Source organism: uncultured Abiotrophia sp. (assembly GCF_938010525.1).
Classification (GTDB): domain Bacteria; phylum Bacillota; class Bacilli; order Lactobacillales; family Aerococcaceae; genus Abiotrophia.
The window spans coordinates 1-50042 of record NZ_CALLVK010000011.1 but is presented as its reverse complement, the minus strand read 5'-3'; the positions used below and the strand labels follow the sequence as shown (position 1 = coordinate 50042).

The following is a 50042-nucleotide window of genomic DNA, read 5'->3' as shown; positions in this document are numbered from 1 at the left end:
GTTCATATTGGTTATGAAGTGTTCTTTTCTGAGAAGTTGGATCAATATACAACTCTTCTCCATCTTCTGTGTATAGTTGGTTGCCCCGTGTTAGATAGAGTAAATCTTCTAAGTGCTGTCCATCAGTTGGAGGAGCGCCATGTCGTGTTGGGGCTCCAACGCGACGTGGTGGAGGCGATGAACTTGGTTTTTGAGCGAAAAAGGAGCCAAAAGGTGCAGCCACGTCGCATTGGAGGAGGGCGATGTCGTGTTGGGGCTCCAACACGACGTGACTGCGGGCACCCGCCCCATTTGTCACGCAAAAAGATAGGGCGCCTATCCAAACTTGTGTTATAATGAAGGTGTAAACAATTTTCAAGGGGGCATTAGGATGAATCCAACCTTAAGTTATCTGCAAGAACTTCTAGCTATCGCGTCGCCAACGGGTTACACGCGTGGCGTTCAGGACTATTTGGTATCGACTCTGGAAAAAATGGGCTACCAACCGGTGCGCACTTCCAAAGGACTCGTACATGTGACGGTGCCGGGCCAGGACGATGACCACCACCGCATCGTGACGGCTCACGTTGACACCTTGGGGGCAATGGTGCGCGCGGTCAAGGGCGACGGCCGGCTCAAGCTGGACAAGGTGGGTGGCTTTCCTTGGAACATGATTGAAGGGGAGAACTGTACCGTCCATGTGGCGGCCACCGGTAAAACTGTATCTGGGACTATTCTCATTCACCAAACTTCTACCCACGTCTACTGTGATGCGGGGACGGCTGAACGGACCCAAGACAACATGGAAGTCCGCTTAGATGCCAAGGTTACCAACGAGGAAGAAACCCGCGCCCTAGGTATTGAAGTGGGTGACTTTGTCTCCTTCAACCCACGAACCACCATCACCGACACCGGCTTTATCAAGTCGCGCTTCCTCGACGACAAGGTGTCCGCCGCTATCCTGCTTAACTTGTTGCGCCGTTACAAGGAAGAGGGCATCACCCTGCCGGTGACGACCCAATTTGCCTTCTCGGTCTTCGAGGAAGTAGGGCATGGGGCCAACTCTAGCCTATCAGACAAAGCGGTGGAGTATCTGGCGGTTGACATGGGCGCCATGGGTGACGACCAGCAGACCGACGAGTATACGGTCTCTATCTGTGTCAAGGATGCCAGTGGCCCTTATCACTATGAATTCCGCCAACACCTGGTGGAACTGGCTAAGGCCAAGGACATTCCTTACAAATTAGACATCTACCCATTCTATGGATCCGACGCTTCGGCCGCTATGTCAGCGGGTGCCGAAGTCAAGCACGCCCTCTGCGGTGCCGGCATCGAGTCCAGCCATTCCTATGAGCGGACCCATGTGGACTCCGTGGAGGCGACCGAGCGCTTGGTGGATGCTTATCTCTTGAGTGACTTAGTCAAGTAAGGCCGAGAAAGGAGAATATCATGACCCTTAGTTTAAGAGAGATTACTGGCGATAATTATTTTCAGGTGCTAGAGCTCAAGATTTCTCCTGAGCAAGAGGCGGCCAAATTTGTATCTCCGGTCGTCCGATCCTTGGCAGATGCTTGGTACTACCGTGACGAAGGCATTACCTATCCCAAAGCCATTTATGCCAAGGAAGACCTAGTTGGCTTCATCATGTATGACTTGGATACAGAGGAGCAACAGGTCTTTATTTGGCGCTTCCTGATTGACCAAGCCTTCCAAGGCAGAGGCTACGGCCGACAAACCATTGAAGCAGTACTGGAAATGGCCAAGCAGCAAACCCAGATGACCAAGGTGGTGGCCGATTACGTGGACGGTAACGAGCCCATGAAAAAGATTTTGCTAGGTCTAGGATTTGAAGAGACTGGCTTTAACCAGGAAATAAATGAACATATTATGGTCTATCAGTTATAAGAAGAAAAGGTCCCCTTATGATTAGATCAGGGGGCCTTTTGCTATAAATGACTATATATGTGTCTAAATTTATGGTATAATATAGCCATCAAAAGGAGGTGGCGTTGATGAAAATTATTCCCATGCGCGATTTAAAAAATACAGTGGCGGTTGAAGCTTATTGTCAAGAGGAACAAGGCCCAGTCTTCGTCACTAAGAATGGCTATGGACGACTAGTCGTCATGGACATTGAATACTATGAGAAGACCCTCCGTCAAATGGAAGAAGCAAAATTTCTATATCAAGGGCTTGAAGATATTCGAGAGCAACGCCTAAGAGACGGTGAGTCCCTTATCGCCGATATGAGGGAGCGTTATGACCTATAGTTATGAGTTCACTCAGAAGGCAGAAGAAGATTTAGAAGTGATTCTGGACTATTTGACAAAGGAACTTAAGAATCAGCAAGCTGCTAAAAAGTTTCTTGATGCACTCCATGAGTGTTTGAAAAACTTGCTAGTTTTCCCAGAAAGCGGGGAGCGGGTGCGCAATCCCTATTTGCCAGCTATAGGCATTCGACGGAAAATCATTGGTCACTATATTGTCTACTATGCGCCATACCCCAAAGAACATAAGCTGCGGATTATCCGCCTAGGACATGGTCTTCAGGATCAAGCCCATTTGTTTATGGACCTTAAGTCGCATTAAACCAAGCAAACGCCATGGCTAGGTAATCATACCGAGCCATGGCGTTTTGTTTATTCTTAATCCTCCATATCAAACAACAACTTATACTTATCCAAGATGAGCTTCAATTCTTCTTGAGATAGCCTTTCCTCGACCTTAGCAACACCTCGTGCCGCTAAGTCTAAGGCGATGGTCTGGTCTAGCATGACCTTGCCCTGGATGGTACGAGTGCTAGTCAGCTCATGATAGGTGGGAAAGTTGCGACTGGTGGTGGTGATGGGGGCCACGATGGTTAAGCCGCTGAACTTAGTCAGGAGGCTATGGCTTAGAGCGAGAGCCGGGCGACGATGCTTCTGCTCGTGGCCCTTGCTGGGATTGAAGTCAACGTAGAAAATATCGCCTTGTTTGATTACCATTCTAGTTCCTGACCTTTCGCCTGGCCCCAATCAAGTTCGCCTTCTCGAACATCGTCCTGATCCCATTCAGCAAACAACTCATGGATGGTGGAAGGTTGTTTGTGTTCAGGACTTAGTCGAATGCTGTTATCCTCGACAGAGATCAGAAGGGTTTGATTGTCCAATAGATTTAACTTTTTGAGAATGGAAGCAGGTAGGCGCACGGCCTTAGAATTGCCCCATTGGGATAGTGTGGTCCGGTATTGTGCTTGTGACTCCATAAAATCACCTCTTCTAATGTATATACCAAGTATATACCTATGTGGCGTACCAGTCAAGTCTCCCCTCCAAGTTGAAATTTCCTTTCAATCCGATTATAATAAACTTGTAAAGGGTTACATTCAACCCTGCGCATTCGCATCGCAACTTATGCAAGATCATGTCAGACCAGGAAAGGAGGTAGCCAGGCCAGGAAGGGCCGCGAGTCCCCCAAAAGGTGGGACCACAGGAGTGAGTCAGGAGGATTCCGATGCGAGACTTCTGAAGCACCTAACAATCAAAGGAGGTCTTTGTACCATGTTTAAGTTGTTACAAAAAATCGGGAAAGCCTTTATGCTGCCGATTGCCATTCTGCCGGCAGCCGGGCTATTGCTGGGGATTGGGGGCGCCTTGTCTAATCCGACCACGGTGGCGACCTATCCCGTATTGAATAATCCAAGCCTACAAGCTATTTTCCAAGTCATGAGTTCGGCCGGCGAAATTGTCTTCGCCAACCTGTCCCTCCTGCTCTGTGTGGGCCTCTGTATCGGCCTAGCTAAGCGGGACAAGGGGACGGCAGCCCTGGCTGGGGTGACCGGTTACCTGGTCATGAAAGCCACCATCGGTGCCTTAGTCAAACTCTATATGGCAGAGGGTTCGGCCATCGACACCGGGGTCATTGGCGCCATTGCGGTCGGTGCCTGTGCAGTTTGGCTCCATAATCGCTATCATAATATTCAATTGCCACAGGTCTTGGGCTTCTTCGGGGGCTCCCGCTTTGTGCCTATCGTGACGTCTTTTGCCTCAATTTTCTTAGGGGGCGTCTTTTTCCTAATCTGGCCACCATTCCAACAATGGCTGGTATCAACTGGGGACTACATTTCCCAAGCGGGTCCGTTTGGGACCTTCCTCTACGGCTTCCTCATGCGTCTCTGCGGGGCAGTCGGCTTGCATCACATGATCTACCCAATGTTCTGGTACACTGAGTTAGGTGGGGTGGCTCAAGTAGCGGGTCAAACCGTAGCCGGGGCACAAAAAATCTTCTTCGCCCAATTGGCAGATCCAAACCACACGGGTCTCTTCACCGAAGGCACTCGCTTCTTCGCTGGCCGCTTCTCAACCATGATGTTCGGTTTGCCAGCTGCCTGCTTGGCTATGTACCACTTGGTGCCAAAAGACCGTCGTAAGAAATACGCAGGTCTCTTCTTCGGGGTTGCCTTGACCAGCTTTATCACCGGGATTACGGAACCAATCGAGTATATGTTCCTCTTCGTGAGTCCATTCCTCTATGTGATTCACTCCTTCCTGGATGGGGTCAGCTTCTTCATCGCTGACATCCTCAATATTTCTATCGGGAACACCTTCTCAGGTGGGGTCATCGACTTCTCCCTCTTCGGGATCCTGCAAGGGAATGACAAGACCAACTGGCTCTTACAAATTCCATTTGGCTTAATCTGGGCCGGCCTCTACTATGTGGTCTTCCGTTGGTTCATCACCAAATTCAACGTGCCAACGCCAGGCCGTCTGGAAGAGGACTTGGACGAGGATGCCAAGCCAGTGGTCGACACCAAGGACAGCCTCAAGCAAGATTCAGTTAGAATCATTGAAGCCCTAGGTGGTCCTGAAAACATTGAAGAAGTCGACGCCTGCATCACCCGCTTGCGTGTATCAGTCAAAGATCCAGGCAAGGTCGACAAGCCAACCCTCAAGGCCATCGGTGCCGTCGATGTCTTAGAAGTCCAAGGCGGCATCCAAGCAGTCTACGGGGCTAAGGCTATTCTCTACAAGAACAACATCAACGAGATTCTGGGCGTGGATGACTAGAAGATTTATCAAATTAGTAAGGCCAGCTATTTAGGTAGCTGGCCTTAATCTAATCTGTATCATAAAATGAAGAAGGGGGTATAAGTATGTGGGATAAGACAAAGAAACGATGGTCTAAATTAGATAAGAAAAGTATGGCTTGGTTTCTGGGCTCCGTACTAATTGTGGTAGTGAGAAGGTATTTCCTGCTTGGATTAGATAAAACGTATCAGCACATTCTGATGGGAATAGGCTTCATTTTGTTACTAAACTCAATCTACCGTGTTGTTTTCCAGAGAAGACAGAGTTGGCGAGATGTTAGTGAGCCGTTAAGGTTTATAATGCGTTTTCTCATAAGAATTGGATTTTATTATTTTTCATATAAATACATAGTTTTTTTTATAATAAAAAGTACTGAGCTAGGAAAAAATGATGCCAAAGAATTGTTGATGGGGATTTGGTCCGTCATGTTTATATGGATGACTTGGATGATTCTGTTAGATTTTTTGAATTTAATACTTAAGGAAATGTTGCCTTGGATGCCTTTTGTTAGTACTACATCCTTTATGATGGTGCTTTTTTCTTTATTTCTTTCGGCCGACCCCGCTACTTTAAACTTAATTTTTGTAGTTTTCGGAAAAATGTTTACTGACATATTGTTTTCACAAGATGTCATCTTTAATAGGTATTTTTTAAAAGACTCTGCTTCTAGTTCATATAAAAGATTAATTAGGATAAAATACAGATTTTATACTTTGATATCTTCCATAGTATTAGTTCAAGCTATGAGATTAATGCTGACTAACGAAATTCAGTCACTCTTTAAGAGCTTATTATATGGGAATACCGAATTCTGGAATAAGGTCACCTTATCCTTGTATACGGGCTTAACTACTATTGTAGTATTTTTGATATTAGATATAATTATAACGGATGCTATAGGTGAGTTGCCAATTAGTAGATATGGTAGACTGTATAAGAGCTATAGTGCTTTGAATATAAAGAATAAGCTATTACTTTGGGGAGTGATAATACTAGTACTATCCTATGCCATTACGGTCATATTTTTCGATAAGTTATTCGATAAGTTCAAAGAACTGCTAGAAAAGATAAAATGTGACTTTCAAGGCAATCCACTTATTATTAGTGCTATCACATTCTTAGTTGTATCTTGTTTGCTGATGATTCTTTTGTACATACTGAGAAGAGTAGCTAAGAGTGCAGTGCAGATTTATAAAAGGGCTAAGATAAAATTACGGCATTACTTAGTTGATGGGACTTCCAGTGATAGTCAAGAACAGACTCCCTCTTAAAAGTGCAATAAGGGGCGATGCTTTAAGAAATTATTCATTACATTGTTTAAGGCTCGCGATAACTGAGCATCGGAGTAAACCTTCTTATCTATTGACCTAGTCCTGTTCAAGTGGTAGGGTAAGCATGTGATCAAAAGTGGAGGAGGCTAAGTGATGAGATTTTGGCGAGGTCTAAGAAAACTATTAGCTTATGTGCTTTTAGCCATAGTGCTAGTTACATTAGGTGTCTATCTTAATCATCGTCTTGCCTTATCCAGAGAAGCTAATGATGTATCGCCGATTGGTAATCGTGTTGAGGTTGAGGGTAAGCAGTTAAATATCTATGTGACAAGTTCGGGTAGCAAGACACTAGTTTTGTTAGCTGGAGGGGGCACAACATCGCCTATTTTGGACTTTAAGGCCTTGACGACGCAATTAGAGTCGGATTATCGTATTGTCATAGTCGAGCGACTCGGTTATGGCTTTAGTGATGATGGGGATAGTCCTAGAGATTTAGAAACCGTGAATAGACAGACACGTCAAGCACTAGAAGCGTCTGGTATTCAAGGCCCTTATGTTCTAGTGGCTCATTCCATGGCTGGCTTGGAGGCTCTCTACTGGGCCCAAGAACATCCAGCAGAAGTTTCTGCTATTGTTGGCCTCGATATGGCCATGCCTCAGAGCTATGACAAAGTAAAGGTTCCAACTTTTGTAGTTAAGGTTGGGCAAATGTTACTTGGGCTAGGCTATGGGCGTTTTCTTTATCCAGCAGAGAAGGCAGCTCCTGCCCTTCAATCAGGCCATCTGACGCAAGCAGAAATAGCTAATTACAAGGCGCTCTTTTATAAGCAGGCCTTGACGACTGCTATTGGCAATGAACTTGAAATGTCAGCAAGCAATGCTAAGCAAGTTTTAGACAAGCCTCTGCCAAGCGTCCCTATTTTACTCTATGTGTCTAATGCGAGTGGGACTAGCTTCTCTAGTGAGGCTTGGTACCAAATGGCGCAAGATAGCTTTGGGCAAGTGCCTAATGCGACCATTAAACGCTTGGATGTGGGGCATTATGTGCATGATTATGCGCCCGAAGAAATTGCAGCAGGGATAGGCGAATTTTTGAAGGCTAACAACTAAGTTGTCACTAGCTTCTATAAGTCTCAAAACATGGTTCTATTGATTAGGAGGTTGTCATGAGCAATAAAGACTACTACCATAAAGATATACTTAGTCATTCAGACCAGCTAAATCAGCAAGCGCCTCAGGATTTAAGCCGACAAGACAAGTCGCTAACTGCTCAAGCAATCGACGAAAGCAGACGCATTGCGCATGATCCATCAGTAGCAAGCTACTCCACCATCGAATCCTTGAGAAAAGCCTTAGACCAATAAAAATTTCATATAGCCTAGTTACACAAATACTTAAACCCAAGACACCCACCCGGGTGTCTTTCTTTATGCCGGCTTGAGAATTTGTTATAATAAGGAAGCAAAATAGGCTGGCTGACGCCCACTTTAAGACCCCAACATCCCCCAGTCAGCAGACAAGGAGGTCCGGCTTATGCAATGGACAGATCTTTTATCTACTGCCCGTCTATCGGGTAGTGCGACCCAGCATCGTAATGAATTTGATGATGACTACAAACGAATTGTGACCAGCCCGTCTTTCCGGCGGTTACAGGACAAGACCCAGGTCTTTCCCCTGGAGCGGATGGATTTTATTCATACGCGCCTGACGCATTCCCTGGAGGTGGCCATGATTGGCCGGACCCTGGTTTCGGAGATTGCCCTTAGTCTGGCCGATCAACTAGAAGGCGTGGCCGATTCTGAGCTGGCCGTCAGTCAGCAGGAATTCATTGTCCGTCAGGCCGACATCGCCCGTATTGTTGAGTGCGCTAGTCTCTTGCACGATATTGGCAATCCGCCTTATGGTCACTTTGGCGAGGATATTATCCGCCAGTGGTTCAAGAAACGCCTGCCCGCCATTCTGAGTGAGCAGCTGGATCCCCAACTGGCCCAGGACTTTCTGGCCAGCGACTATGTTCATGACCTCTATCATTTTGAGGGGAATGCCCAGGCCTTGCGGATTGCGGCCAAGCTCCACGACTTCAAGGGTAGCTTTGATGGCCTTGATTTAACCGTGGCCACCCTCAATACCATTCTCAAATACACGCGGGCTTCTCACCAGCCTAAGACCGGTGCTATCATCCATAAGAAGGTGGGCTATTTCCATGCGGAGGCCGACCTCTTCCAAGCCATTACCAGCCAAACGGGAGCGGGCAGCCAACGCCATCCCTTGACCTTCATCCTAGAGGCGGCTGACGACATTGCCTATCTGGTGGCCGATATGGAAGACGCCCTGGGCAAGGGCGTCCTGACCTTCGCCATGGTCAAGGCGGACCTGCTAGCTAGTCTTAAGCAGTCAGCCCAGGACAGCCAGGCTTCGCGTCAGGTGGTCCATATTCTGGAGACCATTGATGAAGAAATCTTCAGCATCAACCGTTTCTTCGAGCACCTGCGCAATGTCTTAATTGCCGGTGCCACCCAGTCCTTCGTGAGCCATTATGCTGACTTGATGGCTGGGACCTACGACTTTGACCTCTTCAAAGACTCGGATGTGGCGCCACTCTATCATCAACTGCGGTCCATTTCTGAAGGCCGGATTTACGACCACAAGTCCATTTTACGCCTGGAAATAGCGGGCTATTCGACCCTGACCTATCTGCTGGATAGCTTCGTGCCGCCACTTGTAGCTTACGATACAGCGCGTCGCCTAGACTATGTGGACCTTAAGAAGATTGGCATTATTTCCGAGAGCCAGAAACGGTCCTACCGTTATTTTGCGCAAGGTAAGTCGGAACTGGAGAAGCTCTACCTGCGCCTGCTCTTGGCCACGGACTTCATCTCAGGCATGACCGATAGCTATGCCCACCAACTCTACTTAGATATGGTAGGTATTTCCTAATCTTATCACCTAGCTCCCTCATAGCAGGGGGCTTTTTTGATGCTGGCACACTATTTAACAAGTAGTGCAATATTTTTTCATTATACTATTGACAATCATTACGATTGGGTGTAAGATGCTAAACGTAAGAATTACCATTATATATACGAAGGAGTCATCATTCATGACTAAAAAACGCATCCTCTTATGGGGGATTAATGGCGCCATTCTTTTAAGCGCCGGGGCCGGTTTGTGGGGCCTTAATCAAGAACTCAGTCAATCTCAAGCCCGTTTGCAAGAGGCCCAAACGGCCATGTCCCAAGCGGAAAGCGACAAGGGCCAATTATCCAGCGATTTGGCCGCAGCCCAAGCCGAAAAAGAATCCTTGGCCTTGGATAAGCTCGAGCTAGAATTCAAGGAAAAAATGGGTAAACAAAAGGTCATCGTGGGGAAGGTCTTTTCTAACGGTTACCTTAAGAAGCATGGCAACCATTACCACTTTGTCTACGGTAAGCCACCAGTGGACGCCATCTACGAAGACCAGGCCCAAGCAGGGGCTAGCGGGTCAAGAAGGGGTGGGGACGATCACTATGTGTTTAACCCAGCCGATATTGTCGAAGAGAATGCAGATGGCTATGTAGTCCGTCACGGCGACCATTTCCACTTTATCTCTAAACGCGACTTAGCCAACGCGCCAACCGTGCCCAATGCCCATACACCAGGGGGTTGCCGCCTAGTGCGGATTCCTCACGGCGACCATTTCCATGATGTCTTGGATTGTGGTCAAGGCTTAGGCAATCTGTCCTTCGACGATGAGCCAGTCAGCCCAAGACCTAATGGTCCAGTCGCTAGCCGGCCAGCCAGCCCTAGCCAACCTGTAGCACCAAGTCATCCAGCCGACCAACTGACTCGACCAAGTCAACCAGCGACGCCAAGTCTGCCAGTGGATCAGCCAGCGACGCCAAGTCCGGCTCCGAGCCAGCCAGCCCAACCAAGCACACCACAAGGGCCAACTTCTCTCCTGACCCTAGACTCGCCTGAGTTGCAGCCTCATTTGGATTACATCAGCTATGCCTATGGGGTAGAGCGGGACACCATCAAGTTGCAGGCTGTCTATGATGATGCCGGCAACTACCGGGGCCAAGTCTTTGCCTTTCAAAATACGGAACAGGGCCAAGACAAGTCGCACATCCATCCTTGGGTAGTGCCACTCTGGACCTTGGAAGTGCCTAGTCAGGATCCAAGCATTGACCCTGAGTTACGCTTTGCCCGCGAACTAGCAGGTCTTGCTAAACGCATGGGCATTCCTCAACGTATTATTCGCATTCGCGATGGCTACTTCGAGGTGCCACATGGCGACCACAGCCACAATATCCGCATTCGCAATGTGGAAGGGGCCAAGGCTTATGTCGCTAACAAATTAGCGAGTCTGCCAAGTATCCATGTGCCAGGCGATTTGGATGAGGCCACTGTCAAAGCCTACATCGCCACCCTGCGCCAAGTAGCTAGCCAACGTCTAGCCGGCCAAGAAGTGGCCCTAGCTCGGATCGATGCCGGTTTGCAAGATATTGAAGAAAGCCTCAAGGACAAGGGCAACTCGACCCAAGGCTTCCTCCAACTCTTAGACCGCTTTGCCGCCCGCTACATCTTCCAAATTGAAGACAATAGCGACAAACTGTCTGAACGCCTGGCCAAATTGAATGCCCAACATGAGAGCATCCTCAAGGCCATTAGCGAGCTGAACTTGACCAACTATGGGGTGACCGCTGACCAATTGCGGGAACAAGCCAACAAGGCCATCGAAGCCCAAGACGCGGTGGGCTTAAGCCGCTTAGCTGCCTATGTGGCAGCCCTCAAGGATGCCAACGACCGTCCTGGGGTTGAAGCCATGAAGCATCTCTACTTCTTGACCCAACACGTCCAAGACAAGCCATTGTCTTATGACTTGCGGGAACAAGTGTCGGATATCATTGCCCGCCTATCCAAGACTAATGCCGTCTTCGGTGGGGATGACCCGGCAGAACCACTTTTCGCCCCCGCTATCTTAGCTAAACAAGCCATCGAGCTAGCTCACGCCCAGTTCAATGGCAAGGTTGACACCCGCGTAGGCGACAAGTATAAGGCCATTACCCAAGCCGGGGAAGATGGTGGCCCAAGCATCTTGGAAAGCAACAAGTCCTTCACCTCCGAAGTCTTAGAAGACGCTGACAAGGACAAGAGCCTGCCAGTAACTAACTTTGAAGAGGACAAGGCAAGTGAGGCCTCATCATCCTCAGACCAAAGCTCATCCCAGTCTTCTTCTAGCTCAAGTGCTAATGCAGCCAGCGATCAGAAAGACGAAACAACTTCAAGCAACTAAATCTAACCCCTCTATTTAAAAACCACCCCCCATCAGCGGCCGAACTGATGGCAGGGTGGTTTTACCGTTGTGTGGCAAAGTATTAGAAAGATATAAAAAGTTATTTTGCCATCGGCTAATCTCCCCAAAACCCAGACCTTATCCTGTTCTCAAGCCAGGTCAGGGGCTGGATTTTTCATTTATTGAAGAAGACAAAAATTTATTTCACAATTTCATATCAACTTCACACAGGGGTTGCATACTATAGTTAGTTCTTAATCAGCAGAAAGGAAGTGACTCGTATGAAATGGTATCAGCGTGCTTGGGCCTATGTCAGCCGTAAGCGAGTCAGAGTTGGGCTGCTTTTCCTCATCTTATCTCTGATCACGACCGCTGTCTTAGCTGTTTTCGCGATTCAGATTAGTACCCAACAAGTTCAAGATAAACTCCTGTCCCTCTCCAATGCGGGCTTCCAGCTCCAAGGTCAGGGCTTGCAGGCAGGGATGAAAGAGTCGGACATCAGTCAAGTGGCTCAAGTAGAGGGAATAGCAGACGTTCAGTACCAATCGGAAGGGCTGGCCAAGTTTGAGTCCGGCCAAGTCATTCAGGCCCAACAAGCCGTGCAACGTGACCAAGGCGACGATATCTTTAATCAGCTCTTATCCATTCAAGGTCGCCAAGACAGTCAGACCGATTTAGATTTTGCGAGCGGGGCCTTGACCCTGAGCCAAGGGCGCCACTTGACGCCAGATGACAAAGACAAGGTCATGGTCCACGAGGCCTTTGCCGAAGCCAACAAGCTCCAGCTAGGCGATAAGATTAGCCTCAAGGGCACCCAGCTAACAGAAGGTGGGGAAGCCAAGGACGGGGAGGCCAAGGAATTCGAGATTGTCGGGATTTATAGCGGCAAACGCAGTGAGACCTTCACCGGGCTCAGCTCCGATTTGACCGAAAACCGGCTCTACACCGACTACGCTAGCAGTCAGGCCCTCTACGGGCGGCAAGCAGACGACTATCAAGTGCGTCTGGCTCAGTATCGGGTGAAAAACCCCAAGGAACTAGACCAAGTTATTAGCCGCGTTAAGGCCTTGTCGCTGGATTGGGACCAAACCCAATTGACAGCCAATAGTCAAGCCTTTGAACAGGTGGCAGCGCCTATCGCTAGCTTCAAGTCCCTCATGACCATCATGACCGGCGCGGTCTTATTGGTCAGTGTGATTACCCTCTTCCTAGTCTTGCTCTTCTGCTTGCGGGAACGGGTGCATGAATTCGGCATTCTGCTCTCGATTGGGATTTCTAAGGGACAAATCATTGGCCAAATCCTGCTAGAGCTCTGGGGCCTATCCATTGGGGCCTGGGCCATCGCAGCCGCAGTAGCCTATCCACTGGCTAACAGTTTCTTCTCCAGCCTCTTAGTCTCCAATGACCTGCCAGACCAGGTCCGCAAACTCTTCGCGGCCGCTGCGCCAAGCTGGCAGGCCGGCCTAGTCGCAACAAGTTATGGCGTCGTACTTGTGATTATAGTAGTGGCGGTCATGGCTTGTGCCGGCTTAATTCTCACCAAAAAACCTAAGGAAATCCTAGGACAACTCAGTTAAGGAAGTGATCATGATGACATTATTGAAATTAGACAACATTTACTATCGTTATGAAGGGGCACAAGAGAGTGTCCTCAAGGAATTAGACGCTAAATTTGATGCTGGCACCTTCTATGCCGTTGTGGGTAAATCCGGGGCTGGTAAGTCGACCTTCTTATCCCTCTTGGCAGGCTTAGATAGCCCAACCAAAGGTAAAGTCCTCTTCCAAGGCAAGGATATTGCCCAAGAGTCTTATAGCGCCCACCGCCGCCACAATATTTGCTTGGTCTTCCAAAACTACAACCTGATTGACTACTTGACGCCACTAGAAAATGTGCGCCTAGCCAATGCGGAAGCTAGCGAAGACTTGCTCTTACAACTAGGCTTGGGCCAGGACTTAATTCATCGTAACGTGCTTAAGTTATCTGGGGGCCAACAACAACGGGTGGCTATCGCCCGGGCCTTGGCCAGCGAGGCGCCAATCATCTTAGCTGACGAACCAACCGGTAACTTGGACGAAGGGACCGCCCAAGAAATCATCGACATTTTACGTCAAGCTGCCCATGAACGAGGCAAATGTGTCATCGTCGTGACGCACAGCCCGCAAGTGGCAGAGGCAGCCGATACGGTTCTAGAACTCAGTCATGGTAAGCTGAAAGCAGCTAACGGACATAAAGTGAAGTAGAGAGGGGGAAGCACAATGCGTTTATTGAATAATGCTTGGGCCTATGTCTGGCGTAAAAAATTTAAGACTCTGATTATCTTCCTTATTCTCTTAGTCATGTCCACTGTTTCCTTAAGTAGTTTGGCTGTTAAGCGGGCAACCGACGTGGCCTCCAAAGAAACCTTCAAGGGCATCAGCTCTTCCTTCTCTATGGAAATCGATCGCCGTAACAACCAAGGGACCAACCGCGGGAGTGGGAACTTGCGTGGTAAGGACATCGCGGCCATTCAAGGCCTAGATGGCATTAGCCAAGTAGTCAAACGTATGGGGATTGTGGCCGACTTAGTCGACAAGGAACTGGTTTCCCAAGACGGCCTGCCACGAATTGATGCCGACCGTCAACGTCGCTTCGGTAAGGCAGCCATGTTGACAGGGACCAATGACTCTTCCTTGGACGATCGCTTTAGTGCCGAAACCTTCAAGCTAGTTGAAGGCCGTCACATTAAGCCTGAGGACAAGAACGTGGCCATGGTCCACGAAGAATTTGCTAAGAAGAACGGCCTCAAGGTAGGGGACACGCTCAAGCTCAAGTCCAACATCTATGATGCCGATAATGAAAAGCAAGCCAATGAAACGACTGAAGTTACGATCGTAGGGACCTTTAGCGGGAAGAACAAGGGTGGGGTAACGGCCATCCAAGAGCTCTACCAAAACAACCTGCTGACCGATTTAGGGACCACGCAAAAGCTCTATGGTTATACCGATGAAACGGCTATCTATCAAGATGCTAGCTTCTTCGTCGACGGTAACCATGACTTAGACAAGATTATGTCTGAAGCTAAGAAGTTGTCCATTAACTGGCGGGCATACAGCTTGGTTAAGAGCAGCCAAAACTTCCCATCCTTGCAAAAATCAATTGGTTTAGTCTATGGCATGACCGACAAGTTACTCTTGGGTAGCCTGATCTTCTCAGGTGTCGTCCTCATGTTGATCCTCTTCCTCTGGATGAACGGTCGTCGTAAGGAAATGGGGATTCGTCTCTCCCTAGGTATGACCAAGCCACAAATCTTGGCTCAATTCCTAGTTGAAGTCCTCATGGTCAGTCTAGCAAGCTTTGTGGGGGCCTTCCTCCTAGGAGGACCTGTCAGTCAATGGGTAGGGAATACCATTCTGGGCAGTGTCAACCAAAGCATCGGTCAACAATTGGCAGCTGAAGCTAAGAACACCACGCTTGGGGGCGGGGCGGCTATTGATAGCTTCAACAAGACCTTGACCGAATTATCCGTCCAAGTACAAGCCATGGATATGGTTTGGGTAGTAGCCTTAGGCTTGGTGGTCATCCTGGTAGCTGTACTTCTAGCTTCCATTACCCTCATGCGTAAGCAACCTAAATCGCTCTTGGCCGACCATCAATAGGCCAAAAATGTGGGTGAGTTCTCGTCATCGAGAACTCCTCATAGACCGGCCAAGTCGCCGTCATTGTCACTTACATACTCTCGTCACTCAGTCCAAACAATGTCGCCTTGACCGGCCTATGAGGGGTTCTAGATACCCCTGTATTCTCCACCTAAGGGACTTCCATTTATAGATAATGTTCAGAATTTGGTTCAAGTGTAGGCTAGGAAGTCCATAATATTTTTTACCATGGAAAGTAGGGTTTGCGCAGGCTAATCCTACTTTCTATGGTATAATTGACTTAAAATCTTAATGAGAAAGGAAGTGCGCCCATGAATCTGATGATTGTAGAAGACGAAGCAGCCATCCGCGAAGGAGTCAGCGAATTTCTCCGCAGTCAAGGCTACTTTGTTTGGGAGGCGGCTGATGGCCAAGAAGCCCTGGACCTCTTTGGGGAGGTATCCGTGGATCTGGTCCTCTTAGATATTATGATGCCTAAGAAAAATGGCTTTGAAGTCTTAGCAGAAATCCGTAAAACTAGTACAGTGCCGGTCCTCATGTTGACGGCGGTAGCTGATGAAGAAGCCCAAATTAAGACCTTCGACTTGCTGGTCGATGGCTATATTCAGAAGCCATTCTCCCTGGCCCTGCTGGCTAAGCGCATTGAAGCCTTGCTTAAGCGGCATTATGGCGAGTTTGACATCTGGGAATACAAGGACAGCAAGGTCAACTTCTCCAGCTATGAAGCGACTTATAAGGGGGAAGTGGCGGATACCAAGCCTAAGGAGCTGGCAGTTCTCAAGCTCTTGCTGGACCACCAAGGCCAAGTACTCAGCCGGGCGCAAATTCTCGACCATGTCTGGGCCAATCAGGATGATCCACCCTTTGACCGGGTAGTGGACGTCTATATCAAGCAATTGCGCAAGAACTTAGGATTGGATTGTATTGTCACGGTCAAAAATGTGGGCTATAAATTGGAGCTAAAATGAAACGACTAAGTTTATTCCCGAAAATTTTTATCTGGACCATCTCCATCTTGCTAGCCTTGGTGGCAGTGGCCCATCTCTCCATTTATTTGGTCTTTCCCCATTTCTATCTCAATGATCGCCAGACCGACTTGAGCCACAAGGCCGATGCCATGGTCCAAAACCTGGCCGAAGTCGATGAAGAAGAAGTGGAGACAGCCCTGGAAGTCTATGCTAAGAACGAGGGTATTACGGCCTTTATGCAGCCCCAAGGCTCTAGCTATACCAAGACCCTCGGTCGTAATCTCAACTATAATCAGGACAGTGACCAGAACTCGGTCATTATCGAAGAGCGGGAAGTGGTGACGCGGGATAAGAAACGCCTGCTAGTTCAGTTTGTTTCCACTACCGAAGTGGTCCGCCAGGCCACGCGGGTGACCCTGACCTTACTGCCTATGTCCCTAGGGGGCTCGGTGGCGCTAGCTGTCGTGGTAGCCTACGTTTACGCTCGCAGCCTGTCTCGGCCTCTCAGCCGCATGGCGGCCATGACCGGGCGCATGAAGCAGTTGGACCGGACGGCTTTCTTTGCTAACATTCGTCAGGATGAGCTGGGCATGATGGAGCGACAAATCAACGAGCTCTACGGCCATCTCCTAGCCGTTATTGATGAACTAGAAGAGAAGAACCAGCGCATGGTGGAGTTAGAGAAGCTCAAGGTCGACTTCCTGCGTAGTGCTTCCCATGAACTTAAGACACCCTTGGCGGGTCTGCGTATTATGCTAGAAAATATGCGTTGGAAGGTAGGCAAGTATGCCGACCGGGACACTTATTTGGATGAATCCATGCTCAAGGTCGACCAATTATCTGGCCTAGTCAAGGAAATTCTGGAACTCTCCAAGCTGCAAGAGTGGCAGGCCGAGACAGGGCCACTGGATGTGGCGGCCATTGTGCCTCAGGTGCTGGCTGACTATGAAGTCCTGGTTCAGGCTCAGCACTTGCAGATTGACTGTCAACTCGACCAGGCCACCCTGGCTATGAGTGAGTCAGCCTTCCGCAAGGTCTTCTCCAATCTCATGAGCAATGCGGTCCGTTACTCCACACCCGGCGGCACCATCCGCATCTATCGTGAGGGGCAGAAGCTAAGAATTGAGAATCCTTGTCAGCCTATGTCTGACCAAGCCCTTCAGTCTGCCTATGACATTTTCAGTCACCAGGACAGCGACCAGCAAGGTAATAAGGGGACCGGCTTGGGTCTCTATATGGTCCATAACCTACTGGAAAACTACCATATTGTCCATGACTTCTATGCCATTGAGGGCGGCATGCGCTTTGAACTGGAAGTGCTGGAGGATTAGAAGAGAAAAGCGCCTTAGGGCGCTTTTTTGAATGGGAGAGTGACTTATGCTATAATTGGGTCAAAGCAATAGTGTAGTAAAGGAGCCTAGACCATGTGTTTAATTTGTCAACGAATTGAGATGATTAGGGAAGGCAGCAATCCTTACCTAGTCAAGGAACTGTCCACTGGCTATGTGGTCTTGGGTGACCACCAATACTTCAAGGGCTACACGCTCTTCCTAGCCAAGCAGCATGTGCGGGAGCTACATGACTTAGACCCTGAGACTAGGTTAGCCTTCCTGGCTGAAATGAGTCAGGTTCAAGAAGCGGTGGCCAAGGCCTTTGGGGCAGAGAAGATGAATGTCGAACTGCTAGGCAATGGCGATGCCCATCTACACTGGCATCTATTTCCACGTCGCGCCGGCGATATGGGGACCTACGGCCACCAGGGGCGCGGGCCCGTCTGGTGGGTGCCCTTTGAGGAAATGACGGATGAGGCAGTGCGACTGCAGGAGCCCGAGCTGTCCCAGATGCGGCAAATGCTTTTAGAGTCCTTAGAAGGGTAGACGAAAAAATACAGGCATCGCACAAGTGATGCCTGTATTTTTCTTTTGCTTTTATGGGGTTAATTGGTCAATCATCTTGGCCAGAAAGAGGGCTCGAAAGCCTACAAATCTTGAATTAAAGGCCTAAAAATGCTATATTGAGACTATCCAAAACTAAAGGAGTGGATTCAACTATGGCAACACGGACAGTGCTCTCTCGTGACGCCGCGCGTAACCTACGTGAGGGAGTCTATACAGATGGCGAGTTACAAGGTGTGATTCTAGAATTAGCAGAGGTGCAGGCGCGCCTAGACAAGAACTTCAAGTGGGTCATTATTATTCTGGCGGTCCTGTTTGCAGCGGCAGGGGTTTTATACTTCAGCAAGCCAGGTGTCGAATTTTGGTCTGTCCTCTCATCACTTGCTGGCTTGGCCGGTGCACTGCTTATAGCGCTCTTCTACATTCATTTCCGTTATACGACGCCGGTCAAACGGGCTTTCCTGCGTAACTTGCGCAAGGGCTATCCGGATCAATATGACCACTATGCTTATCTCTTCCATAGCTATGTGGAAGAAGCTAAAAATAATTAAAAATAGACTTGCTTAGTTGCAAGTTGCAGATGGCGGTAGTGATACCGCCATTTTTTATGTCCTCGCTTGATTGTCAACCGGCGGCCTTGTGCCCAATCTTTAGCTAGGAGCGCCTAGGATACTGGGCCTATGAGTGGCCTTGGAGCGGAGCGACTTAGGCCACCATAGACCAGCAAGGCGGAAGACAGCAAGCCGGTCCCGCTCCTTAGCCAAGATTGGCTAAGCAAGGCCAGAGCTTGAGGACTCACTAAACTGACACCAAGCCCTTCCAAGTTTGGCGCTTACAATTCACGAATAATAGGCAGGCGCCCTTTGTCCAAGCCTAGCTCCCACTACAAGCCGGGGGCTTTTTTTGTTATAATAGAGAAGACAAAGTTATGAAAGGAGTCCCCGTTTTATATGAAAGAAATCCAATGTCCCCATTGCGGGACCCACTTTACCATTAATGAAACCCAATATAGCGAGTTGCTAGCCCAGGTACGGACGGCCGAATTCGATGCCGAAGTGCAGGCTCGCCTCCATCAGGCCCTAGACTTGGCCGAGCAACGCTATCAGAACCAGGAGCAGGCTTTGCGGGCCCAAAAGGACCAGGAACTAAGCCAACTGCAACATCAAATCCAACAATTTGAAACCGAGAAGGCCCTGATTCAAAAGGAAACCGAGACCGCCCTCCAGGGCCAGTTGACGGCCAAGGACCAGGCCATTCAAGCCCTGGAATTCCAACTCAAGCAGGCACAGTTGGAGCACCAACAAGCCCTGCAAACGGCCAAGACTCAGTTGGAGAAGGAGCGCGATGCGGTTGCCAACCAGCTGGCCTTACAGGAGAAGGAAGCCCAGCTGTCGCGCAAGGCTGATCAAGAGAAGTACGAATTGGAGTTGCGCAAGAAGGACGAAACCATTGAGTTTTACAAGGACTTCAAGGCCAAGCAGTCCACCAAGATGATTGGCGAGAGCCTGGAGCAGCACTGCGAGTATGAATTCAACCGCAATCGCATGGGCATGTTTCCAAAGGCCCAGTTCGGCAAGGACAATGATGCTCGGACGGGTTCCAAGGGGGACTATATCTACCGCGAGTATGACGACCAAGGTGTCGAAATCCTCTCCATTATGTTTGAGATGAAGAACGAAGGCGACGAGACCGCCAGCAAGAAGAAGAATGAACAATTCTTCAAGGAGTTAGACAAGGACCGGCGGGAGAAGGGCTGCGAGTATGCCATTTTGGTTAGCCTGCTTGAAGCCGACAATGAGCTCTATAATAGCGGAATCGTGGATGTGTCCTATGTCTACGACAAGATGTATGTCATCCGGCCCCAATTCTTCCTGCCTATGATTACCCTCCTGCGCAATGCGGCCATGAATGCCCTCCATTACAAGCAGGAACTGGCCCAGATGCGGGAGCAGAATATTGACATTACCCATTTTGAAGAAGACCTCAACGCCTTCAAACTAGCCTTCGCTAAAAACTATCACTCAGCCAGCAACAACTTCGCCAAAGCCATCGAGGAAATCGACAAGGCTATTAAGCGCATGGAGGCCGTGAAGACGGCTCTGTTGACCAGCGAGAACCAGCTGCGTCTGGCCAATAACAAGCTGGACGATGTCAGCGTTAAGAAGCTGACTCGCAAGAACCCAACCATGAAGGCCAAATTCCAGGCCTTGGACCAAGCCAAGGATCAGACAGAGGAGGGATAAGGTGTTAGAAGGACTCAGAAGTTTGGGGGCAGTCAAGATTGACCTAGCCACTATCGCCGAAGATAGTGTGGAGTTACGTCTCTTGCCCCATTTGGTGCCAGACAGCCGGCAGGTCAGCCAGGACTATCTGGACCAAATACTCAACCAACTCTACAAGGTCGGCGATTGGTATGCTTATGCCCAGACCGTCCTTCAGTCCGAGGATGCCACTTACGGCTACCTCAAGACTCTCTACATTGCCTGGGCACCGGGCCAGGAACCTGGCCGTCTAGGTCTGGCCTTCCAAGTGCCAAGCGACCCGGCCGGGCGAGGCATGGTCTTGACGACCGAGCCTCTGGAGCTAGAAGCCTATGGCAACCTGGCCTACCTCAAGGACTATCTGAAGGGAGGGGACTAGGATGGCCACCAGTCCGGATTATCTAGCCTTTATCTTAGACCTTTGCCAGCATGATCCAGCTGTTACCAGTCGGGCCATGATGGGCGAGTACCTGCTCTACTATCAAGGCAAATTAGTGGGTGGTCTCTACGATAACCGCCTGCTAGTCAAGCCGGTGCCTGCCGCGCTCTCTTATCTAGCCAAGCAAGCCCAGGCCATTCCTTATCCGGGTGCCAAGCCCATGATTGAGGTGGAGGACCTAGAGGAATCAGGCTATGTCCTGGCTTTGTTTGAAGTCATGTGGCCTGAATTACCGGCCCCCAAGCCTAAGAAAAAGACAAAGGGGGACAAGCCATGATCCAATTAGTGCAAGCAGGTCAAGACCGCTCACAACTAGTAGCCAAGGTCTTGGCCGACCTACCTGAATGGTTTGGTCTGCCCGACTCCACCCAGGAATACATTGACCAGGCCAACGACCGTGTCTGTTTTCAAGCAGGGGAGGGCTGGGGCTTTGTGACCCTTCAAGAAACTTCCCCTGTCTGCCTAGAAATCCACTGCATGGGCGTCCTCAAAGCCCATCAAGGCCAGGGCCTGGGGCGACAACTCATGGCTGCAGCTGAAGACTATGCTATCAGCCAGGGCTATCATTATCTGCAGGTCAAGACGGTAGCGCCCGGTTACTATGAGGCTTATGATGCCACCAATGCCTTCTACCAGGCTTGTGGCTATGAGGCCATAGAAATCTTCCCGGATCTCTGGGATGAATGGAATCCCTGCTTACTTCGACTCAAGTATCTCAAGACCAATCAATAAAATGAGGTGAATGCCATGTTAGAAACCAAATTAGTGCAAGCAAGTCAAGAACGCTCACAACTAGTGGCTAAGGTCTTAGCCGACCTACCTGAATGGTTTGGTCTGCCAGACTCCACCCAGGAATACATTGACCAGGCCAGCGACCGGGTTTGCTTTCAAGCAGGGGAGGGCTGGGGCTTTATCACCCTCCAAGAAACTTCCCCTGTCTGTCTGGAAATTCACTGCATGGGCGTCCTCAAGGCTTATCATGGCCAGGGACTAGGCCGTCAGCTCATGGCGGCGGCTGAAGACTATGCCATCAGCCAGGGCTATCATTATCTGCAGGTCAAGACCGTGGCCCCAGGCCACTATGAGGCTTATGATGCCACCAATGCCTTCTACCAGGCTTGTGGCTACGAGGCCATAGAAATCTTCCCGGATCTCTGGGATGAATGGAATCCCTGTTTACTTCGACTCAAGTATCTCAAGACCAATTAATAAAATGAGGTGAATGCCATGTTAGAAACCAAACGCGTTTCAGTTTTAGAAATTTTCTATGATTTTGTTTTTGTTACCGGCCTATTCACTCTGCTCTATATGTTAGCAGATATCACCAAGTATCCCCTGGAGACCAACCTGATCTGGCGTTTTGCCCTGACCCTGTCGGTCATTCTCTATGTCTGGTTCAGCCAAGCCGCTTACAACAATCGTTACCTGAAGGAAGGGCCCCTGGACTATGTCTGTCATTTCTTCGATATGACCGTTTTCCTCTTCCTCTTTAAAGGCAATACGGCTTCTTGGAAGGATAGCTGGGTCCTCTTGTCAGCATGCCTGGCCTTCCTCAGCCTCAGTCTGGCCCTACGTTACGGCCTTCAATGGCTCAAGGCCCAGGACGACCAGGACAAATACTTTGCTGCTAGTCATGCCTTGATTTTCTTGGCTCAAGGGGTCTTGCTTCTGCTGGGCACCAAGTTGCCTTATGAATGGGGCGTCGCTGCTTTGGTAGTAGCAATTCTAGCTGGCTGGTTAGCGCCATTTTACTTTTTGCGTGACCGCCAAGTGCCAGCCCTGGACTTTGACCGGTTGAAGGACCGTACTTCGCTCATGACCATGATGTACTCAGCCGGCTTGGTTGTCCTCAGCTTGGGTACCTTCCTATCTATGGAAACGACCACCTTACTAGGTCTTATCCTCATTAGCTGCCTCATTCTCCACTATAAGGTTCAAATCGACCGAGTGCCGCAAGGGGTCGACCAGTCCGCTGCTGGCTTTATTTACAGCCACTATGTGATTATGATTGGCTTGAGTCTTGTCATTATTGCCTTGGGTGGCTTTATGACCCCTTATGTGCGCATCAGTCATATTGTGGACCTAAGCTATGCCGGTTTGGCTGTTTACTATCTGGGCATTCTCTTGCTGAGCTTTAAGAGAAAGCCTGAATTCTTGGGTGGTTTTGCCACTTGGAAAATCTATCTCCCTCTCTTAGTAGGCTGGATCCTATCCTTGCGTTCACCTGCCACAGACGACGTGGAATTAGTCCGCCTAGTAGTGGTAGTTGGCTTGATTTTTGCCGGCCAAGTTTACTTGCTTAAGAAGCCGGAACAAGAGCCAGCGCCAGTCTTAGAAGGAGCGCCAGCTCAAGGTGACCAAGGTCAAACACTAGAGGCGGCTGAAGAAAAGCCTGTAAGAGAAGTGGCTGAAGAAGTAGCGCTTGAAATTGAACCTGCTGAATCAGAACTTGCTACAACAGAAGTGTCGGCAGCTCATACACCTGAATCACAAGGCCAAGCAGGCCCACAAGCTGATAGTCCAGCTCCAATCCAAGACTAATCTTTGTCAACCATCCCATAAAAGGAGGCCGCTATGGCGCGTATACTCATTATCGAAGACAACCAGGACATCCATGCCCTGATTAAGCAATCCCTGGGCCAGGAACATGAACTGGTCTCAGCTTTTGCCGGGACAGAGGGGCTCCTTTACTGCCAGTCTCAGCCGGTAGATTTGGTCCTGCTGGACTATATGTTGCCGGGCATGAATGGCCAGGCTGTCCTGGAGGCCATTCGGGCCTTTAGCCAGGTACCGGTCATTATGCTGACGGCCTTGGGGGACAAGAAGCTGATCAGTCAGATGCTCCTGGCCGGGGCCAATGACTACATGGTCAAGCCCTTCGACTTCGAGGAGCTCTATGCCCGGGTGGCCGTCCAGTTGCGGACAGCCGGCCATGAGGCGGGCGCTAGCAGTCAGCCAAGCCAGGCGACCACCCGTCTAGGCCAGCTGCAACTCCAGGCCGATAGCTTTGAGATCAGTCGGGAGGGCCAAGTGGTTCGCCTGTCTAAAAAGGAATTTGGCATTCTAACCACCTTGCTAGGCGAGCCCCAGCGGATTTTTACCAAGGAGCTGCTCTATGAATTGGTCTGGCAGGATGCCTTCATTCCGGGCGACAATACCCTTAACACCCACCTGTCCAACCTGCGCAAGAAAATCAGCCAGCTGGATGATAGCCAGGATTATATTGAGACGGTCTGGGGCCTGGGGGTTCGACTAGCTCAAGGCGTCCGACCAGGAGGGGAGGCAATCTAATGTTGGGAATTACCTTGGGCCTAGGCCTCTGTCTCCTGGGGACTATCCTCTATTTATTTCATCAAAGCTACACCGTCCGCCAGCTGACCCGGCAGATTGAGACCAAGCGCCAGACCAAATCCCAAGGGCGCCTGCGACTCAGTCAGCAGAGTCGAACTTTAGTGGACTTGAGCCAGGCTGTCCAAGAAGTCTTCGAGGACCAGGAAGCCGAGCGAATCACCAGCCAACAGGAGCGGCGGGATTTGGACCAGGCCATCAGCAATATTGCCCACGATATCCGGACCCCGCTCACCATTGCTTCGGGTTATACCCAGCAAGCCCTTAAGCAGGTCAAAGCCCAAGAGCTACCCGATGTCCAGTCCTTGGAAAAGGTCCACCAGCAACTCAAGCAGGTCTCGGGCCGGCTAGAGGCCCTCTTGGACTATCGCCGGGTCTTGGAGCACGAGGTCAAGCCAAGCTTTTCGCGCGTGGATGTCCATCAGCTCTTGTTGGAGACGGCCTTGACCTACTATGAAGCCTTCCAAAGGGCGGGACTTAGGGTCGATTTGGATCTGGCACCAGGTCCTATCTGGCTAGAGACCGATCCAGAACTCCTGGTGAGGGTCTTGCAGAACCTGCTTGGCAACTTGCTTAAACATGGCAAGGGCCAGGGGCGAATTAGCCTGAGCCTCCATGCAGGCCAGCTACAAATTCGCCTCGATAACCAAATGGCCCAGCCCATCCAACAAGTTCGTTACCTGACCAAGCGCTTCTATTCAGAGAACCTGTCAGAAGTCGAGTCTTCTTCTGGCCTGGGGCTCTATATTAGTCAGCAAGTAATCCAATTACTAGGTGGCCAGCTGACCCTAAGCAGTCAGGACTTGGATTTCTCCGTCTGCGTCAGCCTACCATTGAGATAGCAAAAAGCCAGCCCATCAGTTTGCATACTGATGGACTGGCTTATTTTTGTGGCTTTATAAGTCACGTCTTTTGAAAATCTGGTAGCCTAGGCAGCCGAAGATGGTACTTAGGATTAGTGACAGGCCCACGGCCAGGGCTAGGTTGGGGTCTGATAGGAGGGCGAAGTCGGCTTGCACATCGACGTAGCGCAGCCAGGTGATTTTTGGCAAGAGCATGGCCAGATAATTGGCGGAAGGTCCGAATAGGAAGAAAAAGACCAGACTGATGGGGATGGAATGGGTCAAGTGGAGGAGGGTCAGGATGACGGCCACCCAGAATTGGATGAAGAGCCATTGGAGCAGAAGGACTTGGACTCCTTGTCCAAGCACCTCGGGACTTAGACCCGACATATCCAGGAAGAGACTGGCATATAGATAGCGGGTGCTGGTGTAGAGGAAGAGGTTGAAGCCGGTTAAGAGGAAAATCATCAGCCATTTATTGAAGTAGTAGCTGAAACGGGAAATGCCGGCGGACAGAGAATTTTTATAGAGTTGGTGGTTGAGTTCAGGTCCCACCAAGTAGAGGGTCAAAAAGAGCATAAAGATCTGAATACCAGCTCCACTCTCAATGGCCTGGCTGACAGCGGTCAAACCATCCAATCTCAGCTGCTCCAGGCCCTCGGCACCGCTGACTCCTTGGAGGCCCGAGATAAACTTGAGGACGGTAGGATGAGCTAGTAGGACAATGAGGAAGTTGAAGGCCAGTAGCAGGATTTCCATGGTCCAGAAACCCTTTGAATGAATCAGGCGGCGGAAATCGGCTTTAAGAATGGCTAACATGGTGAGCATCCTCCTCGTGAATCAATTGGGTAAAGTAGTTTTCTAGGTTCTGTTTAGCATAATAAATCTCATCCAGGGCCACTTGGCCTTGAACCAGGGCAGTATTGACGGCCGACAACTGGTTGGCAGGCGCGAAGACATGGATTTCACCCGTTTCGGCCACCACCTTGAAGGGATAGCTGAACTGGCTTTCTAGCAGACGGCTGGCAGCTTCCACCGCATGGGTCTTGAGGACAATATAGTCTTCGGACAGGCTATCGAATTCGGTCTTGGAGATTTCCTTAATTAGCCGTCCGTCTTTGATAAAGCCAAAGCGGTTAGCCAGTTGCTGGAGCTCGCTTAGGATGTGGCTGGAAATAATCATGGTCATGCCTAACTCGCGGTTGAGGCGGAGGAGGAGGGCGCGCAAGTCGCTAATGCCGATGGGGTCTAGGCCGTTGACCGGCTCATCCAAAATGAGCAGGTCGGGCTTGGCCAAGATCGCCAGACCGATAGCTAGGCGTTGCTTCATGCCCAGAGAGAAGTCCTTGAAGGGCTTGCGACCGGCATTCTGCAAGTCGATTAATTCTAGGGTCTCCTGGATGACTTGCTCGGCTTGGGGCAGGCAGAGGAGGGTGGCTTGGTAGCGTAGGTTCTCGTAGGCCGACAGATTAGGGAAGGCGGCTGGTGACTCAATGACGGCACCCACCCGAGTCAGGGCCTGGCTCCACTCCCGGTCGCTGCTAGAGCCGAAGAGGGAGACGCTACCGGAGCTAGGGTGAATGAGTCGTGTGATGAGTTTGAGTAGGGTCGTTTTACCGGCCCCGTTTTGGCCGATTAAGCCGTAGATGTCGCCTTCTTCTAGGCTGAGGCTGACCTGGGTCAGGGCCGGGCCAGAGGCATAGTTTTTAGTTAGGGACTGGGTGGTCAGGATGGGGGTCATGTTGAACACGTCCTTTCTGCTAATTAGGAGCTTGGCTCCTTGATAGTTCTAAGTATAGGACCTAAAAATCAAATATCTCTCAAGCAATTCTAAAGTATTTCTAAAGTTTTGTCGAGAGGCTGCAACTTGCCAAGGGCTTGGGCCTATGCTAAAATAGTTATCATGATAACTATTGACGGAGGGATGCCAATGGAAGGTTGTATCCATGACGCGGTGGTCTTCAGCCATCGCCTTAAAAATCAAGCTCAGAACCTAGCTAAGGAAGCCGGGATGGATTGGTTAGCCGGTCCCCAGGGGCGGGTAGTGACCTATCTCTTCCACCACCAAGAGAGGCCGGTTACCATGATGGAAGTAGCAGAGAAAATGAAAATCTCTAAGCCGGTGGCTAGCCAACTCTTCAAGCGTATGGAGAAGAATCAGCTGATTGACATTAAGCCTGATCCCCACGATAAGCGGCGCAAGTATGTGACCCTGACCGAGCAAGGCCTGGTCAAGCAAGCCCAGGTCGGTCATTTCTTGACCACCATCCACGACCAATTGTTGGAAGGACTTAGTGAGCAAGATCTAGCAGTCTTCCATCGGGTAATTCACCAATTGACACAAAATCTGGAACATATTGAATACAAAGGAGTAGACCATGTTTAAATTAATTAAGCGACTCAGCGCCCGTGAATGGGGGATGGTGGGTCTTACCGTGGCCTTCATCTTCCTAGCCGTCTACTTGGACTTAGAAGTTCCAAGTTATATGAAGGAAGTGGCCACACTCTTACAAACACCAGGCGTGGGCCTAGACCAGTTAATGGGCCCTGGCGCCCTCATGTTGGGCCTATCTCTGGCTAGTTTCGCCAGCCTAGTTATGGTGGGCTTCCTAGCCGCCCGTCTAGCCGCTAGCTATACCACCCGTTTGCGGTCGGACATCTATAGCCAAGTCCTCAGCTATTCGGATGCTGAAATCAAGCGTTTCAGTATTCCCTCTCTCTTGACCCGGACCACCAATGACATCAGCCAGATTCAGCTGCTGATTACCATGGGCCTCCAGGTCATCGTTCGCGGTCCTATTATGGCTATTTGGGCCATGACCAAGATTGTGGGCAAGTCCGAGGCCTGGCTTTGGGCAGTGGGGGTAGCGGTCTTAATCAACATTTTAATGACCGTAGTTCTCATGACCTTGGCCTTTCCTAAGCAAGCGGTCATTCAGAAATTAACTGATAAGCTCAATGCCGTTACCCGCGAGAGTCTGATGGGGATTCGGGTCATTCGGGCCTATAATGCTGAGGACTACCAAGATGCCAAGTTCGAAGCCACTAACAATGAAGTGACCCGTCTCAACCTCTTCGTTAACAATCTCATGGCTATCTTCAACCCTATTATGTCGGGGATTTCCTCAGGTTTGACCCTGGCCATCTATTGGATCGGGGCCTATCTCATTGCCTCCGCTAACTTATTTGATAAAGTTGGCCTCTTCAGTGAAATGATTGTCTTCATGTCCTATGCCATGCAGATTGTCATCGGCTTCCTCTTGATGGGGATTATCTTCTTCATCCTACCTCGTAGCTTGGTGGCAGCGGGCCGGATTAATGAAGTCCTAGAACTAGAACCAAGCATTCATTCACCAGCCCAAGGCCAGTCTCCAGACCCAAGTCTCAAGGGCCAAGTCACCTTCCAAAATGTGACCTTCCGCTATGCCCAAGAAGCTGAGCCGGTCATCCAAGACGTGTCCTTCCAGGCTCAAGCCGGTCAAACCGTGGCCTTTATCGGGTCAACCGGTTCAGGCAAATCCACCCTAGTTAACTTGATTCCACGCTTCTACGATGTGTCAGAAGGCCAAATTCTGGTCGACGGCGTCAACGTGGCCGACTACGACTTAAGCGAACTGCGCAAGCGGGTAGGTTATATTCCTCAAAAGGCTGTCCTCTTCTCAGGCGACATCCAGTCTAACCTGGATATGGGGGATAGCTTAGAAAGCCCACTGACGGAAGACAAGATGTGGCAGGCCCTTGAATTGGCTCAAGCTAAGGACTTTGTGGAGGCCAAGGAAGGCGGCCTAGCCGAGCATGTGGCTCAGGGCGGGACCAACTTCTCTGGTGGTCAACGTCAACGTCTGGCCATTGCCCGGGCTCTGGCGCGTAAGCCAGAAATCCTGATCTTCGACGATTCCTTCTCTGCCCTGGATTATAAGACCGACCGTATCTTGCGTGAGGCCTTGACCAAGGAGACGGCCCACATGACTAAGTTGATTGTGGCTCAACGGATTTCCACCATTATGGAGGCTGACTTGATTCTGGTCCTAGACCAAGGTCGAGTGGTCGGCCAGGGGACCCACAAGGAATTGCTCAAAGACAATGCAGTCTATCGCGAAATTGCTTACTCTCAATTATCCAAGGAGGAATTAGAAGATGGCCAATAAGACATCCAAACCATCCCTCTTTAAGGGGATAAAACCTCATATTCAAGGCTTTCAACTGCCCTTGGTCTTGGCTCTGATTGGGGCGACCATTTCCAGTATGATTACGGTCTACGGGCCACGTAAGTTGGAAGAAATGACTAACCTGATTGGCCAAGGCATGTCAGGCAATATGGACCTCAAGGCCATCTCAGCTGTGGGCTTCTTGCTAGCTGGGCTCTATGCCTTCGGGGCGGTCATTAACTACCTACAAGGTTTCATTATTACGACTGTGATTCAGCGACTGTCCCAGCGTCTGCGCCGGGCTATCGCGACTAAGATTAACCGTCTACCCTTGGCCTACTTCGATAGTCACTCCCAAGGGGATACCCTGTCACGGGTGACCAACGATGTGGATACTGTAGGCCAATCCCTTAACCAGAGTCTGGCCAATGTGATTTCTTCGGTCATCATGATTATCGCGGTTCTGATTATGATGTTCACCGCTAATGTTATCCTATCGCTGGTGACGGTGGTTTCCGTCTTCGTGGGCTTTATCCTGATTATGTTTATCGGTATGCGGGCCCAAGCCTTCTTCAAGGCCCAACAAGTCAACTTGGCGGCCGTCAACGGCTTTGTGGAGGAAACTTATTCGGGTCACAATGTGGTCACCAGCTACAATGCCGTGCCTGAGTCTCTGGCCCAGTTCGCCAAGCTCAATGGCCAACTCCATGACAGCATCTGGAAGTCTCAATTTATCTCGGGCATTATGATGCCGCTCATGATTTTCATCGGCAACTTCGCCTATGTCTTAGTCATTATCGTTGGCGCCGTCTTGGCCCTACAGGAGGGCAGTGGCGTGACCATGGGGACCATCGTGGCCTTTATGGTCTATGTGCGGATCTTCGGTCAACCCATTTCCCAACTGGCCCAAGGCATGACCTCCCTGCAACAAGCGGGGGCGGCCATGAGTCGGGTCTCCGAATTCCTCAATGAAGAAGAAATGGCGGATGACCACCAACTGCCACAGGCCTTGACCGACATTAAGGGGCAGGTCACCTTCGACCAGGTTTCCTTCGGTTATGCGCCTGATAAGACCATCATCAATGACTTTACGGCCCAAGCCCGTCCTGGTAAGAAGATTGCCATTGTAGGGCCGACTGGGGCAGGGAAGACCACCATTGTTAACCTGCTTATGAAGTTCTATGAAATCAACCAGGGGACCATCGCCATTGATGGCGTGGACCTGGCTCAAATGAAGCGGTCAGAAGTCCACGATGCCTTTGCCATGGTCCTACAGGACACCTGGCTCTTTGAAGGGACCATCAAGGAAAACCTGATCTTCAACCAGACTGGCATTAGTGACCAACAGGTAATCGAGGCTGCTAAGGCGGCCGGCGTCCACCACTATATCATGACTCTGCCTAAGGCTTACGACACGGTTCTGGATGACACGGTCACCTTGTCAGTTGGGCAAAAGCAGCTCATGACCATTGCCCGCGCCTTGCTTAAGGACGCGCCACTGCTAATCCTGGACGAGGCCACTTCTTCGGTGGATACCCGGACCGAGGAACTGATTCAACAGGCCATGGATACCCTCATGGAGGGGCGGACTTCCTTCGTCATCGCCCACCGTCTGTCGACCATTAAGAATGCCGACTATATCCTGGTCATGCAGGAAGGTCGTATTATCGAACAAGGCAACCACCAGGAGCTCATGGCTCAAGGCGGCTTCTATGCTGACCTCTATAACAGCCAGTTCGATAAGAATTCTAGTGGTATGGACTTCGAAGAACTCTTGGCTTAAAGGCCACTAAAAATAGCTACTGGTCTTCTGTTCGATTCTTCCAAAAAGGCTAAGAAGCAAATAGCTGAGGTAAAGGACTTGGTTCTCTATTGTGCGGGACCTGGTCACATGTTGGTATAGAGAATGACTTGCCCCTAGTAAATGCTAAGACCTATCAAGCAAACTACACCAATGAGTGGGGTGTTTATCATACCTACCGCCTTTTAAAAAATATCACAGGTATGTGGTGCTTGCAGGAGATTGCGCGTCTAACAGATTACCAATTTTCCTATCAGGAAATGGCAGAGCAAGCAGCAAGCGTACATGCCTTTTTACAAGAAATCGACCTGAACCATGATCGTTTTAACAACCCTAAAAACATGATTGGGGAGATTCAAGCCGCCTGTCGTGAAAGTGGGCAGCCTATACCGAAGACTGTGGGAGAATTAGTCATGTGTGTCTATTCTAACCTAGCGCGTATTTATGCTAGGGAGTTGAAGTAATTGGAAGTCTTAAGTGGCAAGACGATTGATTACCTTCATGTAGTGGGTGGAGGTTCTAACGTGAGCTTGCTCAATCAGTTAACTGCCAATCTCATTGGGAAAGAAGTCATTGCAGGGCCGGGAGAGGCTACTGCGATTGGAAATATTCTGGTACAAATGGTTAGTGTTGGAGAATTTGAGAATCTCTCGCAAGCTCGTCACTGGCTAGCGTCATCTAGTAGTTTTGAATGTTACAGACCGCAAATTTAAGGAGAAAAACATGAACGAATTACAAATTAAACAAGCCTATCAAGTTGCTAAAGAACGCTATGCAGCAATCGGTATTAATACCGATAACGCCCTCGAAAGGCTTCAAAATATTAAGATTTCTGTACACTGTTGGCAAGGCGATGACGTACGAGGCTTCCTTACACCGGATGGTGAACTGACGGGGGGCATCATGTCAACGGGGAATTACCCAGGTGCTGCCAAAACACCAGATCAGCTTCGCCAAGACTTGGAAAAGGCCTATAGCTTGATTCCTGGGCGACACAAGCTAAATCTGCATGCCATTTATCTGGATACAGATGAGAAAGTGGATTTGAATCAAATTGAACCAAAGCACTTTGAAAAATGGGTAGCGTGGGCTAAGGAGCAGGGTGTGGGGCTTGATTTTAATCCTACCTTCTTCTCGCATCCTATGATGAAGGATGGGCTGACTTTGTCACACCCCGACAAAGAAGTGCGTGACTATTGGATTGAACATGGGAAGCGAAGTCGAAAGATTGCTGCATACATGGGGAGAGAATTGAATCAAGTCTGTTACAACAATTTTTGGGTGCCAGATGGATATAAGGACAATCCGATTGATCGCCTAACTCCTCGTAAACGCTTGATGGAGTCTCTTGACGAAATCTTCTCTGAACAACTGGATGAAGCTTGTACTCAAGATACGGTCGAAAGTAAGTTGTTTGGTATCGGTGCGGAAGCTTATACAGTCGGCTCCCATGAATTCTATATGGGGTATGGCCTAACGCGAGACAAAATGATTCTTCTAGACGCAGGACATTTTCATCCAACTGAAGTAATCTCAAATAAATTATCTTCACTTGCCTTGTTTGGAAAAGGTCTTATGCTACATGTATCTCGTCCAGTGCGTTGGGATTCAGATCACGTGGTGATTATGGACGACGAGTTGCAAGATATTGCTAAAGAACTAGTACGTAATGACTTGTTGGATAAGACAGTAATTGGCTTAGACTTCTTTGACGCTACAATTAATCGGATTGCTGCCTGGGTAATTGGTAGCCGTAATACTCAAAAAGCTCTCTTAAAAGCCTTGCTTGAGCCAACAGCTGACTTGAAGGCTATGGAGAATCATTTTGACTTTACCGGTCGTTTGGCTTATACGGAGGAGCTGAAAGACTTCCCTTATGCAGATGTTTGGAATTATTTCTGCTTGCAAAACAAGGTCCCAGTAGGTCTGGATTGGTTAGACGATGTCCGTCAATACGAAAAAGAAGTATTAAGTAAACGAAACTAGAAAAGAGGCAACTATGAAATTTATAGAATCTTCCTTTGTAAAAAAAATGTGTGAAGTAACCTATGAGTCCTATCTACGATATTGGGATGAGCGAAACGGCGGCAACGTTTCCTGCCGCTTAAGTGCGGAAGAGCTTGTGGGCTACGAGGATATTTCTGAGGTTAGGTCAAGTCATGAATTGGGTTTTAAGGCATCCGATTTAGCTGGACAATACTATCTGGTAACGGGGACGGGACGCTATTTTCGTAATGTAACTAAGCAACCGTTGCTTGACTTGGGGCTCGTTCGTATTTCAAATGATGGCTTAAGCTATGATGTTGTCTGGGGCTTTGAAGATGGCGGACGACCAACTTCTGAATTTCCTAGCCATTTGATGAGTCATATTGAGCGTCTGAAGATTAATCCGGCCCATCGGGTAATCTTCCATTGTCATCCAACTAACTTAATTGCTCTAACGTTCACTCAGGATTTGGATGAACGTCACTTATCGCGACTACTTTGGAAAATGCAGGCCGAGTCCTTAGTGGTTTTCCCAGAAGGTGTGGGTCTCATTCCCTATATGACACCAGGCACAACAGAGATAGGGGAAGCAACCGCAAGAAAAATGGGCGATTTTTCAGCAGTAGTCTGGCCCCATCATGGGCTCTTTGCTTCTGGAAACTCACTCGATGAGACCTACGGCTTGATTGAGGTGATTGAAAAAGCGGCAATGATTTACAGTCAAATTGGCGCTCAAGGGGGCCGTATAAAACAAGATATTAGCGATAATCAGCTTAGAGAATTGGCTGCACGCTTTAAGGTGACCCCTAGAAAAGACTTTCTATAAAACGTTGTGATCACAAGGAGAGCTTAGGCTCTCCTTTTTTATAATACTTTACTAGTTCTGAATAGCTTATTTGCATTAAAAGACACCCCATAAATTGGATAAAATAATCCAACTTATAGGGTGTGTGCGAGCCTTTTTTGTTGTCTTATAATTCGTAGGAGTGTTCCTTGAAGTTGCCCAAGATATTGTTGATGTTGGTAATGGTGATGAAGGACTTGGGACTGGTTTGGGCGATAATTTTCTTGAGGGTATGCAGCTCATTTTGCTGAATAATGAGGATGATCATGTATTGTTTCTGGTGGGAATAGCCACCTTCCACTTCAATAATGGTCGAGCCCCGGCCCAGACGGGAGTTGATGGCAGACACGACTTCTTGCGGATTGAGACAGATAATCGAACATTGGATATAGGCCGAGAAGAAGCGTTGGATGTTCTTCATGGTCTGGTTACGGACGAAGCTCATAATCAGGGCATACATGACGTGTTGAATGTCGAAGGTCAGCCAGATCAAGCTGTAGACCAGGATGTCCTGCATGAGGAAGACCGTCGGGATGCTCCATTTGAAGCGCTTGGCCAGGAATTTACCGGTAATGTCGGTCCCGCCTGTTGAAGCACCCGCAATCAGCAGAAAGCTCATGGCAATCCCAGAGATGATGCCACAGAAGATGGCGGACACTAGAGAATCGTGGAGTTCAACTGGGGCTACCATATTGGGCAGATTGTTAATGAGGAAGGAGGAGGCGAAAATAGTGGCCCCGGTTAGTAGGAGAAATTGCTTGCCGATATATTTGTAGGCAATGTAGAAGAGGGGGACGTTGAGGGCTAATTGGGTGGTCCCAATGGGAATGCCGAAATACTTCTGCATAATCAGGCCAATCCCGATAGTGCCACTGGCCCCGATCCCGTTATAAGGGACTAGTAGGCCGGCATAGACACTAAAGAGTAGAATGCCAATGATCAGGAGGAGGATGTCTTTGAGTCGTTTGTGTTGGTGGGGGGCATAGACGCCTTCAAGCAGTTGCATAATCGCAGTCAAATCCTTTACAGTATACTATTCATCTATCATTTTAATAATTCTGGACTCATAAATCAAGGATAAGGGGGAGGACTTGGGGCCTAATTGCCTTTGTGCTATAATAGAGCTATCAAGGAGGTGTTAAGATGGAGCCAACCAATGTCAGGAAACTGAGTCCAGAGGACAGGGACAAGCTGGTCCTTAAGCTGGAGCGGGAAGAGGCCGACCTGACTGAGCGCGACTACGATCGCTACCAGGAGCTGATTAAACAGGACCTAAGTGGTCTGACCGCTAAGAAAATCGTCCAGTCCCTGCTGGCTCTGCTTGATACCCTACAAGACGGTCTGATCTTTGTCTTGGGCTTCGTGCTCTTGGTCCTAGTAGTGGAATTCTTTAATGGTCACTTGGACCAGGCCTGGCCTTTCTTAGAAACCATGCTGACGGGGCTCTTGGCCCTAAGGCCGGATCAGTTTGTCTGGAACCTGACCTCGCTCTGCTTAGTCTTCCTGGTTGCTATGAATGTCTACAACCACTGGCGCTTCCGCCAGGCCATGTTGAGATTACAGGTTTCAGTGGATGCCATGATCCGGGTTCAAGCCGAAATCGCCCAGCGTCCTGTCGTCCTGACCCGTCTGGCCAGCTACCTCTACGAGTATGGCTTCCAACGTCTCTTAGCTGAGGAGGAGCAAGCCGACTAACACGTCATAGATTATAAGGAGGTAATCACCATGAAAGTCTTAATTGTTTATGCCTACCCAAATCATCAAGGTCTCAATGCTCAGATTCTAGCCCGAGTGCAGGCTGGGCTAGCGGGCCGCCATGAGGTCAAGACCCTAGATCTCTACCAGGAGCATAAGGAAAAGGGCTTTGATCCCTGCCTAGTCTTCGATCAAGACCATAAACGTCGCGATTTAGACAAGGACCCGCAAATGGCCCCTTATCGCGACTTGGTGACTTGGGCTGACCATCTAATCTTCATCTATCCCATTTGGTGGGGCGGCATGCCTGCTATACTTAAGGGCTTTGTTGATCGCGTCTTGGTTAAGGGCTTTGCCTACGATTATAGTGATAATCCAATCCCTCAAGCCCTGCTTAAGGGCCGAACCGGCTGGGTCATCACCACCCACGATACAGTAGGCTTCTTCGCCCGCCTCTTCATGCAGGATTATGGTCGCGTTTTAGCTCGCCATATTCTGCGCATGGTGGGCATTAAGCCAGTTCAACAAAGCCAATTAGCCTATGTGCGTGGCAGCAAGCCTGAGAAAATTGCGGCCTTCCTAGATAAAATTCAAGCCCAAGCGGCCAGCCTCTAAGAAGGGAGCCAAGTGAGTTGATGACCAGTCCCTTATTTGAAGCCTTTTTAAGCATTGCTAGAGCCTTGAATGAGCGGGGCCTTGTGCCCCTCTTAATGGGCTCAGTCGGTCTTGAAGTCCGGACGGGCCGATCCTGGCAGGCGCGCGACCTGGACATCCATGTGCCGGGTGACCCGCGGGGGTGGGAGGCGTCTGACCACTTACGCATCTATGACTTTGAGCTGCTTGAAGGCCTGATGGAAGATCTGGGCTATGTCTTGGTAGACCGGCACGAGCATGAATTTCAAGGGCCTGCTGGCTCAGTAGAGTTTGGCGTGCTGGATACTTTGCCAGACTTTGCCGGCGTGGCCTTGGAGGACCTGCCCCTGGAAGACTGTCAGGGGGTCCGCTTCTATTTACCTACCATGAGCCAGTATCTGGCCATCTACCGGGCTTCCTCCCAGGATTCCTATCGCAATGATCAAAATAATCATAAAGACTTTGCTAAGATCGCTTATTTAGAAGAGCGCTTAGCATTAGATTGTCAAATCAAGGAGTAAACCATGTCGCAAAAACCATCCCCACCACGTCCCCGGCTTAAGAGTCATTTTCCGAGGCATCGCATCTATGGCCTAGGCCTTCGCTCTCGCTATGGGGCCATTGCCCGTTGCCTAGCAAGCCTAGTCTTCATGTATATTTTTAGAGTTGCACTGATATTATTTGCTGCGCCTCTAATCGCCCGCTTGCTCTGGCTAATCCGCCAATGCTGGCTGATTCGCCGCCACAATAAGGAGTGCTGGCACTACCTAGTCCAAAACTATCCCCAAGTGGAAAGCGATGACTTCCAGCCTGACCGGGAGTGGCCCGAGATTACCTGCATGGTCTATCAGAACCACCTAATCTTCTGGGGCGATGGACTAGAGGTCTGGCATTTCAATGATATTCTGACCATGGATTTCGATATTAACTGGGAAGAGCCCGACCAGAATATGCGGCCAGCTGAGTCCAGCCGCCACCAACGCAACTGGTGGGGCCGACTGCAGAAGACTCGCTATCTGATTGTGTCCCTAGCTAACTGGCAAGTCCTAGAGCTACGCCTGCCCAAGAAGGCAGAAGAAGTAGACTTGGAAATCGCCATTGACGAGCTCAAGGAGTATTTTGCTCAGGCGGAGTATTAGTTAGGCTAGCTTCAAAGGAGGCGCCAAAATTAGTGCCCAAGGGTATGGGAAAGAGATTCAAATAAATTCAGAGTTCACCGTCATATATTTTCTTTGCTTGATTGATGTCGTAAGAGGAGCGCGAAAAGCTAATGGTAATTGAGATTAATGGAGTTAATAAGAAAATTGGGTCAAAAGAGGTTATTCAAGATGTCTCTTTAAGTATTGGGAGAGGCCAAGTCTTCGCCTTGCTGGGACCCAATGGGGCAGGGAAGACTACCCTGATTCGTATCATTTTAGGTTTGTTGAAGGCTGAGACGGGGACCATTAGGCTCTTTGGCCAGGAGCTAACTGCTCAATCCCGGTCTGATCTCTTATTGCGTATTGGGGTTCAAAATGATGGGAATCTCTATGAAAATCTAACGCTTGAAGACAATCTGGCCTTATGGGGTCAAATCTATGGTTTAGACCAAGCCACGATCAAAAAACGCCTAGTTGACTTGAAGCAGAAGTTTCATTTAGAAGCCTATTCCAACATGCCAGTAGGGAGTCTCAGTAAGGGTAATCGGCAGAAAGTCATGCTGGCTAGAGCCATGTTTCATAATCCTGAGGTCTTGATTTTGGATGAGCCAACAACAGGGCTAGACCCAGCTGCCATTGATGAGTTTTATGACTTCATTAAGACCCTCAAGCAGGAGGGCGTGACCATTATCATGTCCACCCACTATCTCTATGGCATGGATGGCGTGGTCGATAGTATTGGCATTATCTCTGAAGGAAAGATCCTAATCAGCGATGCAGTGGATAAGCTACGTCGCCAAGATAAGCAAGTCCATTTTGAAGGTAAATTTAACCCTGATCATATCAAGGAATTAGATGCCCATGGCCAGGTAGCGGGGAATCTGCAGGATGAATTTACCGTCTCAGTGGAGAGCGATAATCAACTAGCTGACCTGGTCAGAAGCTTAGTTCAAAAAGGCAATGACATTCATTATGTCTATAAAGTAAGGGAAACCGTCAAAGAAATATACTTTAGAATTATTGGGGTAGACAGCCATGAATAGACATCAAATAAAGGTCATAATCAAAAAGGAATACAAGGAATTAGTCAAGGAGAAAGGCTTACTGCTGTCCTTACTGTCCATGGCCATTATCTTTAGCCTTGTCCTTCCAACCCTCATATTACTTGTGGGCACGAGTAAGGAAATGTCGGCTAGCATAGTGGGTCTTAATACTTTTCTTGAACAGTTTAAGCTTATCGATTATCCAGCTTATCTGACCAAGGAAACCATACCCCTCTACGCTGTCCTGACCTACTTCTTCTTACCGCTATTTATGTTGCAGCCTATTATGTTTGCGACGCTATTAGCCAGCAACAGCTTTATTGGGGAGAAGGAGCACAAGACTTTGGAGGGCCTTTTATACACGCCCCTATCGCCAAAAATCCTGATTCTAGGAAAAGCCTTAGGTTGTGCCTTGCCGTCCTTGGCCCTGTCCACGCTTTCCTCTCTGGCTTATACCTTAGTGGTGAATACACTAGGCTGGGGCTATTTTGGGCATTTGATCTTGCCTAATCTGACCTGGATATTAGTAATCCTAGTGATTTCGCCTCTGCTGGTCTTTTTATCAATCTTGCTGATTATTGGCAGTTCACAATATTTGAAGAACAGTAAGTCAGCCCAAGGGGTAGCCATGATCATCGTAATGCCAATCATCGGTATCTTGCTTTCTCAATCCACCGGGGTCTTAATTCTAGGTGTCTTTGAAACGGTGGTCTTTATCGCGGTTTTAGTTCTACTCGTGATGGTAACCTTCTTGCTTCTTATGAAAATATTCAATTTTGAGAAATTTATTCTCAATAATTAAGGCGTCTGTCAACGATTAGTAAGCACAAGCTAGCAAGGAGGCAGCCATGATTAGACATCTTTTTTCCGATATGGACGGAACCATTCTGCGGGAGGACGGCCGCATTAGCCCGGAGACGGCCCAGGTCATTCGTCAAGTTGGCCTGCCCCTGACTCTGGTATCAGCCCGCTCGCCTATGGAAATGCGGGAAGCTATCGACCAGCTGGGCCTGCATGATGTCCACGTGGGCTTCAATGGGGGCTATATTTTCCAAGCCAGCCCTGAGGGCCACCAAGTCATTCATGAGGTCCGGATGGAATATGAATTAGCTAAGACCCTGGTCCTGGATTTAAGAGGTCGTTATCCTGACCTCAGCATCAGTGTCTTCGACGATCAGACCTGGTTTGTGGACCGCTACGATGACTGTGTGGCCTACGAGCAGAACTTGACTGGTCTAGACTATGTCTTGGTGGACTATGAGGACTTCTTCCAGGCCCCTTGGCGCAAGGTCTTCAAGCTCATGCTGGTAACCTTCGACCATGACCTCATGGAAGAGGTCAAAGCCTATTTGCCAACAGCCTATCCAGAAGCCGAAATTGGTCTCTACCAGACCAGCATTCCTTATCTGGAAGTCACGCCGCGCCTGGCCCAGAAATCTCTGGGTATCCAGTATATTCAGGAGCGCGAAGGCTTGACCCGACAGGAACTCATGGCCTTTGGCGATGGGACCAATGACCTGGCCATGTTCCAGGTGGTAGGCCAGGCGGTGGTTATAGCCAATGCCAGTGAGGCCATTAAGGCCCAGGCGGACTACGTGACCCTGTCCAATCAAGAAGACGGCGTGGCCCATGCCTTGCTGCATTACTTGCCAAGTTTACAAGATAAATAAAGAGAGCCTCTGCCATCTGGCAGGGGCTCTTTGCTTGTTTCGGATTAGGTTAGAAGAGGCCGGTCACCTTGCCGTCGGCATCGATGTCGATACGTTCAGCGGCAGGGGATTTAGGCAGACCTGGCATGGTCATGATGTCGCCGGTCAAGGCCACGATGAAGCCTGCGCCGGCAGAGACCTTGAGTTTCTTAATGGTGACAGTGAAGTCCTTAGGTGCGCCAATCAGGCTAGCATTGTCGGAGAAGGAGTACTGGGTCTTGGCCATACAGATTGGTAGCTGGCCGAATCCCAGGTCTTCCAGTTCCTTGAGCTCACGCTTGGCCGCTGGGGTCAGGCTGATGCCTGCGCCACCGTAGACCTTTTGGACGATCTTAGTGATCTTGTCTTGGATGGAATCTTCCAGGTCGTAGATGTAGCGGAAGTCCTTAGGAGCTTCCGTCAGAGCCACTACTTTCTCAGCCAAATCGCGACCGCCGGCCCCGCCTTGGCCCCAAACATCGGAGATAGACACGTCGACGCCACGGGCTTGGCAGGCTTGGTAGACGGCCTCGAGTTCAGCCTCGGTGTCAGTTGGGAACTTGTTGATGGCCACGACCACTGGCAGGCCAAAGGATTCTTGGATGGTAGCCAAGTGCTTGTCCAAGTTAGGCAAGCCAGCCTTGACGGCATCCACGTTTTCAGGACCTAAGTCCGTCTTAGGTACGCCACCGTGCATCTTGAGGGCCCGGATGGTGGCAACTAGCACGACTGCGTCAGGCTCTAAGTCAGCCAGGCGACACTTGATGTCTAGGAATTTTTCTGCACCTAGGTCAGCGCCGAAGCCAGCCTCGGTGACCACATAATCGGCTTGGCGGAGGGCTAGCTTGGTTGCTAGGACCGAGTTACAGCCGTGGGCGATGTTGGCGAATGGTCCACCGTGGACAAAGGCAGGAGTGCCTTCCAGGGTTTGAACCAGGTTAGGGTTAATGGCATTCTTGAGCAGGGTGGCCATGGCGCCTTCAGCCTTGAGGTCAGCGGCCGTCACAGGGCGGCCGTCGAAGGTATAGGCCACGATGATGCGAGCCAGGCGCTCCTTGAGGTCAGATAGGCTGGTCGCCAAGCAGAGGACCGCCATGATTTCGGAAGCGACGGTAATGTCGTAGCCGTCTTCGCGCGGTACGCCGTTAATCTTGCCTTGGAGGCCGTTGACGATATGACGCAACTGGCGGTCGTTCATGTCGACCACCCGTTTCCAGGTGATACGACGGCTGTCGATGCCTAGGGCATTGCCGTGGTGGATGTGGTTGTCCAGCATGGCCGCCAGCAGGTTGTTAGCCGCGCCGATGGCATGGAAGTCCCCGGTAAAGTGCAGGTTGATATCTTCCATGGGAATGACTTGGGCATAGCCGCCCCCAGCGGCGCCCCCTTTGACCCCAAAGACTGGGCCAAGGGAGGGTTCGCGCAGGGCGATGGCGGCCTTCTTGCCAATCAGGGTCAGGGCATCAGCCAGACCTACTGAGGTCGTGGTCTTACCTTCGCCAGCAGGCGTAGGGGTGATAGCAGTCACTAGGACTAGTTTGCCTGGCTTGCTTGCTTCTTTGGGCAGGGAAGCCAGGTCCACTTTGGCGATGTGATGGCCGTAGCGGAAGAGGTTTTGGGGTTTTAAGCCCACTGAAGCAGCGATGTCCTCGATGGGGCGAGGGCTAACAGAGTTGGCGATTTCAATATCAGATAGATGGGTCATGGATTAGCGGTCCTCCTAGAATGCTTGGTAATGGCCAGCCCTTGCAAGGGGCTTCTGCTATGATTATAACAGAAATGTCAGGCCTTGTGGCTAAAAAACGAATGGCCAGGGCCAAGAAAAATGGCCTCGTTCGTGTTTAGGATTAGGGCAAATGGAAGGGGCCAACCTGCAGGACTCAAAAAAATTTGTCCTTGAACTCGCTCTGGCTAAGTCAAATTGGCTAGAAAGGGCTCTATATCAAGGAAAAATGAAGCCTAACAATTTTAAGTCAATGGGGTTGACAAATAAAAGACAGGGTGGTAAGATTTAAACATAAACTTGTAACACAGAAAGTTACAAGTTAGCATTTGACAATAAAGGAGGGTAGATTAAGGAGTTGTCCCAGTAGCCAATGGTAAACCAGGCAGACGGTTGCTTAAGCAGCCTTAAGTCGTCACAACCATGGTAAGAAAGTAAGAAATAGGGTGTGAGTCTATGCAAATATCAAGTCGCTTTACCATTGCAATCCATTCATTGGCCGTCATCTATTTGAGACAAGACCAGCAGCGCGTGACCAGTAACTTCCTAGCGGAGAGTATTCAGGTCAACCCCGTGGTCGTTCGGTCGGTCCTATCCGGCTTGAAGGCGGCGGGCATTATCGAGTCGCGTCAAGGCAGTGGGGGGTCACGCTTGGCCAAACCCCTGGATGCCATCACTTTTTATGATATCTATGTCACGGTAGACAGTGTCGATAAGGATGGGCTCTTTAATTTCCATCCTAACCCACATCAGGACTGTCCGGTAGGCCGCAATATTCACCAAGCGGTAGATGGCAAATTGATACAGATCCAAGCGGCCATGGAAAATGAGCTCAAGCGCATCACCATGCAAGATGTGGTAGATGATTTAGAAAAGGCCATTGCGCAAAGCGCTCAATAATCTAAGTAAATTAAATATCCCTTGGGGATTAGAATATATAAAATAGAAAGAATAGAGGTAATTAATATGTCAAACTTTAACCAATTACAAGCAAAACGTCGTTCAATTTACGCACTCGGTAAGGAGCTGCCAGTTTCTAACGATGCTCTTGTTGAAATCGTAGAAAAAGCCATGAAAGAAGCACCATCTGCCTTCAACTCTCAATCTAGCCGTGCTGTCATCTTATTCGGCAAAGAGTCTGAAGACTTCTGGAACGAGATTGCTTATAGCGAACTTGAAAAGGTAACGCCAGCGGAAGCTTTTGAAGGGACTAAAGGTCGTTTAGCAGGTTTCGCAGCAGGGGCTGGGACCATCCTCTTCTTCGAAGACCAAGAAGTCGTAGAAGGCTTACAAGCTAACTTCCCACTCTACGCTGACAACTTCCCAATCTGGTCAGAACAAGCCCACGGGATCAACTTATACGCAGTATGGTTGGCATTGGCTGAACAAAACATCGGCATGAACGTGCAACACTACAACCCATTAGTTGACGAGAAAGTAGCCGCTAAATACAATATCCCATCTACTTGGAAATTACGTGCTCAAGCACCATTCGGTAGCGTGGTAGCGCCAGCTGGCGACAAAGAATACATGGCTGACCAAGATCGCGTTAAGTCATTCGGTAAATAAGACAAGCTATAGCTTGTGGAGGACAGAGGTCTGAAGGACCTCTGTCTTTTTTGTTGCTGCCTCGGTCTGCCTTGGCCTGGTCGGGTGCTTAGGGCAAAGTGGACCCTTGTGGCGGGACCGGCTCCAGCCTCGCAGGGGCGAGTCTTCCGCCTTGGCGGTCTATGGTGTCCTAACTCGCTGCGCTCCAAGGCCACTCATACGCCCGCCATCCTTGAGGCCACAAGGGCCACTTTGTCCGCACCCGGCCTAGCCAAGGCTGGGGTGTGTGACTTGGAAATCGGGGCTCAAGCCAAAAACTTGGTTTGGGGCTGGACCGGTTGGCGCTTGTCCAGCCAGTCTCTCGCCTTGCCTAGCTATTGAGTCCCTAAGTCGCTGCGCTCCAAGGGCCTCTAATGCGCTAGTCATCCCTTTAGCCCCTGGCGCAAGTCTTTGGTCGCCCTAATTTCCATAAGTTGGTGTTGAAGTTAGGGCGAATAATTTGTCAGCAAAGCCTGTATTTAAATGGTCTAGGACTTTTTATTTTTGGTAGAGAAGACTATAATTAGGGTGTAAGTAAAAGTCACAAGCAAAAAGGAGGCGCGTCACCATGAGTAAGCGGTATGCATTACTCGTCGGTACGGTTATTGGAGCCCTAGCCCTGAGTGGGTGTGGGCATGGTCAAGGCAATCAAGGAGCTACTAGCACACAGGTCGCGAATTCTGTGACCAGTGAATCCGTCAGCAGTGTGTCTACTAGTCAATCCAGTCATAGCCAGTCAAGTAGTCAGTCAGCAAGTGAGGCCAAATCTCAAGGGGCCTCGCAAGCCAGCCAGGAGCCGGCTAGCAGTCAGGCTCAGCCCTCTTATTTCAAGCAGATGCAAGCTGCCTATCAAAAACAGTTGGACTACCGCGATTCGCTGAGTGAAGACGCGCGGTCTTCAGTCCAAGTGCCTTTTACCGCGGCCTATCAGGAAGGGGAGCGGCTCAAGGGTCTCCACCCTCAAGATAGCCAACGCATTGAGCAGGAGTCAGCAGACTTTCAGCACTATCTCAATTGGGATAAGCAAGCCTTTGCTTCCTTCTTCCTCAAGTGGGCCCAAGGCATGAAGCAAGACTATCGGCCTTTGCATTTGGAGGATTTTGTGGGTATTGGCGACAGCAGTAATCGGCTCAAAAACGCCACCGTCCATGGGCAAGCCGTGACCTGGAATATTATGGGCAATGTCAAAAACGCTCGGTACGATTACCTGGTCTTGGATAGCTATGAGACCACCGATTCGGACCCAAGTCAGCGTCATCTCTACCTCTTCACTCTCCATCAAGGCCAGCCCCAAGTCCTCTACAGTCAGGCCCATTTGTCTGACAGCGATAAGTTAGATTTCAAAGAGACCGAGAATCAGGAATTGAGTCAGGGCTTTGCTAAGTATCTCAATCCTGACAATCGGGACAGTGGCCAGACGAGTGATGAGGGCACAATCGCGGGGCCAAGTGACATTAGAAAGGATCATATTGCCCAAGTCATGGAAGCCTACGGTAAGGCCCAAGGCCAAACTTACCAGGCCGCAACCCCAGCTACAGCCTTGTCATATTATGATTTGGCGGTTCCCGACCAAGTCCTTAACCAAGCCAAAGTGGACGGCCAAGCAGCAAGCTTCCAATTCTATGGCATGCAGCTAGGCAAGAGCGACCTCAACTATGAAGTGACGGCTATTTATGTGCGCCTAGATGGCAAACAGGTCATAGCCTTTGTTAAGCGTCACAATCATGCCTATATTTTGGAAGCCACGTCCCAACCAGACCAAGAGGGTCAGGTCTCCTTCCAAACCACCCAAAACCCAGATTTAATGTCAGCATTTGATTAGTTAAAAAGGACCCAGCCTCTTTGTTAGGGGCTGGGTCCTTTTTGTTTCTGCCTCGGTCTGCCTTGGCCTGGTCGGATGCTTAGGGAAAGATGGCCCTTGTGGCGGGACCGGCTCCAGCCAGCCTGCGGCTGTCTTCCGCCTTGGCGGTCTATGGTGGCCTAAGTCGCTAGCGCTCCAAGGCCACTCATACGCCCGCCATCCTAGTGGCCACAAGGGCCACTTTGCCCGCGTCCGCCTAGGCCAAGGCTAGGGACTAGCGTTAAAAATTGAGCTCCTGGAGCAAGTCTTTGGCCGCCTCAATTTCCTTAAGTTGGTGCCGAAGTTAGGATGAAAAAATAGTCGGCAAAGCCTGTATTTAAATGAAGTAGGCCTATTTATTTTTGTTTTAGAGGGCTATAATAAGGGTGTAAGCAGAGTTATCAGCCAAAAGGAGGAAGCGTTATGTTTGTTGAAAATGATTATATCTTGCGCCAAATTAAGCAGGTCATTCGTAATTTAGCGGGCCTCTTGAATTTGCAGACGGTTTTTGATTTGCTGAGTGACACCATCGACATTCGGGATGAAGCCACCGTTCTTAGGGTGACCAATGACTACTATGCGGAATTAATCCGTATAAAATTACAAAGTAAAGGGGCGGACTATCTCAAACGACTGAGTGAGACTTCTGGTGTGGAGCTTGATGCCCTAAATAAACTGATTGACGGTCAAGAGATGTTGGGTCAAGAACAAGTAGCGAGATTAAAAGCTTATTTTGGTGACTGACTTTGTGGAGCAAAGATATCTTTTAGTTCAGGAGCCAAACTACAGGAAATCTCGGATTTTTAGGAGAGAGTTCTCATCTATCAGTCACTGATGATTCATCTTGATTTTAGGCTGAGTGGGTGTGATTGACTTCTTGTAACTAAATCAGTGGTATGTTTGTAAAACTTATAGTAGAAGAAGTAGTAATTATAATATGATTATTTTTGTTGTTTAAATTTATATTTCAAACGCAAATAAATTCGAAGGAGAGTAAGGATGAACAAAAACGCAAAAATATCAACCGCAATATTTTTAGGTATTGCTACACTTGTGATTTTATATCCAGGAAGTGTCTTTCATCATCTTTTTGCACTTATAGTCATTATAGGATTATTTTATTGGTGTAGAAAAGAGATAGTAGAAGAGATTGATGACAAACGAGATAAGTATAAACTTATAAGAGAGAAAAAATTGTATTATGTCACTGAAAAAGGGTACTTAACTGATTTGAAAAGTCGCCAAGAGATTGACCAAGCTATTTTTTCTGTAATCTACGGAACCATTTTCCTGATATCCATAGTGACTTTATTTACTGTGAAAATCCAGTTTCCAGAAATTGTGCAATACATTATATTGACAATACTGATTCTTGGGATAATTATGTCTTCGAGGTTCTATATTCCTAGCTTGTTTTATTATTCTGTTCCACTCATTTCTACAATCATTTTCTTCAGTATCAATGATTTTGAACATCTTTCAAGCGTAGAGAGTATTGGGACTTTTCTTATCAATTCAAGTTTATTTTATGCTTTGTTGACTTTAATTTTACCCCTTCATTCTATTAGGAAGATTACTAACCGATCTTGGCTGGTTGGTGTTTTAATATCTCTATCAATTTCATTGTTATTGCAGTATATTCCGGGTAATATGATGAAAAATATGTATTCTAGTGTTTATGAATATAGACAAGTTACGATTGATATAATCGAAAAATCAGGTGCCTCCTTCGAGTTCATAACATTCTTAAAATCCAATCCTTTAGTAATGGAAATCTTAAAGGGTGTTCAACATGACCTTTATGATCTGTTAAAATATAAGAACTTGGCGACAGCGTCTTCCATTTTTTCTTTAGTTTCTTTCTTGTCTATTTCTTCGTATTCACTAGGTAAAATCTTATTTGATTTAAAGCTTAGACTAGGTGAAGCTAAGGCAAAGGATATCTATGAGAAATTAGAAAACCAAGAAAATGTTGATTATGAGGATTTAAGAGACTGTATTTTTTATGGTGGAGAGAAGTACCAAGACAAAATATTCTCTAATCCAGAGTATAAGAAGACTATTATTAGTACGGAGCAAGGGTTTGAGTTTTATGTTGAGAAGCGCAACTGGGTTATTGGCATTTCACATTTTACCCAAAATGTAGTTGAATTTCTGAAAAAGCGGATATAATCATATATTTAGCCCCCAAAGCTTGGCAAGGTGGCTGCAGGGCAAAGTAGCCCTTGTGGCATTAGGATGGCGGGCGTATGAGTGGCCTTGGAGCGCAGCGACATAGGCCACCATAGACCGCCAAGGCGGAAGACAGCCGCAGGCTGGCTGAAGCCGGTCCGCCACAAGGGCCTAGCTTTGCCTAGAGCGGCCGCCGTGGCCAGCCCAGCCAAGCCAGAAGCAGGTAGACAAAAAAGAGGCCCTAGGGCCTCTTTTTCTATCTCGATTATTCTGAGAATTGGACGTTAACATTGCCAGTTGACGAGTGGGCCTTGACTTTCTTGCTGGCGCCTTCGTTTTCTTGGGTTTTGTTGCCCATGGTCTTGGTGTCGATTTGATAGTCCTTGCGTTTGCCTTGAATCGTGGCCTTAATATCACCCGTTGAAGAGGAGAGTTCAATGTCTGGGACATCATTCAAATCCTGAATGTCCAGGCTCCCAGTTGAACTATTGGCCTTGAAGGTCGTGCCACTGGCTTGGGTTTGCTTGGTGCGGATATCACCCGTTGAAGCAGATAGGTCAAAGTTTTGGCCGGAAACCTGGTCAAGGCTAATCTTACCCGTTGAGGCAGAGACGTTGATATCCTTGCTAGCCTTAACCTTTTCTAGCTGGATGTCGCCAGTCGAGTCGTCGAGTTTGAGGTTGTCCTTGAGGTTAAGGTCGCTGACGGTGATGGACCCAGTCGAAGACCTGACGTCCACTTTGGCGGCCAGCTCCTTAGGAAGGGTAATGTTAATCTTGTGGGAATTGAAGATACCGAAGGGGTTGAAGGACCAGAAATTGAAGAAGAAGAACTGGCCCTTGGATTGCATAATCAGGCGGGAGCCTTCTTGCTTGATGTTATAGTTGATGCTGCGATCTTCGGTATAGTCAATCTTGATGTCGGATTGGTCAGCGCCTGTGACGGTCACATCCGCAATCGAAGCCTTGACGACCAACTCGGTCACATCGCTAGCTGAGGCTTGGTATTGCTTGTTCTCTGGCGTTCCGGCCATACTGAAGCGGGTTAGGTCGCCACCCGATAGGGCGAAGGCCGTCCCAATGGACAAGAGACCAATGATAATGAGTAAAATGGCGATTTTAGTCAGGTTTTTCATAAATAAGCTCCTTTCTAGGTGAGTCTAGTCGCGACGAGAGTGAATCCAGCGCAGTCGATGGTTGAGATTGCGGAAGCCGCGTTGGGCCCATGGCAAGAATAGGAGACCTAGACCGACTAGGGAAAGACCTGCCCCGAAGTTGAAGAGGGCATTAATCAGGTTGAAACCGGAGGTGAAGGGGCTGGTCACCGCTATGAATGCACCGCCAAAAATAAGGGCAAAGACCGTGACATAGAAGGCGAAGAGTAGGGATGCCATCACCAAAACCAAGGCAAAGCCTATAGCGCCGACCGTTATAATAAGTGGCAACCAGATGGGGAAGGTCAGGGCAATCAAGACCCATTGGCCACCCGAAATAGGGCGTTTGGGTTTGAGTTTTTGTTTGACCCGCTCAAAGGGTGACATTTCCGCTAGAATCCGGTTGGCAATTTCATCTAAGTCACCCAAGTCCGCTACGGCTTGCTCCTCGGTCATGCCTTCATCTAGGCGGTCATCAATCATTTCGTCGAAGAAGGACAGGGTGGTGGCCAGTTCTTCCTCGGGTAGGCCAGCCAAGCGCCGGGCTAGTTGGTGTTTGAAGTCGTATCTATTCATGTCGATCATCTCCTAGGATAAAGTGGTAGGCTTTCATGACGGCGTCCCAGTCCTGGAGAAAGTTCTGGATTTGACTGTGGCCGACATGGGTCAGGCGGTAGTACTTGCGTAGACGTCCCTTATGCTCAATCGAGTAGGCAGCCACCGCCTGGTTGGCTTCCAGTCGCTTGAGGATGGGGTAGAGGGTGGATTCGGAGATCGGAATGTATTCCGACACATCTTTGACAATTTTGTAGCCGTAGGAGTCTTCTTGGCGCAGGGCGGCCAATACACAGACTTCCAAAAGGCCACGCTTGAGTTGAGCTTCCATAGGCGTTCTTCCTTTCTACACCTATACTATACAACGCATAGTATAATGCGTCAAGGGATATTCTGGCATAAAGAGTAAAATCGGTCTTAAGTCTGAGAAAAAAGAGGGGTTTACAAATGTAATCTAAGGTGTTATACTAGAAATGAAGATTACACTTGTAATCTAAAAATGAGATTAAGGAAGGTGATGACCATGTCACAAGAATATGCGGTTCAAGGCTTGTCTTGCGCTTCTTGTGCCCATGCAGTGGAAGTAGCCCTGCAGGCCGTAACGGGCGTCAAGTCAGCACAAGTTAATTTAGCAACTGAAAAAGTCAGCCTGGAGACAGAAGGGAGTGTCAGCCCCCTAGACTTGCAGGCAGCGGTCCAGGCGGCCGGTTATGATTTGGTCCTGCCCCAAGTGACGCAAAACTTCGCCCTAACAGGCATGTCCTGTGCTTCTTGCGCGGCCAATATTGAGTCTGCAGTCAGCAGCCTGCCAGAAGTCAGCGCGGCTAGCGTCAATCTGGCCACTGAAGTCCTGTCGGTGACCTACCAGCCAGGCGCTATTAATGAAGAAATAATTTGCCAAACCGTGGCAGAGGCCGGCTATCAAGCCCAGGTCCTAGCAGATCAAGCTGGAGCTAGCCAAGCGCAAATCCAGCAAGAGGCGGATCAGGCGGCCCAAGCAAAGGCCAGCCACCAAGCAGCCCTCTGGCGTCGTTTCTGGCTGTCGGCCATTTTCG

General features: G+C 49.2%; 53 protein-coding genes and 2 pseudogenes. 45 read left to right on the top strand and 10 right to left on the bottom strand.

Annotation, left to right across the window (positions count from 1 at the left end):
* Positions 1–265, bottom strand: a pseudogene (locus Q0339_RS09085) (hypothetical protein); the annotation flags it as partial.
* A gap of 105 nt (positions 266–370) precedes the next feature.
* Between Q0339_RS09085 and Q0339_RS02065 the strand changes: the two are divergent.
* From Q0339_RS02065 to Q0339_RS02050, 4 genes are all read left to right on the top strand, one after another.
* Positions 371–1408 (top strand): M42 family metallopeptidase, encoded by a 1038-nt coding sequence (locus tag Q0339_RS02065; protein ID WP_298077121.1) that lies wholly within the window; start codon positions 371–373, stop codon positions 1406–1408.
* Between the two features lie 20 nt (positions 1409–1428).
* Complete coding sequence (locus Q0339_RS02060; protein ID WP_298077120.1) at positions 1429–1884, top strand: GNAT family N-acetyltransferase; 456 nt, start codon at positions 1429–1431, stop codon at positions 1882–1884.
* A gap of 107 nt (positions 1885–1991) precedes the next feature.
* Entirely contained in the window at positions 1992–2249 is a 258-nt protein-coding gene (locus Q0339_RS02055) for a type II toxin-antitoxin system Phd/YefM family antitoxin (RefSeq protein WP_023391684.1), read from the top strand.
* Complete coding sequence (locus Q0339_RS02050; protein WP_298077119.1) at positions 2239–2568, top strand: type II toxin-antitoxin system RelE/ParE family toxin; 330 nt, start codon at positions 2239–2241, stop codon at positions 2566–2568. Before Q0339_RS02055 ends, Q0339_RS02050 begins: the two co-directional genes overlap by 11 nt.
* Before the next feature lie 56 nt (positions 2569–2624).
* Here the strand turns inward: Q0339_RS02050 and Q0339_RS02045 are convergent, their stop codons facing one another.
* Complete coding sequence (locus tag Q0339_RS02045) at positions 2625–2963, bottom strand: type II toxin-antitoxin system PemK/MazF family toxin (protein ID WP_291427393.1); 339 nt, start codon at positions 2961–2963, stop codon at positions 2625–2627.
* Positions 2957–3223, bottom strand: coding sequence for an AbrB/MazE/SpoVT family DNA-binding domain-containing protein (locus tag Q0339_RS02040; RefSeq protein WP_298077118.1), 267 nt, complete (start codon positions 3221–3223; stop codon positions 2957–2959). Before Q0339_RS02040 ends, Q0339_RS02045 begins: the two co-directional genes overlap by 7 nt.
* Positions 3224–3518: 295 nt before the next feature.
* Between Q0339_RS02040 and Q0339_RS02035 the strand changes: the two genes are divergently transcribed.
* From Q0339_RS02035 to Q0339_RS01935, 21 genes are all read left to right on the top strand, one after another.
* Positions 3519–5024: a PTS transporter subunit EIIC gene (locus tag Q0339_RS02035; RefSeq protein ID WP_298077117.1), complete on the top strand. Its 1506-nt coding sequence runs from the start codon at positions 3519–3521 to the stop codon at positions 5022–5024.
* An 86-nt stretch (positions 5025–5110) separates the two neighbouring features.
* Positions 5111–6316 carry a hypothetical protein gene (locus Q0339_RS02030; RefSeq protein WP_298077116.1) on the top strand — a complete coding sequence of 402 codons (1206 nt, stop codon included), beginning with the start codon at positions 5111–5113 and terminating at the stop codon, positions 6314–6316.
* A 153-nt stretch (positions 6317–6469) separates the two neighbouring features.
* Positions 6470–7426: an alpha/beta hydrolase gene (locus tag Q0339_RS02025; protein WP_298077115.1), complete on the top strand. Its 957-nt coding sequence runs from the start codon at positions 6470–6472 to the stop codon at positions 7424–7426.
* 56 nt (positions 7427–7482) lie between these two features.
* Positions 7483–7680 carry a hypothetical protein gene (locus Q0339_RS02020; RefSeq protein ID WP_298077114.1) on the top strand — a complete coding sequence of 66 codons (198 nt, stop codon included), beginning with the start codon at positions 7483–7485 and terminating at the stop codon, positions 7678–7680.
* Positions 7681–7849: 169 nt separating this feature from the next.
* A complete protein-coding gene (gene dgt / locus Q0339_RS02015; RefSeq protein ID WP_298077112.1) occupies positions 7850–9253 on the top strand; it encodes a dGTP triphosphohydrolase in 1404 nt (467 codons plus the stop codon).
* 163 nt (positions 9254–9416) lie between these two features.
* On the top strand, positions 9417–11591 hold the full coding sequence (locus Q0339_RS02010) for a pneumococcal-type histidine triad protein (protein ID WP_298077111.1): 2175 nt from the start codon (positions 9417–9419) through the stop codon (positions 11589–11591).
* A gap of 281 nt (positions 11592–11872) precedes the next feature.
* Positions 11873–13168 carry an ABC transporter permease gene (locus Q0339_RS02005; protein WP_298077110.1) on the top strand — a complete coding sequence of 432 codons (1296 nt, stop codon included), beginning with the start codon at positions 11873–11875 and terminating at the stop codon, positions 13166–13168.
* Positions 13169–13181: 13 nt separating this feature from the next.
* Complete coding sequence (locus Q0339_RS02000) at positions 13182–13832, top strand: ABC transporter ATP-binding protein (protein ID WP_035364132.1); 651 nt, start codon at positions 13182–13184, stop codon at positions 13830–13832.
* 15 nt (positions 13833–13847) lie between these two features.
* The gene (locus Q0339_RS01995; protein ID WP_291432425.1) at positions 13848–15227 is read left to right on the top strand and encodes an ABC transporter permease; all 1380 of its coding nucleotides are present in this window, start codon (positions 13848–13850) and stop codon (positions 15225–15227) included.
* A gap of 311 nt (positions 15228–15538) precedes the next feature.
* Complete coding sequence (locus Q0339_RS01990; protein WP_023391696.1) at positions 15539–16195, top strand: response regulator transcription factor; 657 nt, start codon at positions 15539–15541, stop codon at positions 16193–16195.
* Positions 16192–17526 carry a HAMP domain-containing sensor histidine kinase gene (locus tag Q0339_RS01985; RefSeq protein WP_298077108.1) on the top strand — a complete coding sequence of 445 codons (1335 nt, stop codon included), beginning with the start codon at positions 16192–16194 and terminating at the stop codon, positions 17524–17526. Before Q0339_RS01990 ends, Q0339_RS01985 begins: the two co-directional genes overlap by 4 nt.
* Before the next feature lie 93 nt (positions 17527–17619).
* Positions 17620–18072: an HIT family protein gene (locus Q0339_RS01980; RefSeq protein ID WP_298077107.1), complete on the top strand. Its 453-nt coding sequence runs from the start codon at positions 17620–17622 to the stop codon at positions 18070–18072.
* A gap of 173 nt (positions 18073–18245) precedes the next feature.
* The gene (locus Q0339_RS01975) at positions 18246–18641 is read left to right on the top strand and encodes a hypothetical protein (RefSeq protein WP_298077105.1); all 396 of its coding nucleotides are present in this window, start codon (positions 18246–18248) and stop codon (positions 18639–18641) included.
* Positions 18642–19040: 399 nt separating this feature from the next.
* Entirely contained in the window at positions 19041–20333 is a 1293-nt protein-coding gene (locus Q0339_RS01970; RefSeq protein WP_298077104.1) for a DUF2130 domain-containing protein, read from the top strand.
* A 1-nt stretch (position 20334) separates the two neighbouring features.
* The gene (locus Q0339_RS01965; protein ID WP_298077103.1) at positions 20335–20730 is read left to right on the top strand and encodes a hypothetical protein; all 396 of its coding nucleotides are present in this window, start codon (positions 20335–20337) and stop codon (positions 20728–20730) included.
* Between the two features lies 1 nt (position 20731).
* Positions 20732–21067 (top strand): TfoX/Sxy family protein, encoded by a 336-nt coding sequence (locus tag Q0339_RS01960; RefSeq protein WP_298077102.1) that lies wholly within the window; start codon positions 20732–20734, stop codon positions 21065–21067.
* Positions 21064–21522, top strand: coding sequence for a GNAT family N-acetyltransferase (locus Q0339_RS01955; protein ID WP_298077101.1), 459 nt, complete (start codon positions 21064–21066; stop codon positions 21520–21522). Before Q0339_RS01960 ends, Q0339_RS01955 begins: the two co-directional genes overlap by 4 nt.
* 15 nt (positions 21523–21537) lie before the next feature.
* Positions 21538–21999, top strand: coding sequence for a GNAT family N-acetyltransferase (locus Q0339_RS01950; RefSeq protein WP_298077099.1), 462 nt, complete (start codon positions 21538–21540; stop codon positions 21997–21999).
* 18 nt (positions 22000–22017) lie between these two features.
* A complete protein-coding gene (locus tag Q0339_RS01945; RefSeq protein WP_298077098.1) occupies positions 22018–23331 on the top strand; it encodes a low temperature requirement protein A in 1314 nt (437 codons plus the stop codon).
* A 33-nt stretch (positions 23332–23364) separates the two neighbouring features.
* The gene (locus Q0339_RS01940) at positions 23365–24081 is read left to right on the top strand and encodes a response regulator transcription factor (RefSeq protein ID WP_298077097.1); all 717 of its coding nucleotides are present in this window, start codon (positions 23365–23367) and stop codon (positions 24079–24081) included.
* On the top strand, positions 24081–24980 hold the full coding sequence (locus Q0339_RS01935; protein ID WP_298077096.1) for a HAMP domain-containing sensor histidine kinase: 900 nt from the start codon (positions 24081–24083) through the stop codon (positions 24978–24980). The genes Q0339_RS01940 and Q0339_RS01935 overlap by 1 nt, the downstream gene beginning before the upstream one ends.
* Before the next feature lie 54 nt (positions 24981–25034).
* Here the strand turns inward: Q0339_RS01935 and Q0339_RS01930 are convergent, their stop codons facing one another.
* A complete protein-coding gene (locus Q0339_RS01930) occupies positions 25035–25799 on the bottom strand; it encodes a hypothetical protein (RefSeq protein WP_298077095.1) in 765 nt (254 codons plus the stop codon).
* A complete protein-coding gene (locus Q0339_RS01925) occupies positions 25783–26721 on the bottom strand; it encodes an ATP-binding cassette domain-containing protein (RefSeq protein ID WP_298077094.1) in 939 nt (312 codons plus the stop codon). The genes Q0339_RS01930 and Q0339_RS01925 overlap by 17 nt, the downstream gene beginning before the upstream one ends.
* A 162-nt stretch (positions 26722–26883) precedes the next feature.
* Here Q0339_RS01925 and Q0339_RS01920 point away from each other — a divergent pair, with 162 nt between their 5' ends.
* From Q0339_RS01920 to rhaD, 6 genes and pseudogenes are all read left to right on the top strand, one after another.
* Entirely contained in the window at positions 26884–27366 is a 483-nt protein-coding gene (locus Q0339_RS01920) for a MarR family transcriptional regulator (protein ID WP_298077093.1), read from the top strand.
* Positions 27359–29128, top strand: coding sequence for an ABC transporter ATP-binding protein (locus Q0339_RS01915; protein WP_298077092.1), 1770 nt, complete (start codon positions 27359–27361; stop codon positions 29126–29128). Before Q0339_RS01920 ends, Q0339_RS01915 begins: the two co-directional genes overlap by 8 nt.
* Positions 29118–30911, top strand: a complete 1794-nt coding sequence (locus tag Q0339_RS01910; RefSeq protein ID WP_298077090.1) for an ABC transporter ATP-binding protein — start codon at positions 29118–29120, stop codon at positions 30909–30911. The genes Q0339_RS01915 and Q0339_RS01910 overlap by 11 nt, the downstream gene beginning before the upstream one ends.
* Positions 30912–31000: 89 nt before the next feature.
* Positions 31001–31642, top strand: a pseudogene (locus tag Q0339_RS09080) (FGGY-family carbohydrate kinase).
* Positions 31643–31652: 10 nt separating this feature from the next.
* Positions 31653–32915: an L-rhamnose isomerase gene (gene rhaA, locus Q0339_RS01895; protein WP_070755894.1), complete on the top strand. Its 1263-nt coding sequence runs from the start codon at positions 31653–31655 to the stop codon at positions 32913–32915.
* A 13-nt stretch (positions 32916–32928) separates the two neighbouring features.
* Positions 32929–33741 carry a rhamnulose-1-phosphate aldolase gene (gene rhaD / locus Q0339_RS01890; RefSeq protein WP_070755892.1) on the top strand — a complete coding sequence of 271 codons (813 nt, stop codon included), beginning with the start codon at positions 32929–32931 and terminating at the stop codon, positions 33739–33741.
* A 145-nt stretch (positions 33742–33886) separates the two neighbouring features.
* On the opposite strand, the gene Q0339_RS01885 is transcribed toward rhaD, so the two are convergent.
* Positions 33887–34765: a YitT family protein gene (locus Q0339_RS01885; protein ID WP_298077085.1), complete on the bottom strand. Its 879-nt coding sequence runs from the start codon at positions 34763–34765 to the stop codon at positions 33887–33889.
* Between the two features lie 137 nt (positions 34766–34902).
* Here Q0339_RS01885 and Q0339_RS01880 point away from each other — a divergent pair, with 137 nt between their 5' ends.
* From Q0339_RS01880 to Q0339_RS01850, 7 genes are all read left to right on the top strand, one after another.
* Positions 34903–35454, top strand: coding sequence for a hypothetical protein (locus Q0339_RS01880; RefSeq protein ID WP_298077084.1), 552 nt, complete (start codon positions 34903–34905; stop codon positions 35452–35454).
* Between the two features lie 30 nt (positions 35455–35484).
* The gene (locus Q0339_RS01875; protein WP_298077083.1) at positions 35485–36069 is read left to right on the top strand and encodes an NAD(P)H-dependent oxidoreductase; all 585 of its coding nucleotides are present in this window, start codon (positions 35485–35487) and stop codon (positions 36067–36069) included.
* Between the two features lie 20 nt (positions 36070–36089).
* Positions 36090–36608, top strand: coding sequence for a phosphoribosylanthranilate isomerase (locus tag Q0339_RS01870; protein ID WP_298077082.1), 519 nt, complete (start codon positions 36090–36092; stop codon positions 36606–36608).
* Positions 36609–36611: 3 nt separating this feature from the next.
* The gene (locus Q0339_RS01865; RefSeq protein WP_298077081.1) at positions 36612–37226 is read left to right on the top strand and encodes a hypothetical protein; all 615 of its coding nucleotides are present in this window, start codon (positions 36612–36614) and stop codon (positions 37224–37226) included.
* Positions 37227–37357: 131 nt separating this feature from the next.
* Positions 37358–38269: an ABC transporter ATP-binding protein gene (locus tag Q0339_RS01860; protein ID WP_298077080.1), complete on the top strand. Its 912-nt coding sequence runs from the start codon at positions 37358–37360 to the stop codon at positions 38267–38269.
* The gene (locus Q0339_RS01855; RefSeq protein ID WP_298077079.1) at positions 38262–39071 is read left to right on the top strand and encodes an ABC transporter permease subunit; all 810 of its coding nucleotides are present in this window, start codon (positions 38262–38264) and stop codon (positions 39069–39071) included. The genes Q0339_RS01860 and Q0339_RS01855 overlap by 8 nt, the downstream gene beginning before the upstream one ends.
* Before the next feature lie 46 nt (positions 39072–39117).
* A complete protein-coding gene (locus tag Q0339_RS01850; RefSeq protein WP_298077078.1) occupies positions 39118–39939 on the top strand; it encodes a Cof-type HAD-IIB family hydrolase in 822 nt (273 codons plus the stop codon).
* Between the two features lie 49 nt (positions 39940–39988).
* Here Q0339_RS01850 and Q0339_RS01845 read toward each other — a convergent pair whose 3' ends face one another.
* Complete coding sequence (locus tag Q0339_RS01845; RefSeq protein WP_298077077.1) at positions 39989–41662, bottom strand: formate--tetrahydrofolate ligase; 1674 nt, start codon at positions 41660–41662, stop codon at positions 39989–39991.
* 474 nt (positions 41663–42136) lie between these two features.
* Between Q0339_RS01845 and Q0339_RS01840 the strand changes: the two genes are divergently transcribed.
* From Q0339_RS01840 to Q0339_RS01815, 6 genes are all read left to right on the top strand, one after another.
* Positions 42137–42580, top strand: a complete 444-nt coding sequence (locus Q0339_RS01840; protein ID WP_298077076.1) for an Rrf2 family transcriptional regulator — start codon at positions 42137–42139, stop codon at positions 42578–42580.
* A 66-nt stretch (positions 42581–42646) separates the two neighbouring features.
* On the top strand, positions 42647–43249 hold the full coding sequence (locus tag Q0339_RS01835) for a nitroreductase family protein (RefSeq protein WP_298077075.1): 603 nt from the start codon (positions 42647–42649) through the stop codon (positions 43247–43249).
* Positions 43250–43357: 108 nt separating this feature from the next.
* Entirely contained in the window at positions 43358–43609 is a 252-nt protein-coding gene (locus tag Q0339_RS01830; RefSeq protein ID WP_298077074.1) for a hypothetical protein, read from the top strand.
* Between the two features lie 226 nt (positions 43610–43835).
* Positions 43836–45089, top strand: coding sequence for a DUF4767 domain-containing protein (locus Q0339_RS01825; protein WP_298077073.1), 1254 nt, complete (start codon positions 43836–43838; stop codon positions 45087–45089).
* A 441-nt stretch (positions 45090–45530) separates the two neighbouring features.
* Positions 45531–45851, top strand: a complete 321-nt coding sequence (locus Q0339_RS01820; protein WP_298077072.1) for a hypothetical protein — start codon at positions 45531–45533, stop codon at positions 45849–45851.
* Positions 45852–46106: 255 nt separating this feature from the next.
* Positions 46107–47279 carry a hypothetical protein gene (locus Q0339_RS01815; RefSeq protein ID WP_298077071.1) on the top strand — a complete coding sequence of 391 codons (1173 nt, stop codon included), beginning with the start codon at positions 46107–46109 and terminating at the stop codon, positions 47277–47279.
* 265 nt (positions 47280–47544) lie between these two features.
* Here the strand turns inward: Q0339_RS01815 and Q0339_RS01810 are convergent, their stop codons facing one another.
* Genes Q0339_RS01810 through Q0339_RS01800 form a run of 3 tightly spaced genes read right to left on the bottom strand, consistent with a single transcriptional unit; the run spans position 47545 to position 49318 of the window.
* The gene (locus Q0339_RS01810; RefSeq protein WP_298077070.1) at positions 47545–48414 is read right to left on the bottom strand and encodes a DUF4097 family beta strand repeat-containing protein; all 870 of its coding nucleotides are present in this window, start codon (positions 48412–48414) and stop codon (positions 47545–47547) included.
* 24 nt (positions 48415–48438) lie between these two features.
* Positions 48439–49008, bottom strand: a complete 570-nt coding sequence (locus Q0339_RS01805) for a DUF1700 domain-containing protein (protein WP_298077069.1) — start codon at positions 49006–49008, stop codon at positions 48439–48441.
* Complete coding sequence (locus tag Q0339_RS01800) at positions 49001–49318, bottom strand: PadR family transcriptional regulator (RefSeq protein ID WP_023391732.1); 318 nt, start codon at positions 49316–49318, stop codon at positions 49001–49003. Before Q0339_RS01800 ends, Q0339_RS01805 begins: the two co-directional genes overlap by 8 nt.
* A 192-nt stretch (positions 49319–49510) precedes the next feature.
* Here Q0339_RS01800 and Q0339_RS01795 point away from each other — a divergent pair.
* Positions 49511–50042 (top strand): copper ion binding protein (locus Q0339_RS01795; RefSeq protein ID WP_298077068.1); only part of this gene is annotated, 532 nt, incomplete at its 3' end.

Bases quoted from the DNA above. Each gene is read 5' to 3' on its own strand.
- Q0339_RS02065 (WP_298077121.1), top strand. From the start codon at position 371: ATGAATCCAACCTTAAGTTATCTGCAAGAACTTCTAGCTATCGCGTCG.
- Q0339_RS02060 (WP_298077120.1), top strand. From the start codon at position 1,429: ATGACCCTTAGTTTAAGAGAGATTACTGGCGATAATTATTTTCAGGTG.
- Q0339_RS02055 (WP_023391684.1), top strand. From the start codon at position 1,992: ATGAAAATTATTCCCATGCGCGATTTAAAAAATACAGTGGCGGTTGAA.
- Q0339_RS02050 (WP_298077119.1), top strand. From the start codon at position 2,239: ATGACCTATAGTTATGAGTTCACTCAGAAGGCAGAAGAAGATTTAGAA.
- Q0339_RS02045 (WP_291427393.1), bottom strand. From the start codon at position 2,963: ATGGTAATCAAACAAGGCGATATTTTCTACGTTGACTTCAATCCCAGC.
- Q0339_RS02040 (WP_298077118.1), bottom strand. From the start codon at position 3,223: ATGGAGTCACAAGCACAATACCGGACCACACTATCCCAATGGGGCAAT.
- Q0339_RS02035 (WP_298077117.1), top strand. From the start codon at position 3,519: ATGTTTAAGTTGTTACAAAAAATCGGGAAAGCCTTTATGCTGCCGATT.
- Q0339_RS02030 (WP_298077116.1), top strand. From the start codon at position 5,111: ATGTGGGATAAGACAAAGAAACGATGGTCTAAATTAGATAAGAAAAGT.
- Q0339_RS02025 (WP_298077115.1), top strand. From the start codon at position 6,470: ATGAGATTTTGGCGAGGTCTAAGAAAACTATTAGCTTATGTGCTTTTA.
- Q0339_RS02020 (WP_298077114.1), top strand. From the start codon at position 7,483: ATGAGCAATAAAGACTACTACCATAAAGATATACTTAGTCATTCAGAC.
- dgt (WP_298077112.1), top strand. From the start codon at position 7,850: ATGCAATGGACAGATCTTTTATCTACTGCCCGTCTATCGGGTAGTGCG.
- Q0339_RS02010 (WP_298077111.1), top strand. From the start codon at position 9,417: ATGACTAAAAAACGCATCCTCTTATGGGGGATTAATGGCGCCATTCTT.
- Q0339_RS02005 (WP_298077110.1), top strand. From the start codon at position 11,873: ATGAAATGGTATCAGCGTGCTTGGGCCTATGTCAGCCGTAAGCGAGTC.
- Q0339_RS02000 (WP_035364132.1), top strand. From the start codon at position 13,182: ATGACATTATTGAAATTAGACAACATTTACTATCGTTATGAAGGGGCA.
- Q0339_RS01995 (WP_291432425.1), top strand. From the start codon at position 13,848: ATGCGTTTATTGAATAATGCTTGGGCCTATGTCTGGCGTAAAAAATTT.
- Q0339_RS01990 (WP_023391696.1), top strand. From the start codon at position 15,539: ATGAATCTGATGATTGTAGAAGACGAAGCAGCCATCCGCGAAGGAGTC.
- Q0339_RS01985 (WP_298077108.1), top strand. From the start codon at position 16,192: ATGAAACGACTAAGTTTATTCCCGAAAATTTTTATCTGGACCATCTCC.
- Q0339_RS01980 (WP_298077107.1), top strand. From the start codon at position 17,620: ATGTGTTTAATTTGTCAACGAATTGAGATGATTAGGGAAGGCAGCAAT.
- Q0339_RS01975 (WP_298077105.1), top strand. From the start codon at position 18,246: ATGGCAACACGGACAGTGCTCTCTCGTGACGCCGCGCGTAACCTACGT.
- Q0339_RS01970 (WP_298077104.1), top strand. From the start codon at position 19,041: ATGAAAGAAATCCAATGTCCCCATTGCGGGACCCACTTTACCATTAAT.
- Q0339_RS01960 (WP_298077102.1), top strand. From the start codon at position 20,732: ATGGCCACCAGTCCGGATTATCTAGCCTTTATCTTAGACCTTTGCCAG.
- Q0339_RS01955 (WP_298077101.1), top strand. From the start codon at position 21,064: ATGATCCAATTAGTGCAAGCAGGTCAAGACCGCTCACAACTAGTAGCC.
- Q0339_RS01950 (WP_298077099.1), top strand. From the start codon at position 21,538: ATGTTAGAAACCAAATTAGTGCAAGCAAGTCAAGAACGCTCACAACTA.
- Q0339_RS01945 (WP_298077098.1), top strand. From the start codon at position 22,018: ATGTTAGAAACCAAACGCGTTTCAGTTTTAGAAATTTTCTATGATTTT.
- Q0339_RS01940 (WP_298077097.1), top strand. From the start codon at position 23,365: ATGGCGCGTATACTCATTATCGAAGACAACCAGGACATCCATGCCCTG.
- Q0339_RS01935 (WP_298077096.1), top strand. From the start codon at position 24,081: ATGTTGGGAATTACCTTGGGCCTAGGCCTCTGTCTCCTGGGGACTATC.
- Q0339_RS01930 (WP_298077095.1), bottom strand. From the start codon at position 25,799: ATGTTAGCCATTCTTAAAGCCGATTTCCGCCGCCTGATTCATTCAAAG.
- Q0339_RS01925 (WP_298077094.1), bottom strand. From the start codon at position 26,721: ATGACCCCCATCCTGACCACCCAGTCCCTAACTAAAAACTATGCCTCT.
- Q0339_RS01920 (WP_298077093.1), top strand. From the start codon at position 26,884: ATGATAACTATTGACGGAGGGATGCCAATGGAAGGTTGTATCCATGAC.
- Q0339_RS01915 (WP_298077092.1), top strand. From the start codon at position 27,359: ATGTTTAAATTAATTAAGCGACTCAGCGCCCGTGAATGGGGGATGGTG.
- Q0339_RS01910 (WP_298077090.1), top strand. From the start codon at position 29,118: ATGGCCAATAAGACATCCAAACCATCCCTCTTTAAGGGGATAAAACCT.
- rhaA (WP_070755894.1), top strand. From the start codon at position 31,653: ATGAACGAATTACAAATTAAACAAGCCTATCAAGTTGCTAAAGAACGC.
- rhaD (WP_070755892.1), top strand. From the start codon at position 32,929: ATGAAATTTATAGAATCTTCCTTTGTAAAAAAAATGTGTGAAGTAACC.
- Q0339_RS01885 (WP_298077085.1), bottom strand. From the start codon at position 34,765: ATGCAACTGCTTGAAGGCGTCTATGCCCCCCACCAACACAAACGACTC.
- Q0339_RS01880 (WP_298077084.1), top strand. From the start codon at position 34,903: ATGGAGCCAACCAATGTCAGGAAACTGAGTCCAGAGGACAGGGACAAG.
- Q0339_RS01875 (WP_298077083.1), top strand. From the start codon at position 35,485: ATGAAAGTCTTAATTGTTTATGCCTACCCAAATCATCAAGGTCTCAAT.
- Q0339_RS01870 (WP_298077082.1), top strand. From the start codon at position 36,090: ATGACCAGTCCCTTATTTGAAGCCTTTTTAAGCATTGCTAGAGCCTTG.
- Q0339_RS01865 (WP_298077081.1), top strand. From the start codon at position 36,612: ATGTCGCAAAAACCATCCCCACCACGTCCCCGGCTTAAGAGTCATTTT.
- Q0339_RS01860 (WP_298077080.1), top strand. From the start codon at position 37,358: ATGGTAATTGAGATTAATGGAGTTAATAAGAAAATTGGGTCAAAAGAG.
- Q0339_RS01855 (WP_298077079.1), top strand. From the start codon at position 38,262: ATGAATAGACATCAAATAAAGGTCATAATCAAAAAGGAATACAAGGAA.
- Q0339_RS01850 (WP_298077078.1), top strand. From the start codon at position 39,118: ATGATTAGACATCTTTTTTCCGATATGGACGGAACCATTCTGCGGGAG.
- Q0339_RS01845 (WP_298077077.1), bottom strand. From the start codon at position 41,662: ATGACCCATCTATCTGATATTGAAATCGCCAACTCTGTTAGCCCTCGC.
- Q0339_RS01840 (WP_298077076.1), top strand. From the start codon at position 42,137: ATGCAAATATCAAGTCGCTTTACCATTGCAATCCATTCATTGGCCGTC.
- Q0339_RS01835 (WP_298077075.1), top strand. From the start codon at position 42,647: ATGTCAAACTTTAACCAATTACAAGCAAAACGTCGTTCAATTTACGCA.
- Q0339_RS01825 (WP_298077073.1), top strand. From the start codon at position 43,836: ATGAGTAAGCGGTATGCATTACTCGTCGGTACGGTTATTGGAGCCCTA.
- Q0339_RS01820 (WP_298077072.1), top strand. From the start codon at position 45,531: ATGTTTGTTGAAAATGATTATATCTTGCGCCAAATTAAGCAGGTCATT.
- Q0339_RS01815 (WP_298077071.1), top strand. From the start codon at position 46,107: ATGAACAAAAACGCAAAAATATCAACCGCAATATTTTTAGGTATTGCT.
- Q0339_RS01810 (WP_298077070.1), bottom strand. From the start codon at position 48,414: ATGAAAAACCTGACTAAAATCGCCATTTTACTCATTATCATTGGTCTC.
- Q0339_RS01805 (WP_298077069.1), bottom strand. From the start codon at position 49,008: ATGAATAGATACGACTTCAAACACCAACTAGCCCGGCGCTTGGCTGGC.
- Q0339_RS01800 (WP_023391732.1), bottom strand. From the start codon at position 49,318: ATGGAAGCTCAACTCAAGCGTGGCCTTTTGGAAGTCTGTGTATTGGCC.